We start from the raw sequence: 57671 nt of genomic DNA on the forward strand, positions 1-57671 counted from the left end.
CCAGAAACCGCACCGTCCGGTTCGTCGGCATCGGGCAATACGGGCAGCAAGGCACCGGTCAATAACGGCGCAAATGCCAATGCCCCGCGTAAACTTGGTCCGCCCGAAACACCCCGTGCACCAGCCGCAACCGCGTCGGAAGGGCAGGCCGCGGCCGTTGAAAGCATTGGTAAAATCGTTGTTGGTGTCACGCAGGATGCCTCGAAACTGGAACTGACCTTTCCCTTTGGCAGGCCAACAGGGGCCGCCATTTGGGACCGGGCAGGTTTTTTGTGGTTTGCATTTGATACCCGTGCCGAACTGGATCTGGGCCGTGTCCGTCAGGAAGCCAACCAGGTGATTGGCGTGATCGAGCAGCTTGAAAACCCGCAAGGGACGCTGGTGCGCATGACCATCCCCGAAGGGGTCGGCCTGATCACCAAGCAGGATGAACTGGGCGGCTGGGTTGTCACCATGGAGGCCGGGCAGCTTCAACCCGTAGAACGCCTTGGCCCGACGATTGAACTTGATGACGATACCAAGGCCCGGCTGGCCGTTCCCCTGACCGGGGTTCACGACACCATGACGGTGGAAGACCCCGAAGTGGGCGATACCCTGCGCGTGGTGCCCACCACCCAGCCCGGATACGGTATTGAAAGCGCACTGCATTACCCCGAATTTAACGTACTGCCATCCTTTCAGGGGGTTGTGGTTGCGCCAATCAATGACCGGGTAAAGGTTTCGCACCGCACCGGGGCGGCCAACCAGGGCGAAATCGCCGATCCGACCGCACCTGCCACACGGGGCGAGGCCGTGGTGGTGACGGCTGATAACGGCCTTAATATTTCGCCCGAAGGGGCAAAGTTGCTGGCATCGGCAACGGGGGTTCGCGCCCGCACTGGCGATGATGCCGATGCAGGCCGTATCTTTGATCTCGATAACTGGCGTCGCGGCGGGCTGGATAATTACAACCAAGCCATTACCGGTCTTCTGAAGGAAGTTGTCGATAGCGGCGATGAACACCGCAACAAGGCGCGGCTGGATATGGCACGGTATTACGTTGCCAATGGCCTTGGCCCCGAAGCCAATGCCATGATCGAAATGATGGAACGTGACGACCCGCTGATCGGCCAAAAATCCGAATTTCGCGCGCTTAAAGGGGCGGCAAAGTTCCTGAATGGCCAATATGAAGAAGCCGACCGCCTGTTAACCGACCCGCGCGTTGGCGACATGACCGAAGCCAAACTGTGGCGTGCGGTAAACAATGCCGCACGCGGCCGCCCCAATGAAGGGGCGCGTGACCTGATGGAATCCATTCATCTGCTGGATCGTTACCCGCCCGAACTTCTGATGCGTCTTGGCCCGGTTGCTGCCGAACAGGCCCTGATTGTCAAAAATCCGAAGGCGGGGATGGAAGTCATCCGCAAGATGCTGGAAACACCGGACGCACCGAAAAACAAGCTTCTGGATGTGGAATATCTGAAAGGCCTGTTTGAACAGGAAGCCGGGCAGTTTGACCAGGCCATTGCCACCTGGGACAAAGTTGCCGATGGTGATAACCGCAAGGCGCGGGCACATGCCATTTTTGACCGCACCGAACTGCTGTTGAAATTAAAACGCCTAACGGTTGATGATGCCATCGCCCAGCTTGAAAAACTGCGTTTCGCCTGGCGCGGCGATGATTTTGAACTCGCCGTTCTGCGCCGGCTGGGGAACCTGCAAATCGAAGGCAAACATTTCCGCGATGGTTTGAAAACCCTGCGCCAGGCCGCCATTTTCTTCCCCAACCATCCGTCCACACCGGCGGTAACGGAAAAAATGCATAAAACCTTCGAAGACCTTTACCTTGGCGATGACATCAACAATATCTCCGCCATCAAGGCCGTCGCCCTTTATGATGAATTCCGCGAACTGACCCCGGCCGGTGAAAAGGGGGATGAACTCATCCGCCGTCTTGCCGATCGCATGGTCAGTGTCGAACTGTTTGGCCGGGCCGAGGATTTATTGCTTCATCAGATCGATTTCCGCCTGACCGGCCATGAAAAGGCCCGGGTGGCAGCCCGTTTGGCGTTGGTTTATCTGCTCGATGACAAACCCAAACAGGCACTTGATGTTCTGGATTCCAGCGACAGCCCCGAACTTGGCGATGACCTGACAAATCAGCGTCTGCATCTGCGTGCCCGTGCCCTGCTTGATACCGATCAGGGTGAAGAAGCCATGAAGCTTCTGGCCGATGATATGACCGATGACGCCGAATTTTTGCGAATCGAATATTACAGAAAACAGAAAAACTACGGCGCAATGGCCGATAGTTTCCAGCGTCTGGTGGGAAGTGACCCGGGAAATATCGTCGATGGCTTTAGTGATCAGCGCGCCCAATATGTGCTGAACTGGGCGATCAATCTGGCGATGTCGGGCCGGGAACGCGAACTTGATATGGTTAAGCGACGCTATGGTGCGCTGATGTCCAAAGGCCCCTACGCCAAAGGATTTGAGCTGATCACATCCTCCCCCACACGCGGCCTGATCGATTATCGTTCCATCGCAGGCGAGATCAAAGAAGTCGAAGACTTCAAAGGCTTCCTTGGTAACTATCGGGATCAATTGGAAAAAACCCAGCTAAGCGCGATCAATTGATGCCAGCCACGGCATCTGCTGTCCTGCGCTGATTTGAATGGATCAAAAAAATAAGGGTGCTGTGTCAACCGTCACAGCACCCTTTTGCTTGCGTCGGTTATAACTGGCAGGGTCAATATTCCCTGTCGCAAAAAGTTACCAAGGACAGAGACGCGAAAGCAAAATCGCGCATTGACGCAGAATGGTTCGCACCGCCAACAGGTGATTTTCCGTAACTGGCAGTTACCATGCGGCGCTAGTCGTAAGAATAGGCAGTTGCACTTTGCAAATATTTGTCTATTCTTTTACTCGTATATTTCTAGTGTGTGAGGACTGAGGGCAGATGGATCGCGCACTCAAAATGGTTTATTACGATGACGCGGATGTCGAACACGACATCTTTGCGCAGCTGAATCTTGCCCTGAAAAATTTCCGTGGCATCGGAATGCCGCGTGATGAATCAGCTACCCGTCGTATCCTTGACCAGATCCACCGTCAAAGCCGTGCTTTTGCCGCTGTCTGCTATGGCTTCATGCGCAGCAAGGGCATTGGTGTCAGCCGGGATTCCGGCGAAGGCCAGCAATGGTACCGCGAAGCAGCCTACTGGTTCCGCGAAGAAGCCGAAGCAGGCGAGGGCACCTCGGCCAACAATCTTGGCTTCCTTTATGCCAAGGGCCTTGGCGTACCCGAAAATCCCGACATGGCCGCCGAATGGTTTCGCGATGCAGCTGACCGCGGTTCATCGGTCGCGACCTATAATCTCGGTGTCTGTTATCTTAATGGATGGGGCGTTGAACAGGATGACGGTAAAGCTGTCGAACTGTTGCAGTCGGCCTGCGATAATAATGATGTCGCGGCGGCCAGCGTACTTGCCTATCTGTATCTTGAAGGGCGCGGCGTAAAACGCGACCCGGCCAAATCCTTTGAATTCAATTTGCGCGCCGCCCGTGCCGGCAGCATCGAGGCTGCATCCGCCCTTGGTTATGCCTTTGGCGTGGGCCTTGGCGCAGAACGCAATATCGAAGCCTCGATCAGCTGGTTTGAACTTGCCGCTGGCGAAGGTGATGCCTATGCCCAGGCCAATCTGGCCATGTATTTCTGCCATAGCTCGGAACTCAAGCTGTTTAACCGTGGCTGGCAGATGCTTTCCATGGCCTGTGACCAGGGCGACGTTTCGGCCAAATACCAGATGACGCAAATTCTGATTTTCGGCGTCAAACATCGCGAACCCGATTACAGCAAGGCGCTGGATCTGGCGATGGATCTGGCGGAATTGGGCCATCCCGGCGGGTATCACCTGATTGGTGTCATGTATGAACATGGCCTTGGCGTGCCGGTTGATATGAAACGTGCCGCGGGCTGGTACGAACGTGCTGCGCGCAAGGGTTCGGCCAATGGCCAGTCGGCGCTGGGTCGCCTTTATGCCATTGGCAATGGTGTCGATCAGGACAATGTCCAGGCCTATTACTGGCTGAAAATGGCAGCACCGGCCAATAACACCCATGCCTATCGCGAATTTGATGCCGTGCGCGCACGCATGACCATCGATGAAATTCGCCGTGCCGATCAGCTTTTCGCCAGTGACCCGGCCCCGCGCCGCGTCAATGTTGGCCTTCGCGCCATCGACTGATACTGGCCGCGATCTGCGCAATCCTTAAGCCGCAACCGAAATAAAAACGCTCCTGCCGGTTATACCGTGCAGGGGCTTTTCGTTGATATCGGGTTTATGGCTTGGGGCGCGGGCGAAAAACCGACCGGCGCAGCAGCGTAAATACCGCCACCGAAATGGCAATTTCGACCGTCAGGCGGAAGATGATAGCCGGTACCAGCAGGGCTTCGTTTTGCGGTGGATACCAGTTTTGAAACGGCTGCACATTCCACAGCAGATACAGGCCAATGGCATCAACCCAGATCAGAATAAGCGAAAGTCCCGCCAGTTTGCCCGGCGCAAATATTGGCGCCTTCAGGCGTAATCCAACCAATGCATAGACCAGCCCCAATGCTGCCAATGCCACACCTGGCAATAACATCAGGCTGAAAAAGGTATAGGCGCTGGCGGTGAAGTTAAATCCAATATCAGACATCGGCGATCAGAAACCCGTTTTGCATCATCAGACGGTGCCGGTTCCGTGCGAGGCATAAAACACCGGGGGCGTTGCCTTGGCTAACTGCCGCCAAAACTTTGCACCAGAGACCCGGAAATAAGATACCAGCCATCAACCAGCACAAAAAAGATCAGCTTGAAGGGCAGCGAGATCACCACAGGCGGCAGCATCATCATGCCCATCGACATCAGGATACTGGCAACCACCATGTCGATGATCAGGAAGGGAATGAACAGCAAAAAGCCGATTTCAAAGGCGCGGCGCAATTCGCTGATCATGAAAGCCGGGATCAGGGCGCGCAGCGGCACATCATCGGGGTTGCTAACCGTGACCTTCGCCATATTCACAAATAGTTCCAGGTCGCGGTCGCGCACTTGCGTCATCATGAAGTCATGCACCGGTTTGATCGCCCGGTCCATGCCTTCAAATTCGTCGATATCGCCATTGATCATGGGCTGAAGGCCTTCATCCCATGACCGTTCCATGGTTGGCATCATGATAAACAGGGTCAAAAACAGCGCCAGACTGACCATCACCTGGTTGGGCGGGGATTGCTGAATGCCAAGGGCTGTGCGCAACAGGCCCAGAACCACAATGATACGGGTAAAGGATGTGACCATCACCAGAATGGCCGGTGCCAGGCTTAGCACCGTGATCAGGCCAATCAGCTGGATCATCCGCCCGGTGGATGTCACACCCGGCCCGTCACCCAGATCAAGGTTGAAGGACTGGGCATGGGCAACATCCCCCCCCACCAGCACCGCCATCAGCGGCAGCAGCGACCATAATGCCGCAAGTTTCAAAACCCGCATCTTCGCGCCGCGTTGTGTGGTGCTGCCGGATGTTTTACCTGCATGGCCTGCATCACCCGCTGGCGTCTCGTAGGTCATCCGGGCTTGTGCCTGTTTGCGGGGCGGGGTGGGGCGGAAAAACATCATGGCATCACATTCCGGTCATTGCGGGCTGTCCGGTTTTCGCTGTCAGTGGTGGTTTGGGGCGCATCTTTGCGGGTTTCTGTTGCGTCTTCATCGCCCAGAAGCTGCTCGAACGTGGTGCCGATATTGCGTTCCACCACCACATCGCCATTTGGCGATAAAACAATCAGATGTTCGGTATCATCGCGGCGCACCAGCACCAGCCGGCGTTTGGCATCAAGGGGTAAAACCTCGATCAGGGCCAGTCGGCGTTTTTTGCCCCGGTTTATCGTGCGTGCACCGGGCACAAACCGCCGTGCCAACAGCGCGATCACGCCAATCAGCGCCAGCACAAATACCAGTGCGGCAATAAACCGGAAATACGACCCCATATCCATCGCTGGCTGACTATCCCCTGTTTTTCAAACTGGTCGCGCCGGGCGACGGCAATCATGATCTTTGTGGATTATCGCACCCTTGGCAATGGTGCAAGCAACAAGCGCCCCGGTTCCCATCCTGCATCGTGCGCTTTTGGCCGTGCCCCTGGCACATCTTAAACCCTAAGCGCTGGTCAGACCGGCCATGATCTGCAAGGTGCAGGTCGGGCGGTAAGGCCGGTTTGGGTATGGTCTTTGCCTGCCAAACCTGCCCCGTCATATCGGCTGTTGTTCGCAGCATCCGGTGGGCTTAGCGGTTGCGCGCAGCCTGGGCATAGGCATTGATCGCCTGGTTGGAATTGTTCAGGCCGCGAAGCTGGCGCTGCAAACTGGCATGTTCGCTGCGCATCCCTTCTTCCAGCCGGTCAAGGTCGGCCTTCAGCGCCGATAGGAAGGGCGCTGCCTTTTCGCGGTCAGCGGGGGACAGGTTTTTGGCATTGCCGCACAAATCGGCAATGCGTGTCTCCAATGATCCCAGTTCCACCACCTTGCCTTCATCAAGAAAGCGCTGGCTGGTCGCGACCAGGGATAAAACCCGCTTTAAATCCTGTTTGAACTGTTCAAGCGTCATGCGGCGGTTCCTGCAATTTATCGTCGGTGGTCACTAACCGGGAAATCTTGTCATTGTCGGTGGTGGTGGCACGGTCCTGTGTGCCGTAAATCTGATTGATGCGATAGATATAGTTCAAAATCTCGGCCACGGCGGCAAAGGCTTCAAGCGGGATTTCACTATCCACATCAACCGCCATCAGAATTTCGGCCAGGTCACTGTCCTGGCGAACCCTGATGCCCTTGGCAAAGGCAACCTGCAAAATCTGTTCCGCAACACTGCCCTGGCCCTTTGCCGCCAGGATTGGCGCATTGTCGCGCCCCTGCAAATAACGCAGGGCAACAGCCACCTGGTCCTTGCGGCCGGGTGCGGCAAGTTTTTCCCTTTCTGGCGTATCGCGTTCCGCCAGCAGGTCAATGCTGCTTTTTTTGCCGGTCATTTTTGCCCAATCAATTCGCGAATGGCCCAAAACAGGTCCGGTCCATTCCAAACAGGGTTGATCATAGATGGCTGTTGGTCAATAAATCCTTGCCAGCCATCAATCGATGCAAAATTCCCTGTGGGCTTTTCGGCGGTGACGTTATCCCGCCCAAATTGGTTTCGCAGCAATTGGCCGGGCAGGCAACAGGGAAGGGGCAAATAAAATGACCCGCGCACAAGGCGTGTTGCAAGGGCCGCTAATTCCGGCATCTGCGCTAAAGGCGGGTTTAGCGCAAAGGGGCGCTAATTATTGGTCTTCCGACGTGTTTTTGGAACTGTCGCCACGTTTGACATCGGCCTTGCGGGCCGGTTTGTCGCTGGCAGGGGTGGTATCGGCATCATCGTCGCGGCTGTTGAAAATACGGGCCAGATCAACGCTGGCGGTTGCCGAACGGTTTTCATCCTGGATGCGGTCATAAAGTTCCCGGCGCAGAACCTGGATATTTTCCGGGAAGGTAAAGCCCAGCTTTACGGTTTTCCCGCGAACCTCGACCACGGTGACTTCAATATTGTCATCAATGATAACGGAGTCGCCGACTTTTCGGGTCAGATAGAGCATGTTTGGTCCTGGTTCTTTTAATCCGGGCGAGGCCCGTCTGTTCGGGTTGCATGACTATGCCCGCTTTGTTGCCATTGGTCCAGTGGGCATCAGGCATAAAGCAATTGCTGCTTTTTAGGAAAGTGGCACGGGATATGCAAGGAAATGGTTGTCGGGTGAAACCGGGTCTGACGGACAAGGTCAGAGACTTCGAAAACGCTTCGTTAACTCCGGCTTTACCACCAAACCCGATACTGGGTCGGAACGAGAAAGGGTAGTTATCATGGATATCGGCAAACTGAGCATGTTCGCCAACATGAAAGAAAAGATGGACTGGCTTAACCAGCGTCAGCAGGTTATCGCCCAGAACATCGCCAATTCCGATACGCCCGGCTATCGCCCTGAAGACCTTAAGGAATTTAACCCGGCAAAGGTTGGTGGTGATCGCCAGTTCATTCTGGCAATGGCCAAAACCGAACCGGGCCACAGTGCGGGCCTGCACAAGCCGCAGAATTTCAAGGCGGAAGAAGTTCGCAAGAACTACGAAGTCGCACCGGACAAAAACGCCGTGGTGATCGAAGAACAACTGGTCAAGATGAACGAAAACCGCATCGATTTTCAGACCATGACGCGCCTTTATGCCAAGCAAAGTGAAATGATCAAAACGGCCATTGGTCGTTCCAGCTAAGCTGTTGCATTCAATAGGAATTAAATGACATGGAACTCTATCGCGCATTTCAGATTTCTGCCGCAGGCATGAAGGCACAGGGCACCCGGTTACGCGTCGCAGCTGAAAACATGGCAAACGCCGAAAGCCTGCCGACCCGCGCTGGTGAAGACCCCTATCGCCGCAAGATCCTGACTTTCAAAAACGTCATGGACCGCGAAACCGGTGTTGATCTGGTCAAGGTGAACAAGGTTTACGACGACAAATCGCCGTTCGGCCTGAAATATGAACCATCCCACCCGGCAGCAAATGCCCAGGGCTATGTTCAGACTCCGAATGTTGAACCGATGATCGAGATGATGGACCTGCGCGAAGCCCAGCGCAGTTATGAAGCCAATCTCAATGTGATACAGTCTTCGCGCAGCATGCTGTTGCAGACTCTGGACATTATCCGTTAAGGTTAACCCTCAAGGATAAGGAGACCGCGCCATGATCAATAACAGCTTTGCCAATGCAATTTCTGCCTACCGCAATGCGGCTGATGGCAAAACCGACACGGCTGCGGATCGTATCCAGAACGGCACCGCCGTTGACCCGGGGCAAAGCTTTTCGGACATGGTGCGCGATGCCGCCGTTGATGCCCGCGAAACCATGATGAACAGCGAAACCATGACCCAGAAAGCCATTGTGGGTAAGGCCGAGCTGCATGAAGTGGTGACGGCGGTTTCTGCTGCCGAAGTCACCCTGCGCACGGTTGTTTCCGTTCGTGACAAGGCCCTTCAGGCCTATCAGGAAATTTTGCGTATGCCGATCTGACCGGTTTTTTAACCGCCCGGCAAAATCTGCACGGTGCCGCATTGCTTGCGAAATGCAGGGAAATGCGGCATTTTCTTTTTCTGCATTCCTTTCTTTTTGCGTTCATCCATGCCACAACAAAATCATGGCGGCGGGGCGCACCCATCCTGTATGAAGAAATACGGGCGTTCGGTTGCAAGGGCCGGCCGCCAATAGCATCGCAAGGCAGCGCAACAGCGACGGAGACGCTTTTTCGATGAATCAGGCCGAAATCATGGATGTGGCCTATGACGCGGTTTGGACCCTGATCAAGGTTTCCGGGCCGGTCATGCTGATTGCGTTAGGTGTTGGTTTGATCATTGCCCTGTTTCAGGCCCTGACCCAAATCCAGGAAATGACGCTGACCTTCGTTCCGAAAATTCTGGTGATTTTCATTTCGCTGCTGGTCCTGCTGCCCTTCATGATGAGCGAGCTGATCGAATTTACCAACCGCATGGTTGACCATTTTATCGGCCTGCCCAATTAGCCGGGATATCCAACCGGCTTTCAATTTGCCCGGCATTTCATTTTACGGGTCTGGTGTGATCAACCCCTAACAGGCTTTAAATGTCATCGCTTCAGGACCTTCTTGTTCTTGATCTTTATGTTGTCCTGATGACATTCGCCAGGGTGGGGGCGGCGTTTGCGTTCATGCCGGGTTTTGGCTCAACCATGGTGCCAACGCGGGTGCGGCTTTTGCTGGCATTGTGGATTGCGGTGGTAATTTCCCCGCTGACATCCCCGCTTATTCCCGAACAGCCCGGTGATGCACCCACGCTTTTTGTCTATCTGGCATTTGAAATTACCATTGGCTTGTTTTTTGGCATGTTCGGGCAAATCCTGATGGCCGCGCTGCAAACGGCAGGCTCGATCATTGCCTACACATCATCCATGGCCAACGCCTTTACCAATGACCCGATTGCCGGGCAGCAAAGTGCGGTAACCGGGCGTCTGCTAACCCAGGTGGGGCTTGTTTTTCTGTTTGCCACCGGGCTTGATCATTTGCTGATCCAGGCCATGTTTGAAACATACACCCTGTTTCCCCCCGGCGGTAAATTGCCGGTCGGCGATATGAGCGAGTTTATCTCGCATGCGATCAATGACAGCTTTACGATCGCAATGAAAATGGCGGCACCGTTTCTGGTGATTTCGGTTGTCCTGCAGGCTGCGCTGGGCCTGCTTAACAAGCTGATGCCGCAATTACCGGTGTTTTTTGTCGCGATGCCGGTGCAAATCGCGGTGGCTTTCTTCTTGTTCCTTGTTGTAATGCCATCCATGATGTTGGTGTTTTCAGGGTATTTTGAAAACGGGCTGGAAAACTTTACCGCCCCCTAGGTGCTATCAGGCGGGGTAATCCCGGTCTGGTCCCTTCCAGGATGTGAGCATGGCCGACGACGAAGACGACAGCCAAAAAACAGAAGACCCTTCCCAAAAAAAGCTCGATGACGCGCGAGAGAAGGGCCAGGTGCCGGTTTCCAAGGAAGTCGGCAATTTCGTGCTTCTGTTTGGTGGTGCACTGGTAATCATGATGATGGCGCCCGGCATGGCCGATGGCGTGCGGAATTACTCGTTGCAATTTATCATGCATCCCCAGGATTTCAGCTTCGACCCCGAAAGCATCCGGCTGTTATGGCAGGATATGATTATCGGGTTTTTCAAAATCCTGGGTGTGCCGTTTTTGCTGCTGGTGTTTTTTGCCGCAGCCGGGCATCTGGTGCAAAACGGGCTGGTGGTTTCTGCCGAACGGCTGAATATCGATATCACCAAGCTCAGTCCGCTCAAGGGCCTGAAAAACCTGTTTTCGATGAAAACGCTGGTCGAATTCGTCAAGAATATCATGAAGATCATTCTTGTCGGTGCGGTGCTTGCAGTGGTGATCATTCCGAAAATGAATGATATCGAACTGTATCCCCAGCTTTCCCTGCCCGAAATACTCGATCACCTTTATCAGCTGATCATTATTCTGCTGATTGCCGCTGTGTCGCTTACAGCGGTTATTGCCGGTATGGACTTTGCCTATCAGCGCTATGAATTTAACAAAACCATGCGCATGTCCAAACAGGAACTGAAAGACGAATATAAACAGACCGAAGGCAGCCCGGAAATCAAGGCCAAGGTCCGCCAGATCCGTATGGAACGTGCCCAACGCCGCATGATGCAGAATGTGCCCAGCGCCGACGTGATTGTCACCAACCCGACGCACTATGCTGTCGCTCTGAAATATGATGCCCTGACCATGCAGGCCCCGCGCTGTGTTGCCAAGGGGCAGGATAATGTCGCGCTGCGCATCCGCGAGGTGGCAAAGGAAAACAATGTCACCGTGCTGGAAAACCCGCCGGTGGCCCGCGCGCTTTATGCTTCGGTCGAGATCGATCAGGAAATTCCGCCCGAACATTACAAGGCCGTTGCCGAAATCATCTCCTACGTCTTCCGGGTGCGGGGCAAAAAATTCAACTAGGTCGGCGTGGCCCCCATCGCGGCCTATTCTTGCGTCCGATCATGCATATCCTGTTTGCTGTTATGCCTGATGGTAAATCGGATGGCACCTTTATGTGCACCTTGTCAAACGGCGGCGGGGCCTTCCCGAATGTTACAGTGATCTAAAATCATGCGATCACAATGGCCTAATGCCATTGGCAAGGGGGCGGTGGGGTGGTAATCTCTGGCGCTTATCCTGCCGCCTGTGCATTATTTCATGGCGTGAAGCTGTGCTATTTCTGTTTCACCCATGTTGAAAACCATCCCGGGGATATAAATATACCCACCGCATTGTATAGGTTATGCTATACCGAAATCCGCCTGTTACAGTCGCCATTGCGCAATCAAATAACAAAATGGTGCTGTTCGTTTAACAGTTTACACCACCTTGCCGGGGTGGAACGTTCGGGAATGTCTGTATGAAGCTTCGTCTCTCAGGGCAGATCGCGCTGTCCAACGCCATCATCGTTGTGATGCTTGTCGCGGTCGCTGTCGGTATCGGGTTTGTTGACCTGGATGCACGACGTACCACTTCGGAAGCCGTCGAAGTTGCTTCTGTTACCACAAATGATATCCCCGTTCTGATCCATAGCATTTCCGATGCACGCTATAATGTCATCCAGGTGCAGCAATGGCTGTCCGACATTTCGGCGACCCGCGGGCAGGATGGCCTTGATGACGGTTTTGATATGGCCGAAGAGGCCGCCCAAGCCCTTAAAAAGGACCTGGACGAAGCGCGTGCAATCGCCACGCGCCTGAACCAGCAAAAAATCGTCGATGCCCTTTCCGCGGTCGAAGCCGCCTTTCCGTCCTATTACGCGCAGGGCAAGGAAATGGCGAAGGCCTATATTGCTGGCGGGTCCGAACAGGGCAACAAGATTATGGGCAGTTTCGACGCCGAGGCCGAGAAAATGTCCGAAGCCCTGGTCGCCATGGTTCGCGAAACCCAGGCTTTCAGTTCCAGCACCGAAGACCACCTTGCCAACAAGCTGACCGAACTTGATGCCAGCATCACCAAGGTTTTTTATCTGACCACCGGTGTCACGATTGCCGCTGTTGTTGTTTGCGGGCTGATCGCCCTTTTCATGCATCGCCGTATCGGTGTGCCGTTAACGGGCATGGTTGGTAATTTGCGCAAACTTTCCGAAGGCAATTACGAAGTTGTCGTACCGCAAACCGACCGCACCGATGAAATTGGCGATCTTGGCCGTGTGCTGGAAGTTTTCCGCGAAACCGGCCTGCAGGCTGACCGGATGCGCAAGCAGCAGGAACAGGAACGCCTGAACGCCGAAAAGAACCGCCGCGATGCCCTGCTTGCCATGGCGGAAAAGGTTGAAACCGAAACCGGCCGCGTGGTTGAAACCATTTCCCAGCAATCGGGCAATCTGGCATCGGCGGCAAGCCGTATGTCCAAATCGGCCGATACGGTGCAGGCAAATGCGCAGTCGGTGTCATCGGCGTCCCATCAGGCACTTGCCACGGTCGAAGCCGTTGCCGGTGCGGGCGAGGAACTGAACTCGTCGCTGGTTGAAATCAACACCCAGATCGATCACGCCAACCGCATCAGCGCCGAGGCCGTTTCGGCCAGTAACGAAACCGAAAGCACCATTGCACGGCTGTCCGAAACCGTTAACGGCATCAGCGAAGTGGTCGAACTGATTTCCGGCATTGCCGCGCAGACCAACCTTCTGGCCCTGAACGCCACGATCGAAGCTGCACGCGCAGGCGAAGCCGGCAAGGGTTTTGCCGTCGTGGCCCAGGAGGTGAAAAATCTGGCAACGCAAACCGGCCGTTCGACCGACGAAATCACCCGTCAGATCGGTGAAATTCAGGCCGTAACCGAAACCGCTGTTCATGCAGTTGCCCAGATCGCCGAGAAAATTCGCGATATCGATATGATCTCGACCGCGATTGCCGCCGCCGTTGAAGAACAAAGTGCCGCCACCAGCGAAATCGCCCGCAACGTCAATGACAGTGCTGCTGCGTCCCGTGAAGTGTCTGGCCGTATTGGCGAGGTATCGGACGAAGCCGCCATTACCGGCGATCTTGCTGCCGAAGTCGGCCAGTTGTCCGATCAGGTGGCCCATGCCGTGCGCGATCTGCGCAAGGTTCTGGTCGATGTTGTCCGTACCTCGACCAGCGATGTGGACCGCCGGGGTGCCCCGCGCGCGCAGGTATCGATCAAAACCCGCGCCAAGGTGCATGGAAACAGCTTTGACGCCGAAATCCTCAATATTTCCGAAGGCGGCGCGCTGATCAAATCGGCCAGCAAACTTGCTCAGGGCATGATGATCGAACTAGAAGTCCCCGCCATTGCCGGTGCGTTGTCGGGCCGTGTTTGCGCGGTCAATGATGGTGAAGCCAGCATCGAATTCAATATTGGTGAATCCGTACGTGCCACCCTGCAAAAGTTCGTCTCGCGCCATCTCTAGGCGTTTGTGCGCAGGCAGGTGCCGGGCTTGTTTGTCACAACCCGGTGACTCGTAAATCTGATTCGAAAGGGCCGCGGGATCATGACCGTGGCCCTTTTGGCATTTAAGGGGCTGTTTGCCTTTGGGTATGCATCTTGTCTGTTTCCCCAACCCTTAAGGGGGAATGTGCATTTTTTGTGCTGTGTCGCGCACGAAATCGCGTTTTTTGCGTTTCATGCCATGACGATGCCGTGTTTGCATCGTTCGATGGGACCGCCCCGGGGGAACTACCGGAAAACTTGCTGGTAGCCAGTGGGCGCAATTGCAGCTAAAACTATAGGCTGTCGTAATAAGCTGTTGGTAATAAAGGCGGTGACGTGCTGTTACGGGGGTTAATCCTTGCAGTAAGTGTGGCGTTTGTCGGGTTCATCTATGTCATGATGCAGGTCATGGCAAAGGCGGGCATCGACCCACGCATGATGTGGATCATTGGGTCAATGGTAACCGGTGTTGCCATTCTGGCCGTTGCTGCCCTGTCGATCACGGCGCGCCGTAAAACCGGCGAACGCGATCTGGCACCGCTGGTTTCGGGTTTTTCCGCATCCGATATTGGTATCGCGCTGATTGATGCCTATGGCCGCACCCTTTATGCCAACCCGTCTTTTTCACGCAAACTGGGCATTGAACCGGGCGAAGATATGCTTGCCGCCCTCGAAGCCCGCCTTGGCTTTCTTGATCTTGATACATCCGATCTGACCGACCTTCGCGCACGCGCCATGCGCGGCGAAGCCGGCGAGATTTATCTCGATCTCGCATCTGATGGCTCGGTCGCCAGTGCTGATGGTCATGGTGACGGAAATGGTGATGATGATGACATTTCCAAAACCGGCCATACCGCAATTGACCCGGACGCCGAGGCTGCCGCCGTTGCCTCCTATCTTGTGTCGCGCAATGCGGGCGAGGGGGCGGATGGCACAAATGACGCAGGCCACAGCGCAACATTAACCCCTGCCACCGCCGCCCTTGCCGCATCACGCACTCTGCGCCTTGCCGTAACCCCGGCTGATGCGCGGCGCGGGCAAATGCTTTGGACGGTTGATGGTGTTGATGCAGCCAGTCGCACCGCCATGGTGGTCGAACAGGGCCGCCAGCTTGCCCTGCAGGATGCCAGCAATGTTGCTGCCAGCCTGTCACCCGACGTTCCCGACCATATTGGCGGCATTGCCTCGCATCTGCCTGCGGGTACACGTGGCTTTGAACATGCCGATCTGATGATCGAACGTTTGCCGGTCGGTGTCTTTGGCCTGGATGAAGACGGGCGTATTCTTTACGTCAATCAGCGCCTGGCAACGTGGCTGGGCGGCAGCACCGAAGATTACGCCAGTGGCACGGTAGAGCTTGCCGATCTGATGGTGGGTGACGGCATGAACGGCGAAGTGCGCCTAAAGGTGCGCGGGGGCGAGCCGATCAAGTGCTTTATCACCCATTCCATCAACGCCCCAAATACAGGGCCGATTCGCAGCCAGGCCGTTGTCTTCCCCGACCCGATGCCTGCCCATGAATGGGAACATGCCCTGGCCGAAACCGAACGCCGGGTGCGCTGGTTCTTTGATGACAGCCCGCTTTCCATTGTTCTGGCCGATATGAGCGGCACAGTCACCGATGCCAATCGCGCCTTTATCGAAACAGCAGGGCAGCGTCGCGAACGGGTAATTGGCCGTTCCATTCTGGAACTGATCCTGCCCGAAGACCGCGACGATGTGGCGCGTTACCTTTCCAAGGCCGTTATGGGCATGGGCAAGGGCGGCCAGATCGAGGCACGCCTGCAGGGTTCACGCGGGGTAGCGGCGCATATTTACCTGCAACGTGTTGCGGGCCGTTCAGGCGAAAGCGGCGCGCTGCTGCTGAATTTCCTTGATACGACCGAGCAGAAAAACCTTGAAGAACAGTTCGCGCAATCCCAGAAAATGCAGGCCGTTGGCCAGCTTGCAGGCGGTGTTGCGCATGACTTCAACAACCTTCTGACCGCGATGATCGGCTTCTGCGACCTGCTTCTGTCGCGTCATGGGCCGGGCGACCCCAGCTTCGCCGATATCATGCAGATCAAGCAGAATGCCAATCGCGCCGCCAATCTGGTCCGGCAGCTTCTGGCATTTTCGCGCCGGCAGACATTGCAGCCCAAGGTCATCAATATCACCGATGCCCTGGCTGAAATGTCCAACCTGCTGCGCCGCCTGATTGGCGAGAAAATCGACCTTAAAGTGGCGCATGGCCGTGATATTGGCCTGGTCAAGGTTGATCCGGGCCAGCTTGACCAGGTGATTATCAATCTGGTGGTCAATGCGCGTGATGCCATGTCGGGCGATGGCGGGACACTGGCGATCAAAACCGGTAATGAAATTGTTGATGAAACCAAACATGCCGGTACCGAAATTATCCCGGCGGGCGATTATGTCCGGATCGAAGTACGCGATACCGGCATTGGCATCCCCAAGGATAACCTGACCCGCATTTTTGAACCCTTCTTCTCGACCAAGCAGCGCGGTGAAGGCACCGGCCTTGGCCTTTCAACCGTTTATGGCATCGTCAAACAGACGGGCGGTTTCATCTCGGTCGATAGTGAAATGGGCGTTGGCACCACTTTCACCATCTATCTGCCGCGTTATGAAATCACCGCCGAAGAACTGGCCGCCAGCCAGGCCGTTGCCGAAGAAACCCCGTCGCGCGATCTGACCGGCAGTGGTGCTATTCTGCTGGTCGAGGATGAAGATGCGGTGCGCACCTTTGGGGCCCGCGCGCTGCGTGGCAAGGGCTATGATGTGCTTGAAGCCAGCAATGGCGAAAACGCGCTGGAAGTGCTGGAAAAAACCGACAAGACAATTGATCTGGTAATTTCGGATGTTGTCATGCCGGGTATGGACGGGCCAACCCTGATCCGCCAGCTGCGCGAAGAACGGCCCGATTTGAAGGTAATTTTCATTTCCGGTTACGCAGAAGATACCTATCGCGATGAACTGGACGAAGAAAACGGCGTCCATTTCCTGCCCAAACCCTTTTCGCTCAAGGAACTGGCGACCAAGGTCAAGGAAGTCCTCTGAACGCAGGAAACGTGCAGGAGCAGTAAGCCTCTGCCTAGGAGCTTCGTGATCTTTTGGTTGTTCCCCTGCCAGGAATCCGTGTCACGGCCATAAGGTTTGATATCGCATTCAGGTGGGTGATTGCCGGGGCAATTCACGTTCGATAAAGTTAATGAACCTTGGATCATCAATATAGGCGACGTTCAGGCGCAGATGCCCCTGGTCTTCTGTCGCACGGTTGATTTCAAATACCGATCCGGGCGCAAGAAAAATGCTTTCCCGCGCGGCGCGCCGGGTTAGTTCGATATCATCAACGCCGTCTGGCAGGGTTACCCACATATAATAGCCATCTGTTTCTTCCAGCCAGGGGCGCAAACCGATCTTGCGTAACGTGCGAACGGCAGCAAGATGTGCATTCTTGATCCGCCCGTTTAACCGTTTCAAATGATGCCGGTAATGTCCGTCATTCAGAACAGTGTGGACAATGCGTTCCACGTAACCCGATGAATTGACGATGGTTAACATCTTCATCTTGGTAAGATTGCCGATGACTTCGGGTGAGGCCGCAACATAGCCAACACGCAAGCTGGCCGACAGAATTTTGGCAAAGGTGCCTACATAGATAACGCGGCGCAACTGGTCGAGTGCCGCAAGGCGAGGCGCGGTTGGCGGCATAAGATCACCGAATGCATCATCCTCGACCACCATGAAATCCAGTCTTTCGGCAATCCTGAGAATTTCATGGGCACGCCCAAGTGTCAGGGATGCTCCGGTCGGGTTATGTGCCAGCGACTGTGTGAAAAAAAACCGTGCGCCGGTCGCCTGGGCCTTTTGGGTCAGGTCTTGCGGGTCTGGCCCGTCGGGTTCGCGTCGGACACCTTCCATCCTGACGCCAGCCAGTTTCAACTTGGCAAATAGCGGATAATACCCCGGACTATCGGTCAAAACGGTATCACCGGGGCGCAAATATTGACGAATGATCAGGTCAAAGGCGTGGTTGGCACCAAGTGTCAAAAGAACGTTTTCAGGCCGAACCGCAATCGAGCGTTCGTCAAGCATGCGTGAAAGTGTTTCGCGCAGCGGCATGAAACCGATCGGGCTTTCATAGGCATGTTCAAACAGGCCGCGATGGCCGCTGGCAATATTGCGCAGGTGACTTTTTAAAACAGAGCCTTCAACCCATTCCGCAGGGGGGCGTCCGTCGCCCAGGCGTGTGGTAAAGCTGTGTTCCAGCTGTTCGTGCAAAAGGGTGGCGATATCAACCGCTTCTGCCTGTCGTGCGGTGATGGGGTCCGTGGGTTGCGGTCGAACTCCCATAACATAATGGCCCGCCCCGTGCCGTGGCTCGACATAGCCCCGCGCGATCAGCCGGTCATATGCCTCGACAACCGTATTTTTGGAAACGCCATAGGCATTTGCCGCCGCCCGCAACGAACGCAGCCTTGTGCCCTTGGCCAGCACACCTTCATCAATCGAAAGCGCAATCCGTGCCGCAATTTGTTCGGCTTTGCTTTCCTTTTCGGGCACGGCACCCCTCCGACTGTTCCTTAAATTTGAATGGTACAGTTAATTTTCCATGGGCCAAACTGTACCTTGTTGAGATGGTACAATATATTTAGATTAAAGAAAAGTCGGCAGGCGCAGGAATGAAAAAGCGCCCGCCCGAAAATCAACATGGGAGGATCTAAGGTGATAGCGCAGTCGGGCGTCGCAAATTCGCGTCTGGAAGGTTTCCGTAATCTTACGCCGCAACAACGCTGGCAGCAGGTTGTCCAGGCCGTCGGCCTTGGCGAGGATGAGGCCGCATTACTTGAAGCCCCAGGGGCTTTGCCGATCGAAACAGCCAATGGCATGATCGAAAATGTGATCGGCACATTCGAACTTCCCATGGGGGTTGCGGCCAACTTTACCGTTAACGGGCGCGACTACATCATTCCGATGGTGGTTGAAGAACCGTCAATTGTTGCCGCGGCTTCTTATATGGCGCGTATTGTTCGCGGATGTGGGGGCTTTGAAACATCTGCCACCGATCCGCTGATGCGTGCCCAGGTTCAGATTGTCGGGCTTTCCGATCCCTATGGCGCGCGTCTTAAAATCCTTTCCGAGCGTACGAAAATTATCGAAGCAGCCAATGCCTGCGACAAGGTACTGATCGGGCTTGGCGGTGGTTGCCGCGATATTGAAGTTCATGTTTTCCCGGAAACACCCGGTGGCGCCATGGTCGTCATGCATTTGATCGTGGATGTCCGTGACGCAATGGGGGCCAACACCGTCAATACAATGGCCGAACGCGTGGCACCGCTGGTCGAACAATTGACCGGTGGCACAGTCAGGTTGCGTATTTTGTCGAACCTGGCGGATCTACGGCTTGTTCGGGCACGGATCGCGGTCACACCCGAGGCACTTGCGACAAAGGATCTGTCCGGCGAAGAAATGATCGACCGCATGGTGGCAGCTTACCAGTTTGCCGCGATTGATCCCTATCGCGCCGCAACCCATAACAAAGGCATCATGAACGGGATTGACCCGTTGATTGTGGCGACGGGCAATGACTGGCGCGCGATTGAAGCCGGTGCCCATGTTTGGGCGACCCGCAAGGGAAGTTACACGTCGCTTACGACCTGGGAAAAGGATACTTCCGGTCATCTTGTTGGCACGCTTGAACTGCCGATGGCGGTTGGTATCGTCGGTGGTGCCACCAAGACCCATCCGCTGGCGAAATTGGCGCTGAAAATCCTGAATATCAGTTCCGCAACCGAACTGGCACAGCTTTGCGCGGCTCTTGGTCTTGCCCAGAACATGGCGGCAATGCGGGCCTTGGCAACAGAGGGTATCCAGCGGGGCCATATGGCATTGCATGCCCGTAATATTGCGATTGTCGCCGGTGCTGTCGGCCCCGAGATCGAGGCCGTGGCCAAAGAACTGGCCGCTGCGCATGATGTCCGTGTCGAGCGGGCGCAAGACCTTCTGGCTGAACTTCGCAAGTCGTAACCAGATGCAGGGTCCTTGCAAAAGGACCCTGCCACGTTGACCCGTGTCACTGATAAAACCAAAAAGAAGAATGCCAAAAAGGCAGATAATTATTTTCCAAGGGAGGAAAAAATGTTGAAAACTAAAATATCACGTCGTTCCCTGTTGCAGTTGAGCGCAGGTGGTCTTGTCGCTTTGGGCGCAACCAGGTTTGCAACCCCGGCGATTGCAAAAACCAGCAAGATTTCCTGGCGCATGCAGTCGCTGTGGGATGGTGGCACCACGCCACAGAAATACGAAGAACGGTTCGTTCAGAAAGTGGCCGAAAAGACCGATGGCGCTTTTGAGCTAAAGCTTTTTTCGGCAGGTCAAATCGTGCCGCCGGCACAGTCTTTCGATGCGGTTCGCGGCGGTGCCTTTCAGCTGATGAAGACATTTGACGGTTATACAGCGGGCAAAATCCCTGCCCATGCCTTTATCAGCACCATCCCCTTTGGCTACAAAAATTCGGCGGACTACGCTGCCTGGTTCTATGATCTTGGCGGTCTGGAAATGGCGCGCCAGTCCTACATGCCAGCAGGTCTTCACTACATTGCCCCAACCATCTACGATCAGGAACCGATCCATTCCAAGGTCGAGATCAAAACGATTGCTGATTTCAAAGACAAGAAAGGGCGCTTTACCGGTTTGGCATCGACGGTGATGGCAGGATTTGGCGTTGCGGTGACGCCGCTTCCGACATCCGAAGTCTATTCCGCACTTGATAAAGGCCTGATCGACATTGCCGATCGCGGCGACCTGCAGGCCAATCTGGATGCCGGACTTGCCGAAGTCGCCAAATTCATCATTCTGCCGGGCGTACACCAGCCGACAACCGCCACGTCCTATGTGGCAAACAAGGCTGCGTTTGATAGTTTGCCAAATGATTTCCAGGTCGCTTTGGCCGAAGCTGCCCGGGAAATCTCGGATGAATATCAGGCCCAGAAAACCCAATCCGATGCCAGCGCCCTTGCCGCTTTCAAGGACAAAGGGGTGACGGTTATCGAGCTTGACGAGGCCGATGTGTCAGCAAACCGGTCCAAGGCAGCGGAAATCTGGCGCAAGGCAGCCAAGAACGATGCGCTTGCCAACAAGATTTTGGATAGCCAGATTGCCCAGATGCAAAAACTGGGCTTGCTTGCCTGACAAATCCCGGGATACGCCGCTTGCGGCGTATCCAATCTTTTTCAGTTAGCGAGCAAACATGCCTTTGTTGGTCAAAACCCTCTACGACATGGTTACGGCGCTTAACAGGCTGGTCTTTCGGGGTGCCAGCCTTTTGATGTTCATCATTGTGCCTGTCATGCTTTTTGCCGTCGTTTCGCGCTATATCTTCAATGCGCCCTCGTCCTGGGCAATGGAATTGGCGACGCTTGTCTTTGGTCCCTATTTCCTGCTTGCAGGTCCCTATCTGTTGCACGAACACGGCCATGTTAATCTTGATCTCGTTCAACATGCCGTCAGCCCAAACGTGCGCCGGGTGCTGGAGATCGTTAACTATCCCGTCATTATCGCATTTTGCGTCATCCTGCTGTTTTATGCCGTGCCGTTCGCAGAACAGGCCTGGCAATATGGCGAGACGTCCTATTCCTCGTGGAACCCGCCGATCTGGCCGGTGAAGTTTTTCATACCGCTGGCACTCGTCCTGCTTGGATTGCAGGCTCTGGTCGAATGGTTGCGTGTCCTTTTTGATCCTTCCGCCATGCACGATGCCGCCACTGAGCATGAGGTCTCCAACTAATGTCATCGACCGAAATTCTCATTGTCATGTTTGGCGGGCTAAGTGTTTTCCTGCTGGCAGGGCTGCCGGTTGCTTTCGTGCTCGGTGGTCTCTCGGTACTGTTCACCGTGATATTCTGGGATGCGAACGCACTTGTTGTGCTCGTCCTGCAGATATTTGACACGATGCATTCGGAAGCACTGCTTGGTATTCCGCTTTACATCTTCATGGCGATGCTGCTGCAACGCTCCAATGTTATTCAGGATCTCTACCGCGCGATGGAACTCTGGTTCGGGCATGTGCGCGGGGGCCTGGCAATTGGCACAGTGGTTATCTGCCTTGTCATGGCGGCGATGACCGGGGTTGTCGGGGCTGCTGTGACGGCTATGGGCATCCTTGCGTTACCTGAAATGTTAAAGCGCGGATATGACCCCCGTCTTGCCTCGGGTACGATCTGCGCATCGGGTACGCTGGGTATTCTGATTCCGCCTTCGGTTTTAACGATTGTATATTCCGTGACGGCCCAGGTTTCGATCGGCAAAATGTTGATTGCCGGTATCATTCCGGGCGTGCTGCTGGGATCGCTTTATATTGGTTATATCCTTGTTATCGGATATTTCCGTCCTGAAATGATCCCCGCGCGCGAAGACGGTTTTCGGGCCAGCTGGCGCGAAAAATTTCTGTCGCTAAAAACCCTTATCCTTCCATCAATGATCATTATCATGGTGCTGGGGTCGATTTTCCTGGGCATTGCCACCCCGACCGAGGCCGCCGCTGTAGGTGTATTTGGCGCGGGAATCGCCGCATTGCTGCGGGGCAATCTGAAGTTCGATATGCTTCAGGAATGCGCGAAAGGAACGCTCAAGACCACAGGCATGATTCTCTGGATTACCCTTGGTGCCAAGGCCTATGTGGCAATCTTTACCAGTCTCGGCGGGGCCGATACCCTGTTCCAGTTGCTGGAAGGGCTGGATGCAAACCCCTATGTGGTGCTGGCCCTGATGATGCTGATCCTTGTCTTTCTGGGGACCGTGCTTGACGAGATCGGCATCATTTTGCTGACCGTGCCGGTTTTTCTGCCGGTTGTTCAGTTCTATGGCTTTGATCAAATCTGGTTTGGGGTGCTGTTCGCATTGACGATCCAGATGGGGTATATCAGCCCGCCTTTCGGTTACACCCTGTTCTACATCAAGGGAACCTTGCCCAAAAACATCAATATGAGCGTGGTCTACCGCGGGATACTGCCCTTCTTTCTGTTGCAGATCGTCGGGTTGTTAATCTGCGTTGCCTTGCCCGATCTTATCTCCTGGCTGCCCGAGCATATGAAATGAGTCCCGCCATGATGGAAGACAAAAAGGTCACAATCGTCGAGGTAGGCCCCCGTGATGGCCTGCAAACAGAAAAGAAATTTGTCGAAACCGCATCGAAGATAAAACTCGTCGATATGCTGGGCACCTGTGGCTTCAAGCGAATTGAAGCCACCAGTTTTGTTTCCCCGCGCTGGGTGCCACAGATGGCCGATGCCAGCGAGCTCATGGCCGGAATTAACCGCCATCCCGGCGTAACCTATTCCGTGCTGACCCCTAATCTCAGGGCTTTTGAGGGGGCGGTTGCGGCGCGCGCCGATGAAGTGGCGATCTTTGCTTCTGCTTCGGAAAGCTTCAGTCAAAAGAACATCAATTGCCGCATTGCCGAAAGTCTGGATCGTTTCCGGCCGGTTATCGCGGCAGCCAAAGACGCAGGAATCCCGGTAAGGGGCTATGTCTCCTGTATCGTGGTGTGCCCGTATGAAGGGCCGATTGCACCGGATATCGTCGCACGTGTGACAGCCGACATGATGGCACTTGGCTGCCACGAAGTCAGCCTGGGAGATACCGTTGGTCAGGGGCACCCCGAAACCATCGCCGCAATGCTTGATGCCGTGCTTTCGGTCGCGCCAGCGGATCGGCTTGCGGGCCATTACCATGATACAAACGGGCGGGCGATTGAAAACATCGAGGTAAGCCTTGATCGGGGCTTGCGTGTTTTTGACAGTGCGATTGCCGGTCTTGGCGGTTGTCCCTATGCACCGGGTGCAGAAGGTAATGTCGATACCTGCAAGGTTGATGCCCTTATGCGAAAGCTGGGTTTTGACACAGGGTTGATTCCAGAACGCCTTGTAGATGCCGCCAATTTTGCCGTCGGGTTAAGGTAAACCGGACAATATTGGTTCGCCATTTCCTGCCCAAACCTTTCCCGTTCAAGGGGCAGGCGGCCAGGGTCAAGGATGTGTTCTAGGCTCGTGATGAATGCGTTTCGCCCAGCCGTGATCGGCAAAGGGTTTGCATGTTTCAAAGGCGCCAAACCGGCTTCACGGATTGGCGTCTTTTTATTTTAACCTGTATAAAAGTGGATTACGCAACCGTGCTGTGATTAAACCATATCTATCAATCGTTTAAACGCATAAAGGGTGCCCTGTTCGCACCCGGACGGAGCCGCCAGAACGTGCAGGATCATTTTGAATTTCGCACCGCCCGTAACAGGGCGGGCTGGGGCTGGGGTAGGGGCGGTTTGCTGCTGTTGGTGTCCGCCGTGGTTTTGATGTGTCAGTTGCAGGCAGCACACGCCCAACAGGCCCTATCCCATGGCGGGAAGGATGCGGAAAAATGCCTGGTGATGGCGATGCCCGAAGTATTGGGGCCGCAAAATAGCTACGAAAACTACATCCTGGCAATGTCACAGGCGGGCCTGTGCGTTGATCCCGTCTGGATGCCCAATGACCGTGCGCGTATCGCCCTTGAAAAGGGCGAGGTTGATGGCATTTTTGCCCGGCCAGCGGGGTTTGAAGCCGTTGTTTCCGTGCCAGTCGTTGCTGGCACCATGCGGGTAGGGCGTGTGCCGGAAATACTGGTTACAAGCGATCCCGCCATTACCGGGCTGGATGATTTGAAAGGCCAGTCCATAGCAACCTGGTTGGGCACAAAATGGACCGATGATCTGCTGGTTGGTTATGCCAATGTCGTGCGGGTGCCCGGTGGCCCGGTGATGATGCAAAACATGCTTAAACTCGGCCGGGTCGATGCCATGCTGCTTGATGGTTATTCCTTAAAGGTCAGCGGCGGTGTTCCCACCGGCTTTCATGCCCGCGAAATTGGCGAAATCACGGTCTATAGCTGGCTTCTCGCCCGATATAGCGATTACCTGCCGAAACTTGACGCCGGTACAGTCATCTATCGCCAAAACCTGCAGGTGGGCGGTGGCGAAAGGTTCTGATGCGGATCGTCGCCTGATCGGAAAATAACAGATCATAAGCGGTGGTAAGGTTCTGCTATTGGCGGCTTTTTTACGTTCGGCGAGCTTTGAGCTGCTTTTAAAATGTATCGGTTTCCGGCGGCAGGTTACGGTTCTGGTCCTGCGCCTCGATCACGGTTTCGCGTGACCGCCCGGTAATGTTTACCGGCTGGCTGGCCTGGTGGGACGTGACCCGGCCAAAGAAATCCGATAGCTCCTTTGCCACCTTTTCCGGGGCGGTCACCTGCCGCAGGGTAAAGCTGTAGCCCAGCCGGTCGGTAATCCGCAGATCGCCAAAATCAAAGATATTGCCAATCACGCTTTTATAAATCTGCGTCGCCTTGATGGCTTCAAACCCGGTATCGTCCTGATCTTTGATAAATACGCCACTGCGTGTAACGATGCGGTTATTGGTAATAACGCGTTCAAAGAAAAACAGGTCGCGAATGGCGGTAACCGGCAGCAAAATGCTGTCGCGCGCCGCCGCCGTTGAAAGGCCAAGGGCGCGGCGGAAAATCCGCCAGATAATCGAAATCGCCGCAATGATCACGCCAAACAGGGCAATCGAAAACACGAATTCGTAATTTTCCCACAGTTGGTTAAGGGCGGCAAAGGCATCCGGCCCGGTGACCGCCGATTTAAGGTAAGGCCGCAGGAATTCATAAATCTCGGCATAGTGATAGGCGGCATAAATCAGCACCGCCAGCCAGATGATCTTGATAATGCCCGGCACCAGAACCGATGTTGGCGATAACGGCAAATCCATGATTACGACTTCACCGTCATGCAAATGGCGGCGAATACCCTTGAAGGGTTTGGTTTGCGCGTTCTCGCTGGTCTTCTGGCTCATTGGCACGATCCTGTTCTGGCAGATGCCCCAACATACTGCCTGCATGATATTTCGCAAGCAGCCACCCCGCCATTGTTAATTCGGCTATGGCGGACTGGGGCAGGTCTGGTCTGGGCTGGAAGGGTTGGTTCCTACGCTTGTGCTGCCTTTAAAACTGCCCGTCCTTGGCAAACAGGTCGGCCAGGATCGCATCGCGGGCCGTGAATCCGGGGGGCTGTGCCGGGCGGGTGGTATCGCGGGTCAGGCGGGCAAAAACCACCTGGCGGTCGCCTTTTTTGGCCCAGCCAACAAACCAGCCCACCGGTTGCCCTTTGATCACGCTTAAATCAGGCTTTTGCGACAGGGCCGCACCGGTTTTACCAAAAACATGCCACCCGCTGGCTTGTTCGCCAATGTCAAACAGCTTGGGTGCCATTTCATAGGTAGCCTTGGAAACCGGCAATTCATGGCGCAGCAGTTTTTGCAAAAACGCCACCTGTTCGGCAGGCGATATTTGCAGGCTGGAACTTAACCAGGCGCGCGTCAGGCCGTTATCTTTGCCCTTATCCCCCGAAACATCGCCATTGCCATACTCAAAGGCGCGCACATAATTTTCATAGCGATCCTTGCCCAATCGCTGCGTAATCTGCTGCGAATACCAGACGACGGAATATTTGATCCAGCTTGCCGGGTCGGTATCCTGCTGCCATTCCTTGCGCCAGTCGGGATATCCGGCCTTGAACGGCAAAATCGGGTGATGGGTATCCTTTAATATCCCGGCATCATACCCCATCAGGCTGATGGCGATTTTAAAGGTCGATGCCGCACTGGCGCGATGCTGGCAATCCCCCTGCGCGATCAGGGTTTCACCTGTTTTGGCATCGGCCAGCAGGGTGCAAACCGTTATCGTCTTTGCCTGGCTGGCCTGTGGCAAAAACACTGTTCCTGCCACAATCGCCAACATAACCGCGCCAATTTTCATGATCCGGACTGCCTTTTATAATGCGTTTGAACGCGCAGTCTGATCGTAAAAACTGAATCTAGTCTGAACAGGCGGGTTTTCCCGTTGCCGGGTCACTATGCTGGCGGCGATGCCAGAATGGCGCGTCGGCAAAGCGTGTTTCCTGCCGGTATATTTTTTGCCGCTGGACCAAAAATTCCCTCACACCTTTTTGAACCGCCGCATCATAGGCCACAAGGGCATCGGTACTTCCTTTGTGGGCTTGGCAAATGGCATCGCCTGCCTGGCGGGCCATCCAAAGGGCGGTGGTCATGCCATGCGATGAAAGCGGGTCAAAGGCCGCTGCGGCATCGCCAATCGCGGCCCAGTTGGCACCCGAAACCGGCGTCATCCAAGTGGTGCCAGCACTGGCCAATATCGGCAACTGATCGCCCAGCGAAAAACCGGCACTGTCGATCCAGCGCGAAATATGCTGCGTTTGCCCCACGAGGGCGGACCACACGCCATGGTCACGGCTGATGCCTGCAGGCAGCAAATCAGGATCGGAAAAATAACTGATCACCATATCCTCGCCGGGCAGCAAGGCAGCATACCACCAGCCATCGGCAACCGTTTCAATCAGGGTCGCCGGGGTGGGGGTAATATCAGGGTCGGTCTGCTGTAAAAAGCAGTGTGCTGCCACCAGTTGGTCGGCACGTTTGCGGACCCCCTGGGTAATGGCAAGGGTGCTGGCCCGCCCGGTACAATCCAGGACAAAGCGAAAAACACCTTCCTCGCCATCGGTAAAACCAAGATGCCATTTATCTTTTTCCAGCCGGGCAGTTTGCACGCCTGTTGCGATATGGCGGGGTCTGGTTTCAAGGGCGGCTGAAAACAGGTCGGTTTCAAACCCGGTGCGATCCAGCACCATGCCCGGCCCTTCCAGATGCACAATGGCATTGCGTTCGCGCAATTGCGCGCTGCCCCAGGCCGAAAAGCTGGTATTGGCCGGGCGGTGGATGGGCCGGGTAATCAGCTCCGCCAGCCCAAGATCCACCAAAATGGTATTGGCCGCAGGCGACAGGGTTTCACCAATGCGCGGGCGGTCCGGGGCGGGTGGGGTTGCAACCCAAAACGGCCGCACCCCGCGTTGCGATAATGCAACGCAGGATGCAGCCCCGGCAATCCCCCCGCCAATGACGGCGATATCAGCACGCCTCATTTCGGCAATTCGCCGTCTTCCGGTGTCCAGACATAGTTCATTTCCATGTCGCTTCGTTCGACCTCGACAAACATTTCAGCGGGAATGTCCTTTGGCCGGTTGGCATCGCTTGGTCCGGGTTTGCGCACCACAAATCCCATGCGCTGCCACAGCGTGATCATATTGGTAATGCCATCCCAGTAACTGGCATTGGCATGGTAACCAATCCCCGCCACCCCACGCGACCACGGCACCCGGTTCTGGAAAAACTTCTCGCGTTCATCCGCTGAAAGGTCGGTGCGCATCATTTCGTCGTAATAGCGTTCCGGCAGCACATCAATCGGCAGCAATGCCGGCCACCATACCGCGGTGGGGAATTCGGATTGCATCAAAACCTGCTGGCAGCTAAAGGCATCACATTGCCAGGGCAGGCCCATCCAGCGTGTCAGGTCGCCGGGCATTTGCGGGCCAATCGGCGGTGGTGCGCCATTGCCACCATTTATCGCCTGGTCCAGGGTTAACAACCGGCCCACATTCTGAAGCAGGCTGGGGCGATCCCCATGTGCCAGGCGAAACGGCTCGGCCTTTTCATTGCGGTTGCGTTCATACATCGGCGCCATCCGCAAATAATAGGTCAGTTCCACCCCGGGGTGAAACGCCCCGCCCGAACAGGGTTCAAGGGCCGCTTCCGTCAGGGCGTGGGGCCGAAGGGCCACATCCATGTCATCAAGCTCGGTAATGGCATCGGCACTGGTGTCATCAAAATCATTGTTGAAATCACCTGCCGCCCACGCCTTCAGATAGGAATATTGCAGCTTGGGAAACTGGAACCATTGCAGCGGGCTGCCATCGTAATTCACCCCGTCGCCCAGCATATAGGGCATTTTAAGCTGTTCTTCCTTATAGGCATTCGGCCCGACATTTTCCGGGTTACGGAATTTGTCAAATACCTCCATGCGGAATGCCTTGTTGTCAGGTGACGGGTCCGCCAGCTTGGCGATATAGGCAGGGTCGGAAAAATCCCCAACCTTCAGCCAGCCCTCGCGCAAATTTGCGGCATTGGTCAACCATTCCATCAATGCCAGGCGGCGGAAGGTCGGGTAGATATATTTGCGAAATGATATTTTGCCGCTGGGTGGGCGGGACCATTTCTGCGCAACGTTCAAATCCTCGATCACGTCATAAAGGGTCGAAATCGGGGGAATTTCCGGCGCAAAATTGGGGCCGACACAGGCAATCCATGCACCATCGGCCACCATTTCGGTGCCATCACCCAGTTTCACGCTGGCTGTGACCGGGCCATCGCACCAGTCATCATGCCAGCCATCATTATCGGCAAAGCTGGTAATGCCGGCATTGACCGGGCTGTTGGATTTGCCATCGGGCGGAAATACCAGCAACCGGCCCGCTTCATCGGTGCGGATTTCACCCAGCCCCACCGGGTTATCCCCATAAAAATGGCCACCCATGGCGTAATCGGCCGCGCCGCCATCCTGGTTGGTGTTTTTGCCGGTAATTCTGGTTGCACCCCCGTCAATCAGCAGCATGTCTTCGCGCTGTTTGTCGGAAACAAAAAACTGGTTGCGCAACTGGCCCGGCAGGCCCGGTGCCAGTTCGCCATTATCCAGCGGGTTGTTAAACCCGTACCAGGCGGCCTTGGTATTGGCGACATGGACCTGCCAGTTAATGGTGGCATCATTGCCGGTAATTTCGCCGATCACGCGGTTCTGGTCGTCAAAGGCATAAATGCGAAACCGCTGCACCTGCTTTTTGATCAATTGCCGCCCATCCTTGAAACCACCTTCGGGGCGCGGCGGCAGGCCAGGAACTTCGGGGGCCAGAAACCATTTCGGGCTGCCACCCACACGCGAAATACCAATGGCAGGATAAATGCCCAGCCGGGCAATTTTTGCGCCCTTGGGCGCTGCCTGCGGGATATCGGTGCTCGAAATGGCGGATTTGGCGATCATGGGAAAGGCCATCATCACGGCCCCGGTGCCCACACCTGCCAGAAAATCGCGGCGTTTGATGCCGGCTTTGCCAGCCTTGCCCTTGTCGCCGGTATGCGCATTCATGGTGGTATCTCCCCTGTCTGTTCAACCCGGGAAAGTATTTCGCAGTTAAAAATGACTATCAATAAAACAATTTCAATTTTAAGGTGAATTTTGAATGTTTTTAACGTCACAAATTGTACTTTGTTGCGTCTGTGCGCGTCGCCACAAGGCAGGGGGCAGGCGTGCGGATGGAGTGGAGCAGGCGCGCGGCAGGCCCGTGCTGCCGTCATCATGCGGGCGATAATCCCCGCTAACATTGCCGTGCCAGCCGTGAATCAAATCACGGATACATCCCTGCACATGCCAGCGTTTTATCCGTCCTAACGCCCATATGTCTTGTCGCGTCCGTCATTCAATTCCCTCCCATCCTATTCGTCCTGTCCCCCAATCCATCCCGGTCCCTGATCACGTTTTGCGAAAGCCATTTGCGCCCCGTTGCCAAAATCGGGGAACTGTGATTGAAACGTTTTCCGAATTTTTCCTGTATTTTGCCATCGCCACCCGCCTGGCCTCTGGATGATCCGTTTATGATCCCTTTTGTCGGTGAAGCTGCCGCCATGACGGCTGCCCTGTTCTGGGCAACTTCAAGCATGATTTTTTCCAATATTGGCGGCAAGGCGGGGGCGCAAAGTGTCAATCGCGGGCGACTTTTATGCTCCATCACCTGCCTGACCATCATCCACTGGATTGTCGAGGGGCAGCCCTGGCCCCACGCCACCACGCCAGAGCAAATCGGCTGGCTCACCCTGTCATCGGTGCTGGGGCTGGTGATTGGCGATGCCATGCTGTTTCAGGCATTCGTCATGCTGGGGGCGCGCCTGTCGATGCTGATGATGTCGTCTGTTCCCATCATGGGCACGGTGCTGGCCTGGTTCCTGTTTGACGAGGTGTTAACACCCACGCAAATGGCGGGCATCGCCCTGGGTGTTGGCGGTATCCTTACCGTGATCATGATGCGCAAGGGCCGCCCGGCCAATCTGGAAGGCCGAAATTATCTGATTGGGGTGCTGTTTGGTCTGGGCGGTGCTGTGGGCCAGGTATCCAACCTGATCACGGCAAAATATGCCCTGATTGGCGGTTATTCCGCACTTTCGGCCACCTGGATACGTACCCTTGTTGCCGTGCTGATCATGTGGGGGATTGCCGCATTAACCGGGCGTGTCCGGCGCACGATCGTATCGTGCACTGCGCCCAATGTGCGCGGCTGGCTGATGCTGGGTGCCTTTATCGGCCCGGCAATGGGGGTTTGGCTGTCCATGCTGGCGGTGCAAAATGCCAATGTCGGTATTGCCAGCACCCTTATGGCAACGCCGCCGGTTTTGCTGATTGTCTATGAAGGTGTGGTTTTGCGCCGCCCGGTTGGCCTTCAGGCCATTATCGGCACCTGCATGGCCTTTGGCGGGGTGGCCTTGCTGTTTTTGTTTTAACGCTCTTGCCCCAAAAAAAGAACAGCCATACTGCAAAGTACGGCTGTCAGTTAAATGCAGAATATGGAACATAATTTCTGCGGGACACGAGCAAATACCTGAGCGGGGGATAAGGACAGGGAAGTCACATCCCGGTCAGGTGAAAACAGCATATGGGCCGTATAAGGGCGTGTCACCCAAAGTATTGGTTTTGTTTGAATTTGTCAGAATTGTGATCGTCATGCCGGGCAGCCCAGGCCGGAATGACACCTGTTTTTCCCGATTTGGGCGAAGTTTGATTGAAACCAGCGCCATCCTCTGTGAGATTGAAGCATCAGGGGCGGGCAGGGCATTGGCAAATCGCCGTCCAGCGGCTAGGGTGCAGCCCGCCACATAACAGGAAAGGAACCCCGGATGACGCGTGTTACCGTCTCGATCGAAGATGATTTGATGTCGGCTTTCGACGAATTTCTCGACGGGCGCGGCTATACCAACCGGTCCGAAGGGTTCCGCGATCTGATCCGCGAAAAGCTGCAGCAGGAACAGCTTGCCGAAGACCCCAATGGCAGTGGCATTGCCGTTCTGAATTATGTTTATGATCACGAAGAACGCATGCTGGCCAGCCGTCTGATGTCCGCCCAGCACGAACATCATGACCTGACCGTTTCAACGGTGCATTTCCATATCGATCACGATACCTGCCTGGAAATCGTCACCCTGAAAGGCAAGCTTAGCGACATTCGCAAATTCGCCGACCAGATTTTGGCACAGCCCGGTGTTCGTCACGGGCAGCTTTACACCGTGCCCGGTGAATTGCATGTCGAAAGCCACCATCACGGCGATGGTCACGGCCATGCCCATCGTCACGAACATCTGAAAATCACCACCTGATCCCTGCTTAATCCCAATCCAGTCCAGCCCAACCCAACCCAACCCAATCCCTGCGCGTTTTGGCCCAATAAACTCATTTTCCGTTCCCCATCTGGCTGTTGCCTGGTGGGGTATTGGATTCCCGCATTGTTTTGCAGGCAGGGAACCTTCTTTGCTGCCCCGAATTTCGGTTTGATGTTCCCATACGCCCCGCCTGCCTTCCGGCTTTTGGGGCGCGAAATGGCGGCCAAAGCACCGGATTGCTTCATTCTTTTTCAAGGGCCGCTAACCTGCGCTGTATTCTTTTTGTTCCGTCCTTGCAAAATTGGCGTGCGGCAATGAGAACAAACTTGCAACATCTAAAAATATATGAGAGTGTTCGCGCTATGTTCTCAACGCCTCTGTGTCGAGGATCAGGGATTGCTCCCTTTCTTCCGTGCAGGGTACCCAGCGGTGGCGTTCCGCATTTAGGTCCGGGGAACCGCCTGCGTTGCATCTGACCCGGCCCTGTGGAATAAGAGAGTTCGAGCAATGATTCAAACCGCGCTGCATTTGGTGGATAAGGATACAATGGACAAGCAAAAGGCACTCGAAGCCGCCCTTGGACAGATCGAACGGGCATTTGGCAAAGGTTCGATCATGAAACTTGGCCAGCGCGAAAATGCCGTTGATGTTTCTGCAATTTCGACCGGTTCGCTGGGTCTTGATATTGCACTGGGCATTGGCGGTCTGCCGCGCGGCCGTATTATTGAAATTTACGGTCCGGAAAGCTCGGGTAAAACGACTCTCGCCCTGCATACCATCGCGGAAGCCCAGAAAGCTGGCGGGACCTGCGCCTTTGTCGATGCCGAACACGCGCTTGACCCGTCCTATGCCCGTAAGCTGGGTGTCAATATCGACGATCTTCTGATCTCGCAGCCCGATGCGGGCGAACAGGCCCTTGAAATTGCCGATACGCTGGTGCGTTCCGGCGCGATTGACGTTCTGGTCGTTGACTCGGTTGCTGCCCTGGTGCCGCGCGCCGAACTTGAAGGCGAAATGGGCGACACCCATGTCGGTCTTCAGGCCCGTCTGATGAGCCAGGCTTTGCGCAAGCTGACCAGCTCGGTCTCGCGCTCCAACTGCATGGTCATTTTCATCAACCAGATCCGTATGAAAATCGGCGTCATGTTTGGCAGCCCGGAAACCACCACTGGTGGTAACGCGCTTAAATTCTATGCTTCTGTCCGTCTTGATATTCGCCGTATCGGCCAGATCAAGGATCGTGACGAAGTCGTTGGTAACCAGACCCGTGTCAAGGTCGTCAAAAACAAGATGGCCCCGCCGTTCAAACAGGTCGAATTCGACATCATGTATGGCGAAGGCGTCTCCAAGATGGGTGAAATCCTTGATCTTGGTGTGAAGGCCGGTGTTGTTGAAAAATCGGGTTCGTGGTTCTCGTATAATTCCACCCGTGTCGGGCAGGGGCGTGAAAATGCCAAAACCTTCCTGCGCGAAAACCCGGAAATGACCAACGAAATCGAACGCGCCATTCGCGAAAGTGCCGGCCTGATCGCCGAAGGCATGACGAATATGAACGAAGAAGACTACAGCAACGACGATTGATCCATCCAGTCGTTGTCGATAGCAAAGGCGGGCGCTCAGGCGTCCGCCTTTTTGCATTTTCAGGATGTTTCCTGCCGCCCAATTGATTAGCCCGCCCGTCCTTCCATGCAGGCATTGCCCGCTATCGGATTTTATTGCGACGTTGCCTGTTTTCAAGGGGGGCAATCTGCCGCATTCCCGGCAACCCTTGCGCGGCACACCTGCTTAACGGCAGGCTCCCGCTCGCACTGCTCACCAATCAGGGCGCGCAAGGCTCGGCTGTTGCCTTCCGGGTGCGAACCACGCCGCGCAATCCGTCGCCGATCTATTCGATCCGCGCCAGGCACACGCCATCCGCTGCATCGTCACGCAGGTTGGCACGGATGCGATGTTATACGGCGTGATCTGATGGGGTTTGGCAGTTTGGCTGTTTGGCATGGTATCGCGCCCTTTGGCCTGTGGCGCGTCGTACCCTGCCATATTCACGGGCCAGTACGGTGGGGAAGGCGCGGCGATTTTATCCCCAGAAAGGGGAGGTAAGGTGCATGCGTAATTCAGGGCAGCGTATTTGTTATTTTCGGGGGATTGCCGCTTATTCAATAATCGCGCAGGCAAGGCGGTCGCCAGCAGCACCCGAGGGCTGGGACATATAATCATCGGCACCGGCATGAATGACAATGGCTTTGCCGCGCACGCCGTTGGTTTTGTCATCCAGCATCACATTGGTATCGATCACCTGGGTAAACAGTTTGCCCTCGTCATTGACATACTGGTTGGGCATGTCACCGGCATGGGGGCCGTCTTTGGTCAGAAAACCGTGGCTTTTATGGGTGGGGTTAAAATGGCCGCCAGCGGTTTTGAAATTGCTGGCAGTATCGCATTTGCCATTTTCATGAATGTGAAACGCCACCCACTGGCTGGACGGAAGGCCGCTGACCTCGGCCTTGATAACAACGCCACCATCCGTTTCGGTCAAATCGGCGGTGCCGATATTGGTGCCATCGCTATTGTGAAAGGTGGCGGTGGCAGATGTTTCGGCAAAGGCCGGAAATGCAACAAGTGAAACAGCGCCAGCAAACAGCGCTATCAAGGGCACGATTATGGCTCGCATCGGTGTTCTCCTTATTGATTTGTTAACTTAATGAACTGTGCACGCCGATATTTGTTCCCATCGGGTTGTGATTGTTTTTTTGCAGGGCAATACCCGCTGCGGTTTTGCTCCTTCGCGCATAAAAAATCCCCGGCCCGCAAATCGCGGGGCCGGGGACGTGCCAGTCCTTGCCGGGTTCGGGGTCAGGCGACAAGGGCAGGCATATGAGAACGCATTTTGGCCAGATGGGCGGTATCAAGGGGCAGTTGCAAAACAGTGCGCCCGTCATCCTGGCGGGCAATACGCGCGCTCAGGGTTTCGGACAATCCATGGACCGAAAGTTCAACCATATCGCCAGCTTTGGCGGGGATGGCGGGGCTGACAATCATATGCGCACAGGAAATTTCCGATGTCTGGCCCTGCCACGCGGTGCCATTGGCCCGTGCATTTACTGCAAGCTCGACCTGGCGCTGCTCAAAGGTGTCGTCATCAATGTCGCAATTCTGCATCGCACCAAGGAAAATCTCGACTTCCCGGCTCAGCACCGATGCATCGCTGGCGGCCAGATTGGCCGCAGTGTGAACATCACCGGCATTGGTTTTCACATCGTCGATCCGGCCCTGAATACCCGTAACATTGCTGGCAACCCGGCGTGCGCTATCCGATACAAAGCCAACACTGCGCGAAATTTCCTGGGTCGTGGCGTTCTGTTCTTCAACCGCACCCACAATAGCGGTGACATAATCATCGATGCTGTCAATCACACTGGCGACATTGCTGATCGCCTCGCGGGAATTTTCGGCAACCTGCTGGATGCTGGCAATCCTGCTGGAAATTTCTTCGGTTGCTTTGGCTGTCTGGTTGGCAAGGGATTTGACCTCGCCCGCCACCACAGCAAAACCTTTGCCGGCATCCCCGGCCCGTGCGGCCTCGATGGTGGCATTCAGGGCCAAAAGGTTTGTCTGTTCGGCAATGCTGGTAATCAGTTCAACCACCTGGCCAATTTCATCGGCAACAGCCTGCAGGTTGCGCATTTCGCTGCGTGAAATATCCGAATATTGCACGGCATTTTCCGAAATTTGCGAAAACCGGCTGATCTGGGATGAAATCTCGCCAATTGCAGCAACCATTTCCTCGGTGGCGGCACTCAGGGCTTCGGCATTGCCCGATGATTCCTCGGCTTCGGTTGCCACCGATGATGCCAGTTCGCTGGTCACACCCGAATTGGTGTTTACCTGGCTGGCCCGTTCAATGGTTTCTTCCGAACTGGCGCGGATTTTACCAAATACCGCCCCAATCGTTGACCCGAACACACCTACCAGATGATGGCGTTCTGCTTGACGTTTTTTCTGCTTTTCCTCGATCTGCTTTTGTTTGGCTTCCAGGTCGCGTGCGCGGATCATGTTTTTCTGGAAAACCACCATCGCATCGGAAATCTGGCTGACTTCATCCCTGAAACGGGTGTTGGGCACCGGCGTATCAAGTTTGCCATCGGCAAGTTCGCTCAGGGCCTGTGTCAAACGATGCATGGGCTTGGTAATGCTGCGGCCCAACAGCCAGGACAAAACAACACCGGCCAGGGTGGCAACGCTTGATAAAATGGCAATGGTGACCTTGCCGCTTTGTTCGTCGGCCAGTGCGGTCTCCATCGATGTGCGGGTGAACAGGGAAACTTCTTTCAGCAGGTTTTCAATTTCGGTATTCAGGGCGCGCTGTTCGGCCTCGGTATTGATCACATCCTGAACGAATTTACTGGAAGTGTTTTTACCAAGTGCGGCGCGATCAAAAATCGATGCAACATGGGCCTCGTAGGTCAGGTGTTCTTTTTCGATCCGGTCCAGTGCGATGCCGACTTTGATAAATTCCTCACGGGTATGATCGGACAGCGACTTGCTTAAAAAACGGTCCACCATTTCGCGGGCCTGATGCAATTCGTCATCGGTTTTGGCAGCGATCTGCTCGAATTTCTGGCGTACAGTGTCCATTGTGACTGTTTCACTATGGGCCGATACATTGCCAATCCGCAGCGCCTTTTCCATCAGGATCGCCTGTTCAAGCTGATGCATGGTGATTTTTTCAAGCAGGGAATTTAACGGCAGGTCGCGATGGGCAACTTCTTCAAGTTCATGGCCGATCAGCGTCATTTTATAAACGCCGGTTCCCCCAAGGATGCCGGTCAGAATCACAAGAAACCCCACCAGCCCATAAAGCCGGCTCGAAATACCCAGTTTCCAAAACCACGTAAACATTGCCTGTTTCCTCCCGGCACCCCTTGCGCCTCTGACGGGTCGTTTCACCTGATTGCTGAAGTAACATCTAGACGTAAGGATAGGTCGCGCGCCCGTTTACCGGCATCCTCAAATGGGGAGGCTTGTTTGGATTGAAAAACCGGCAGATTTCTGCGGTTTTTTGGCAGTTGGTGGGCTGGCGCGGGGCTGGATTGGGCTGGACAGGGGCTGAAGCGGGCTGAGAGCGCTAACAAGCCGCCGTATTGGTACCATCAAACCGGCTGGGTGCCAGAAGTGCCCGCACCTATCCCCTGTGGTGCCGGGGGATGCCGGGCAGGGCATGTGCACGGGTCATGGATTTATGAAACGGTGATGGGCGCTGCGATGCGGTAGCAGCCTGCCATTCCTTCATTCCACCATTCCACACACGAAAAAAAAAGACCGACCTGACGGGGGAGTGTCAGGTCGGTCACTTCTTGCTGCTCGCTCGGTCTTATGCTGTTTTCCGATAGGGGCGCTATCCCCTGTATCCCGGGGTATTTTACCCGCCATCCTATCGAAAATTGCTTCTTTCCGGGCTGGGGGACTGGTCTAATCCCCGTTGCCCGGTCTTCTGTCTGGTTGCAATCAGGCGTTAAAGCCAAATTGCGGTCTGTTGCGGTCCTGTGCCACGGCGGTCTGCGCAGAATACTGGCTGGCCTGTGCCGTCTGGGTAATCTGTGTCTGAACGGTTTGCTCGTCGCCTTTGGGGTTGGCTGCCGCAAGGGTTTCATCCTTTTGCGGGCCAAAAAGTTCGGTGATGCGGGCATCAAGCGATTTCAGGCCATCATCCAGGCGCTGTTCGGTATCGTTGATGCTGGCACTTACCGTTTCATTCAGGGCGCCCAGCCCTTCAAGAATGTCGCGTGCCTGGTCAATGCCCTTGGCAATCCCGCGCGAGGCATCGGCAAGGATCTGCCGTGCTTCATCGCCGTTTTCCGCCCGTGCCGAAATAAGGTTCGATACCTGCGACAGGATACGGTCGGCAACGGCTTCGGGTGTGTAATCGTCAGGGTTCACCCCCTGGATCGACAGGCCCGAGCTTGCCAGATTTTCATTGATGGCAGAAACGATCTGATCCGTGCTGAGTGCCTGCACAGAGCTACCCGAAAGCGAGATTTTGGTGGCATCACCAAAAACATCTTTCGTCGAGTCCCTGCCAATCAGTGACCCGCTATTGCCCGATGAATCATTGCCGCCCGGCAGGTATGCCTGCGCGGAACGTGTTGAAATCCGGGTATCCTGAACAGTCTGGCCGCCTACAAGGAGGTCCATTTCCCTACTCCTGCGATCCTTCGCGGGAACGTTACGTTAATTTTCAACTAACAAGCATGGCATATTTTTGCGAAAAAATCCAGCCTGCAGTTAACCATTGGGTTGAAGGGGCGTCCTGCCTGTTCGTGTGCAACCATCCATCCTGTGGTTTTTTGCAACCCTGCCTGCGCAGATGGGGACGATTGCAGGCAAATTCCAGCCCCAATGCCCCCCAGGCCCGGTGTTTTTGTGCCATTTCGCAAAGTTTTGCCTGCTTTTGGCAATTTTGTTGCGGGGCGTTGATGTGTTTGGGCGGTTTGCGGCGGTTATTCGCGTGATTTGGCAATGATAAGTGCGATGGGGGATTGCACCTTGGGCCAAGCCCGATTATTGAACAGTGTTTAAACCATTTTACCCGGTCAGGACGTGTCGAAACTCTCCACGGTTTGACCTGACCAGATGCAGGAGCAGTTTGACAGTGGCAAACCATTCAGTGGCAAACTATCAGGAAAGCGCCCAGTCGTTTGAAAAACGCTGGCAGGAATACTGGCGGGAAAACGATACCTATCGCACCCCCAATCCTGGTGATGCGGATTTTGATCCGTCCAAAAAGAAAAGCGTGATCCTGGACATGTTCCCGTACCCCAGCGGGGTGGGGCTGCATATTGGTCACCCGCTTGGCTATATCGCGACCGATGTCAAGGCACGCTACAAACGCATGAGCGGCTTTAACGTGCTGCATTCGATGGGTTTTGATGCCTTTGGCCTGCCCGCCGAACAGTTTGCCATCCAAACCGGCCAGCATCCGCGCATCACCACCGAAGCCAATATCGACAATATGCTGCGCCAGTTTGAAGTCATTGGCCTGGGTCATGACCCGCACCGTCGTTTTGCCTCGACCGACCCGGAATATTATAAATGGACGCAGTGGATCTTCCTGCAACTGTTTAACAGCTTCTATGACCCGCTGATGGAATGGACCGGCCCGGATGGCAATGTTGTCATCGGTCGTGCCCGCCCGATTGCCGAACTGCGCCCGCTGCTCGAAGCTGGTGAATGGCTGCTCGATGAAGATGGCGTTGCCCAGCCTGCCAGCACCCTTGGCGATGGCGTTAAGGCCGAAGGCGATGTCATTGGTGCGGCGATTGACCGTGCCCGTCTGGCCTATGTCGACGAAGTGCCGGTCAACTGGTGCCCGATGCTGGGCACGGTGTTGTCAAACGAGGAAGTCACCAACGAAGGCAAGTCCGAACGGGGTGACTACCCGGTTTATAAACGCCCGCTCAAACAGTGGATGCTGCGCATTACCGATTATGCCGACCGTCTGGTGTCTGACCTTGCCGGTCTGAACTGGCCGAACGGCGTTGTTGAAATGCAAAAAAGCTGGATCGGTCGTTCGGTTGGCGCGCGGGTGAATTTCCCGGTTGCCACCACGTCGGGCGTGGACAGCAAAATTGCCGTATACACCACCCGCCCGGATACCATTTTTGGCGCAACCTATATGGTGCTGGCCCCGGAACATCCGTTGGTCGATGCCCTGGTTGCCGACTATGCCAAGGCCGCCGTTGCTGCCTATCGCCAGCAGGCCGCCGAGGTAAAGGCCGTTTCGGCCAAGGATGATGCCGAACGCGAAAAAACCGGTGTGTTTATTGGTGCCTATGCCACCAACCCGGTCACGGGCGAACAAATCCCGGTCTGGATTGCCGATTATGTCCTGATGGGTTATGGCACTGGTGCCATCATGGCGGTTCCGTCGGGCGACCAGCGCGACTTTGAATTTGCCCAAAAGTTTGATTTGCCGATCAAGGCAACCACCCGTCCGACCGAAAACTGGCTGAAGGATAATGCCCCGGCCGAATTTGCCGGTCTGGAAGGCGATGCGCTGCTGGCGAAATATGTCGAAGCCCCGGCAGCCTTTGCTGCGGCCTATACCGATGCTGGCGAAAACATCAATTCCGCCAATGACAGCATTTCGCTGAACGGCCTTGCCACGCCCGATGCCAAAACCCGCATGATCGCCTGGATGGAAGAACGCGGCATTGGCCGGGGCCGTACGCAGTATAAACTGCGCGACTGGCTGTTCTCGCGCCAGCGTTACTGGGGCGAGCCGTTCCCGGTACTGTTCGACATCGAAACCGGCCAGGTGCATGGCGTTGCCGAAACCTGCCTGCCGGTTCTGCTGCCCGAAATGACCGATTTCAAACCGCAGTCAAACGAAGACCCGAATTCCGAACCCGAACCGCCGCTGGCACGCGCCAAGGAATGGATGGAAGTTGCCGGTATCGTTCTCGATGATGGCTCGGTCATGCCGGTTGATGCCAAGGCTGGCGAAACCTTTGTTCATAACGGCGTTGAATATGCGGTGCGTGCGTTCAAGCGCGATGCCAATTCCATGCCGAACTGGGCCGGGTCGTGCTGGTATTTCCTGCGTTATTTCGATGCGCATAATGACGATGCCTTTGTCGCACCCGAAGCCGCCGATTACTGGTCCAAAACCCTTGATGACAATGGCAAGCCGCTGGCCGGTGCCGTTGATCTTTATGTCGGTGGGGCGGAACATGCGGTGCTGCATTTGCTCTATTCGCGTTTCTGGCACAAGGTGCTGTTCGATCTGGGCCATGTCCAGACACCCGAACCGTTCCAGCAGCTGTTTAACCAGGGCATGATCACGGCAGACGCCTATACCGATGCCCGCGGCGTTTATGTTGATATTCACGATGTTGAAATGCGTGATGTTGATGGCAAAAAACGCCCGTTTAATGCCAAAACCGACGAAGCCCTGATCACGGTGCCGGGCAAAATGGGTAAACGTTATAAAAACGGTATCCCGCCCGAGGAAATTTGCGATCAATATACGATCGATACGTTCCGCGCCTATGAAATGTATATGGGCCCGCTCGACAGTTCCAAACCCTGGCAGTCCGATGCCATTGTCGGCATGCTGCGCTTTTTGGGCAACGTCTGGAAATTGGCAACCCAGGCGGAACGCACCGATGTCATGGATGCGAAAATCGATAGTCTGGTTCACAAGACCATCGAAAAGGTCGGCGGCGATATCGACAATCTGCGCCTCAATACCGCGCTGGCAGCCTTGATCGAACTGACCAACGCACTGGGCAAGCAGAATGCCGTGCATGAAGACCATATCCGTGCGCTTTACCTGATGGTTTCGCCCTTTGCCCCTCATCTGGGTGAAGAACTTGCCAGCACCCTGGCCCCGGATGAATTCGCCAGCCGCAAATCAGTCATCAAGTTTGACTGGCCGGCCTTTGACCCGGAAAAGGCCAAAGACGACGAATTTGAAGTACCTGTCCAGGTAAATGGTAAAAAACGCGGTGCCATCATGGTGGCCGCCGATGCCGACCAGGCCACTGTCGAAGCCCTTGCCAAAGCCGAAGAAAATGTGGCCCGCCACATTGAAGGCAAGGAAATCGTCAAGCTGATCTATGTCGCAAAGCCGACCCCGAAACTGGTCAATATTGTCGTTAAGGGCTAAGCCCGCTTCAGGCTTTTGAAAATGGCGCGTTCCGGTTTAATCCCCGAAACGCGCCATTTTTGTTGGTGCCAATAATCGCCTGGGCTGCCCGTCAACCGGCCTGCGGGCCGGGCCGGGCTTATTCGATTGTGGGGGTGGTGATGGGCGGCACAACCTTGTTGGCCTGGGCGCGCTGAATGGCGCATTCACGGGCAAAAAAATCCACCAACGCCCGAACAGATGGCAAAAGCCCGCGCCGGGATGGAAAAACAGCATGAACAATGCCAGCTGTTGGTCGCCAGTTGGGCAAAACATGTGTTAACCGCCCGGCACGCACATCATCCCATATAAAAATGGTGGGAAGCTGTACCACACCGGCACCGGCTATGGCTCCTGCGCGCAAAACTGCCATGTCGTCGGTTATCATGCGCGGGTAATGCGGCACGGTCGCCACCTGGGCATCTGCATGGTGCAGTTCCCAGGAATGCTCGCGGTTGGGGCGTTGCAGGTCCAGGCTGGGCAACTGGTGAAGATCGGCGGGGGAATCCACCTTTACGCTGTTTGCCAGTTGGGGGGCTGCGACAAGGCACTGGGTGCTTTCATCAAGCCAGCGCATTACCAGGTCCGATGATTCAAGCGGCGGGAAACGCACCCTTACTGCCAGATCAAATCCCTCGGCAATAACGTCAACACGCCGGTTGGTGCTTTCCAGATGCACCTGGACTGATGGGTTTTCCATCATGAAACGGGCAACAAGGTCGCCAAACTGAAACGACAGCAAGGCTGGCGGGCAACTGATGCGCACCAGCCCACGCGGTTCGGCGCGGGCTTCGGCAATGATCTGTTCGGCGGCTTCTGCCTCGACCAGCATGGCGACACAGCGGTCATAAAACTCCCGGCCAATTTCGGTTACCGAAAAACGGCGTGATGACCGGTTGATCAGGCGAATACCCAGCCGCTCCTCAAGATGAAGCATACGACGGCTTAGTTTCGATTTCTGAATACCCAGCGCCCGCCCGGCCGCCGAAAAGCCACCATGCTCGACAACTGCGGTAAAATAATAAAGGTCATTAAGGTCCTGCATCGTCCTGTTAATAGGATGATGTGTTGCTTTTGGCAATCTTTTTACATCATTGTCCTGATGTTATGTCATCGGTTAACGGAATTGGATATCGCATCCAATCAACAGATACCGGAGGACGATCATGGCAAAAAAGGTTTTGGGTCGTTATGGCAACGAACGGCAACACTGGGTTGGCGACGGTTTTCCGGTGCGTTCGCTGTTTTCCTACAATGTGCTTGGTGCCCATATCAGCCCCTTTCTGCTGCTTGATTATGCTGGCCCCCATAATTTTGAACCAACATCGACACGGTGTGGCGTTGGTGAACATCCCCATCGCGGCTTTGAAACGGTTACCATCGTTTATGATGGCGAGGTTGAACACCGTGATTCCGCCGGGAATGGCGGCGTGATCGGGCCGGGGGATGTGCAATGGATGACCGCCGCTGGTGGCATCATTCACGAGGAATACCATTCCCCCGGATTTGCCAAAACCGGCGGGCCGTTTCGCATGGTTCAGCTTTGGGTCAATCTGCCTGCACGCGATAAAATGGCGCCAGGTGCCTATCAGGGCATTTTGAAGGACGATATCCCCGAGGTCTCATTGGATATGGGGGCGGGCAATGTTCGCATCATTGCGGGTAATTATGCCAGCATCAAGGGACCGGCCAAAACCTTTACCCCGATCAATGTATGGGATGCGACCCTGCGTGCCGATGCCGACTGGTTTGCCGAATTGCCGGTGGGCCATACCGCAATGATCGTGGTTCTGACTGGCCATCTGACCATTGAAAAGTCCCATCAGGCGGGCGAGGCCGAAATGGTCCTGCTGGATCGCAAAGGCGGCGAAGTTGCCATTCATGCCGATGGAGATTCCCGGTTTTTGATCCTGACCGGTGAACCGATTGACGAACCCATCGTCGGTTACGGTCCCTTTGTCATGAATAGTGACGCCGAAATCCGCCAGGCGGTCGAAGATTTCAACGCCGGGCGTTTCGTTCACGCCGCAAGCTGATCGATGTCATCGGGGCCTGTTTGCAGGCCCTGTCTGGGGCGGGGTGCGCTGGCCCCGTCCTGGTTTTAACGGGCATGTCCCGACCAGCGCACATACCCCATCGACCCATTCACCGAACAACACTTTCAACCAAATCATCCAACCAAGGGGAATATCTGAAATGGCAAGTGAAGAAATTCGCAATCCTTTGACCGACGATCTGCTGACGCCGAAAAACGCGGCTTTCATCATTATCGATTATCAACCCATTCAGGTTTCATCGATCCGTTCGATGCCGCGCGATGAACTGGTTTTCAACATCGTCAGCACCTCGCGGGCTGCCGTGCATAACGGGCTGCCGGTTATTCATTCGACCGTCAATGTCGAAACCGGCCGCAACAAACCACCCATTGCCGAACTGCAGGAAGTTCTGGGCCATCTTCCCACCTATGACCGCACCTCGATCAATAGCTGGGAAGACACCGAATTTAAAAAGGCGGTCAAGGCAACCGGGCGCAAAAAGCTGATCATGACCGCCCTTTGGACCGAAGCCTGCCTTACCTTCCCGGCACTGGATGCCATTCGCGAAGGGTTTGACGTTTATGTGCCGGTTGACGCAGTTGGCGGCACATCGGTTGCTGCCCACGAAGCAGCCCTGCGTCGGATGGAACAGGCCGGGGTGAAGCTGATCAGCCGGGTGCAGATGTATTGTGAATTGCAACGCGACTGGGCCCGCGAAGAAACCGTTCCGGGCTTCATGGAAGTGTTTGAAAGCGCGGATGGCTTTAACCCGGAAAAAGCCAACGAAGCCGCCAACGCATAAGCAAGCCTGACGGCTAAGCATTTTGACGGGCAGGTGGTGGCAATTATCGGTCATCACCTGCCCGGTTAAGGGGAAATGATATGAGCGAACTGTTTATTGTTGTCGGATTGCAGGCCAAAGCGGGCAAGGAAGATATCCTGCGCCAGGATCTGGCTGCTGTGGTTGAACCATCCCGCAAGGAAGATGGCAGCATTCGATACGACCTGTTTGAAGATCGCGATCATCCGGGTGTTTTTGTGTTTGTCGAGCAATGGGCATCGGAAGAAGCCCGGAACCGCCACCATGAACATGGCCCGCATATTCAAAAATTTCATGCCGGTGGCATCGAAAATGTCGAAAAAACCCTGTTTGCCCACATGCTCAAACGCGTGGTCTAACACAGGGGAAATTCCTGCATCCTGGAACCCATACTGATCAGTCCCGGCTGGTTTTGGCCCGCGATCAGGGAAATGGCGCGTTTCCGGCATTTTTGCCGGGCGCGCCATTTTTGTTTTTGTCATGCGTTTCATGCACATATCGGTTTCGCGATTAAAGGTCTTCTAATACGGGGCAATATGGCATAAGACGTTTGCTGCAGCGCAATATTCCCCGGTCCGCCGTTCTGGCGCGCCGTTACTATTCTAGATATGTGATTTCCATATTTGAAAAAGCGGCCCGGTGGGCGCTTCATCACATATCGCAACCCCGGAGAATTCATGACACCGTCTGGCAGTGCCTTGCGTTTTGTCCTGTTTGTCAATGGTTTGCTTTTGGTGGTGCTGGCCTGCGCCATGGTTGTGCCGATGATGGTCGATCTTGGCCTTGCCAATGCGGATTGGTGGGCTTTTGCCGGGTCGGCAGGGGTATGTTCCTTTGTCGGGGCGTCCCTGGCCTTGTCCTGCCGTGGGCTTTCAGATCGGTTAAATGCCCGCGCGGGATATTTGTTGACGGTTTCGGCCTGGGTGCTGGTCAGCCTGTTTGGCGCTTTGCCGCTTTATTTCTCCAGCCTGGGTCTTAGCTTTACCGACGCCTATTTTGAAACCATGTCCGCGCTGACCACAACGGGATCAACGGTTTTAAGTGGCCTTGACGATATGGCGCCGGGGCTTTTGTTGTGGCGTTCGCTGATGCAGTGGATTGGCGGGGTGGGCATTGTCGTGATGGCGATGATGCTGCTTCCCATGTTGCGTGTGGGTGGCATGCAGCTTTTCCGCACGGAATCATCGGATATTTCCGGCAAACCGGTCGCGCGTGTTGTGCATATGGCGGCCCTGACGGTTGCGGTTTATGTAGGGCTTTCTGCGCTGTGTGCCATCGGTTATGACCTTGCCGGTATGAGCAGCTTTGATGCCATCAACCACGCCATGGCCACCATTGCCACCGGGGGTTATTCCACCAAGGATGCCTCGATGGGGTATTTTGATTCCGTCGGCATCGAGGTGGTGGGAATTGTCTTTATGGCCGCGGGTGCCCTGCCGCTTATTTTTTATGCGCATCTGTTTACCAAGGGCAGCCGGGCCTTTTTTCAGGAACGCCAGGTTTTTGTTTTTCTGTGCGTGCTGGTAACCGCCATCATTTTGATGACGGCCTGGAATGTGAATAACAACCATATGCCGCTTTGGCATGCCTTGCGTGTTTCGGCCTTTAACGTGACCTCGGTTCTGACCGATACCGGCTTTGCCACCAGCGATTTTGGTGCCTGGGGCAGCTTCGCCATTGGCCTGATGTTTATGTTAATGCTGATCGGCGGCTGTGCGGGCTCAACCGCGGGCGGCATCAAGATTTTCCGCTGGCAAATTCTCGGTGCTGGCCTTGTGCGCCAGTTACGCCAGATGGTACGCCCCAATCAGATTTTGCTGACCCGCTATGCCGGGCGTTCGGTGGATGAACCGACCATTCTGGGCGTTCGCAATTTCTTTTTCATCTATATGATGACGCTTCTGATCCTTTCGGTCGCCATCATGGCCACCGGGCCGGATTTCCTCTCGGCGATTACGCTGGTCGCACAGGGCATGGCCAATGCCGGGCCTGGTTTGGGTGTGCTTGGCGGTCCGTCCGGCAATTTCGAGGCCCTGTCCGATCCCACCAAATGGATCCTTATTCTGGCAATGCTGCTGGGCCGGTTGGAACTGATGACCGTCTATGTCCTTTTCATCGCGGAATATTGGCGCGATTGACCGGAAATTGGCGGGCTATATTCAGTGCTTCATTGACGCTGTATTTCACGGTGATTAGAAGTACAGCGTCATTTTTGATTATCGGAAAGTCAGCTTTATGAGCCACAGACGCAAGGTTTCGGTTATTGGATTGGGCTATGTCGGTTTGCCGGTGGCTGTGGCGTTCGGGGCGCAGGGCGCGCAAACCATTGCGTTTGACATCAATAAAAACCGCATTTCCCAGTTGCGTGACGGGCATGATGCGACGGGCGAAGTTGATGCACCGGAACTTGCCGCTGCCAACCTGTTGCTGACCGATGATGCGGCCGACCTTGCCAAGGCTGATTTCCATATCGTTACGGTGCCCACACCGATCGATCAGGCCAATCTGCCGGATCTGTCGCCATTGCGTTCGGCATCAAAAACGGTGGGTGCGATCTTGAAAAAGGGCGATATCGTTGTTTATGAAAGCACAGTTTACCCTGGTGCGACCGAAGATGTCTGCCTGCCGATCCTTGAAGCCCAATCCGGGCTGAAGGCAGGCATCGATTTCACGGTGGGGTATTCCCCGGAACGCATCAATCCCGGTGATCGCGAACACCGCTTTACCACGATTACCAAGGTTGTTTCAGGGCAGACACCCGAAACCCTTGAAATTGTGGCCGCTGTTTACGGTAGCGTGGTGACGGCCGGTATTCACAAGGCGCCAACAATCAAGGCAGCCGAAGCCGCCAAGGTGATTGAAAATACCCAGCGCGACCTTAACATCGCGCTGATGAACGAACTTTCGCTGATTTTTGATCGTGCCGGCATTGATACCAGCGACGTTCTGGCCGCAGCAGGCACCAAATGGAACTTCCTGCGCTTTACCCCTGGTCTGGTTGGCGGGCATTGCATTGGTGTTGATCCCTATTACCTGACGCACAAGGCAGAAGAACTGGGTTATTACCCGCAGGTTATTCTCGCAGGTCGCCGCATCAATGATGGCATGGGCGAAGTCGTTGCCAACAAGGTGATCCGTGCGATCATGCGTAAAGGCGGGGTGAATAACCCGACCGTAACGGTGCTTGGCCTGACCTTTAAGGAAAATGTGCCCGATATCCGCAATACCCGCGTGATCGATATCATCGAAGAACTGCGTGATGCCGGTATTACCGTTCAGGTTCATGACCCGAAAGCCGATGCCGCCGAAGTGGCCCATGAATTTGATGGTTTGCAACTTGTCGCAACACAGGATCTGAAACCTGCTGACGCGGTCGTGATGGCTGTTGCCCATCAGGATTATGTCAAGGGTGGCTGGGATATGATCACGGGGCTTCTGGCTGGTGGAAAAGGCTTTGTTGCCGATGTCCGTGCCATGCTGCCGCGTGATGAACGCCCGGATGATATCGAACTTTGGCGTCTGTAAGCTTGTGCTAGGACTGTTGGTCAAACAGCTCGTTTAACGCACGCTCAAATATTTCGGGATGAAAGGCCGCCGTGAAGGTTTCATGGGCGGCCTTTGCCATTTTTGCCCGCGCAGCAGGGTTTTCCTGCATTTTTAAAATCAGTGTCGCAAGTTCGTTCGCGTCTGTTGCATCGCGCAGGATATATCCGCTTTTCTGATCTTTAACCACATCGCCCAGCGTGCCGGCATTGCTGCAAATAATGGGCACGCCATGCGCCATCGCCTCTAGCACCACAAGCGGCTGGGCTTCATTGGCATAGCGGCTGGGAAAAACAAACAGATCGCAGTTTTCAAACAAAGCTGCCTTTTCATTGGCACCTACCGCCCCGTGATAGGTGCTGTTTTGCAAAAGGCCCGCCTGTGCCAGCATGGTTTTTAAATCCACCTTGCCAATGTCTGCTTCTGCCCCGGCGATATCAAGGTGAAGTTCAGGCAGGCTTTGTTTCACCAGTCCTGCGGCGGTAATGGCGGTATCAACCCCTTTGCTGCGGATCAGGTTGGATAGATAAAGAATACGAAACGGGCGGGTTGTTTGATCGGGGTTATCCAATTTGGCAGGCTTTTCCTGTACATCGACGCAATTGCCGATAATGGCAACGTTACAATCCAATCCCGCAACCTCGGCATTCAACGCCTTTCCCAGAATGATCGCCGTCTGGTTTTTAAAAACCCGTTTTTGAATCCGCTTTGCCAGCCAGGACCGATCGCGCAGGGCTTTAAGGCCACGGCCATGCAGGTGAAAAATGACTGGTAGGCGAAGTGCGCGCAGGATCAGCGCATAAAGGCTGTCACGCCAAAAGGCCGGGCCGCTAGGGGCAAAGCTGAAATAAACCTGGTCGGGCCGATCCATGATGACCTGCCGTAACAGGGTAAAAGCATAGAATGCCGCGCGACCATATTTCAGCAGACTGGACTGGCCAATACTGGCGATGCTGCTTGAAAATCGAAGGGGTAACAGGCTCACACGATGGCGTTTTGCCATAATATGCACCGCCCGTTCATTCATCGCAGCAGCACCATGCAGGGGCGGCGGTAAATGCACGAGGGCAAGGATATGTTTTTGGCCTATCGGGCGTGTTGCTGTGCACGCCATATCATGATGCCAATACGCACATGCCGCACGAAACCAGTGGCGCATATCATAGGCTCGGGACCAGACCGGCGGCTTTAACTTGGCACGATAGCGGTTGCGAACCATCAATGCGGTTTGATGATAGGTTTTCGGCGAAAGGCGGGAATATTGCCGATCATGCCCTGTGTGACGGCGGATAAGCCCGGCTTCGTAAAAAATGAAGGATTGATGTGGTGATTGCGCCAGAACGCGCAGATAAAAATCAAGATCAATGCAGCATTCAAGACCCCCATCATACCCGCCAGCTTCGCGCCAAAGGTCTTTATGAAACGCCAGTGCGGAATGATGAAACGGATTACCGCGATAAAGCCTGCTTGCCGGAATGATGCGGGGTTTGCGCAGTTGATCATCTGGTGCTGTATTTGGACCCAGGGCATCACAAAACACCAGATTTTCGGGATAGCGCGCCAGCAAGTCGCGCATTGCGGGCAGGCGCGCAGGCAGGCTTTGGTCATCCACATCCTGAATGGCGATCAGTGGAGTTGGCGCATGGGAAATTGCCAGGTTAAGGGCGGCCGCCCGGCCGATTTTACCCGGATTAAGCACCGTAATACGGTGATCCGCGCTGAATGACGTCGGGAGCATGAGGGCAGGAACCGAGCCGTCATCAACAATCACGGCATGATCATCCGGCCCCAGAATATCGGTCAGATTGGCAAAATAATTCGCCCAGTGAGCCTGCCCATTACGGATTGTGGTGATGATGGTGATGCCGTTGCCGTTGCCGTTGCCGTTGCTGCCGTTACAGATTGCACCGGATGATGCCATCCCGCCGATATTTTCTATGTGCATCATCTATCCCCCCGTCGCCAGCACATGGTCATGGTGGCGCAACATCCGGTTTCGGGGGCATAGGGAAGCTGGCAAAACAGGACCTGAACCCTGCCAAGGGCTGAAAAATGATGCGATGGGGTAAGGTGTAACGTTGTGTCGGCATTAACCTGCAACCCCTGTTGCGGGAAAATAATGCAGGTTTCCGATTGCCGCTCTGCCACCAGATTTTGCGGGATGAACAGGCGAAACAGGCGGGCTGTTAAGCCGGTATTGTCGGTATGATCGGTATCATCAGGCTGGTTGAACGCAAATATCTGGTCCGTGAAGGTAATTTCAAATGGTGAAAACCGGATTTCTCGCTGGCCAGCATATCTGCCGATCTCAAAGGGCATCAAAAATATATCGCCCCGATACGTCGCTGAAGATGGTGTTGCGCAACGCAGCACCCCTTTAGGGGCAGGCAAAAGGATCGGCAGGGGAAGGCTGCGGCTGTTATAGAGGCTGATAAAATCCTGCTCGCCCCCGCAAGGGGGCAGGATGATGTCGCCTTGGGCGGAGGTAACAACCGGCATTGGTGCGACATCATAGGGGCTTTTCCCCGCCAGGGTCATTTGCGCGCAATAGGTTTCACCGCGAGTGATGCGAAAGATTTTAGGCGCTGGTATTGGCGCGATTGGTTTTGATGTTTGCGGTAATGTCGCGGCTTTTCGTTCCGGTAGCTGCCCGGCACGCATCAGGAAAAATCCCGCAAAGGCCAGATAGTCATAATGGCGGTTATAACTGTACCAGCCGGGTTTTCTGCGTGCATTGGCCTCATCGGAGGCATCATCGGATGGATCGGCAAGAAGGTTAAGCGGCAGGTTTTGATGCGCAAGCAGGCTTTGTTCGATCTGATCAAGCAGCTTTTCCGCAGGCCGATCAAAACCGGCATGAAGCAGGGCGTAAATGGCACTGACGATGCCAAAACTTTGTCCGGCCCCGCGACCAATCAGGTTGGCATGGCCGCTTTGGCGCGTAATGTCATTAATCAGCTTTGCGGCATCCAGCCCGGCCTGTTGGCAGGCGGGTTGCTGGCTGAATGTCAGAAGGGCGGCACAAAAGGCATGATATTGGGCGGAAAAACATCCCGGTCGATCCAGAAATGCCGCGCCATCGCGAAATTTCCCGTCGATAAAGCGCCATAAAACCTTTGCCGCAAGGCGCGATATTACCCCGCCCTTTTCCAAACACACCATGCGCAGGATCAGCCAGTTTCCCACCCGCGCGTTTTGCCAGGGTTTGCGACGCAAAATTTCGCGGCGCTGGTTTGCGCGAAATGCCATTGTTTGCGACAGGGCAAATTCAATAAATTCGCGGTGATATTTATTGCCATCATCCTGTTTGCGCAGGGCGTGAATGGCTTGCGTTATCGCCGTTTGATATTTGCCGGGGTCAAGGCCATGCCACAGGGCAATGGCAAAGGCGGCGGCATAAAAGCCATGCTGGGGAAAATCGCCGTTTTTCGTTTGCGCATCGGCAAGCATATCGGCCAGCAAGGCGGCCAGCCGATTGGCCCGGTTTCGCGGGGACGGGGCGGTATCATTGGCGGGCGTGGTCAGTGAAACCGGCATGTCACCTCCAGCACAAGGCTATGACCAGCCGGTATGATGTTCAGGGGAACAGCCTGAATTTCCGGGGCGTGGCGGCCCCATTTTTCGCGTAGCCGCCAAAACAGGGCCTTGCCACCGGGCAGGTGCCAGATGGTACGGGCAAGGGCATTGGGGCATGACAGCGTGAAAAACCGGTTGGCCCAGCGCAGCCAGATATTATCAATAGGGGCGTGGGGCAGAAGCCTTGCATGAATGATCCAGTGATCATCGCGGTCGCGCAGATACATAAAGGGGCTGAACCGCCCGGCACCATCGGCATGATCCAGCGTCACCGTGATGCGATGGGACCCTGCTTGCAAGGTAACGTTGCGCACCGGATGCAGGCGGTATTTATCGCTGTTGGTATGGCGAATGCATTTGCCCGCAATGATGCCGTGATCAATTGATGATTTATCAAAAACCAGCCTGATAACGGCATCCTGAAGGGGGCTGGCAACCCTTGCTGTAAACCGCGCCCGAATGCGCAGGGACTGATCATCGGGGTCAAATGCCGTTTGATAATCCAGATGCCAAATTCCCTGGCGGAACTGGTAATCCTGCCCGGTTTGGGTGATATCGCGGCTGTTATCATCAAGCGTTAAAAACGAATGGCGATCCGATGCCTCAAACCCCCAGGGGCCAAATGTAATCGGGCCATATTGCCCGGAAATCAGCCGGTTTTGATCAATCTGAACCTTTAAGTCCGGCATGATGATTTCCCCCGCAATGGGCCAAATCGCGCTGCCAGATAAAGGATACTTGCCAGAACCACCAGTTTCACATTCATCGCCACCATGATGCCAATTGCACTGTCGCACATCGCAATCAGGGCGGCACCGGCAACAATTATAATGCCCGCGATGCACATCGTGCCCAAATGCCCCGAACGTTCCTGAAGCAGCAGGATCTGCCGGATAACAAGGGCAAGCAACAGCGGCCAGAACGAAGCGATACGCACAAGGCCCACTTCATTGTTATGGCTGTGCCCAAAAAGCAGTTCCAGCGCAATTTGCGGCGCTGCCAGCAACACCAATGCCATGCCGATGGCCGGTAATATCAGCCAGAAATCCCACCTTCCCACATGCCGGTTTTGCGCAAATAACACCCCGGAAATGGCCGATATCATGGCAGCGGCAAGCAATAACAGGCGATGCACCAGCAACAGGGCATCCTGCTGCGCCTGCGGTAATGAAGCAGGCAGCAGGGCCATATCGATATTGGGCAGCAGGCCCGCCAGCAAGGTAAAGGCGACCAGTTGTGGCCAGATTTTGACGGGTAATGAACCTGCTGGTTTTGGATGGGGAACCGTTGCTGGGGCCGGGGCGGCAGCGCTTGATTTGGCAAAAGCAACCCAAAAGGATGCCACACAGCTTGCCGCACTAATGGCCGGTGCGGTGGCATAAAGCCATGAAGGGCCGCTGGCAAGCTTTGTGGCATAAAGCGCAACGCCAAGACCGGCAAGCTGCCCAAAGGCCCCAACAAACAGGATTTTGTTAAATTGCAACCGGGCGGAAACCAGCCAGTCGGGCGAGATGGCAGCCGCAAATGGCATGATCAGAACAGGCCAGGCGATGGGCGGAAGTTGGGGCGCAATCCATGCGATGGCGATAAGCGCGACTGTCATCCTGATGGCGACAATAAAGCTGATCGATCGCCATTGCCGATATTGCGCAAGGCGCACCAGAAGCGGCCCGCAACCGGCCTGGGTAAGGCTGACGGCAACCGAAATACTGACAAGGGCAGCAAAATAACGCGCAAGAAGATCGGGGCTGAAACCGTGCCCAAGAACAAGCAGAATGATGAACCCGCCCGCGCGGTTAAGAATGTTACTGGCAATCATCCATAGGGGCGCGTGGCGGTTGATATGCTTTGGCGCGGGTTTCGTTTGTGGCGGCTTGACCGGCGGGTTTTCGGGGCTGGGCCGAAAAAGGCTCGTGCTTTTATCCATGACGGGTCAAAACCTCGTCATAGGCGTTATTCACCCTGTTGCCATAGCCTTCGGCCAGTTGGCGGGCAATTGTGTTGCGCGCGTTGGTGCCCAGTGTCTGGCGCAGGGTTGCATCATGCACCAGCCTTGTTATGGCATCGGCCAGCGCATCGGCATTGCGCGGCGGAATAATGATGCCGTTTTTACCATCCTCAATCGGGCTTCCGGCATCAAAACTCGTGATCACGGGCAGGGAGGCTGCCATTGCCTCCTGCACGGCAAGGCTGGAACCTTCGGAAAGGCTGGGGAAAACAAAAATATCGGCCTTTTGCAGGGCTGATGGAACATCACGCGCAGGAATCGCCCCTTGCCAGTCAACGCCATCGGGCAGCCTGGCCATTAAACCCGCCGCACATTGGCGCACCCGGCCAATCAGCGTCAGGGTGACTGACGCATTGTGGCGGCTGCGCAGCATCTGAAAGGCGCGCAACAACACCGCAATCCCCTTCGCGAGCGAGATTTGACCGATAAAAAGCAAACGAAGCGGACGGGAAGGCAATGCCAGCATGGGCATCGGGCGATCAAGCACCAGGCATTGCTGGGCAAGTGGCGCATCAAACGGGATGATGTGAATACGCTCTTCCGCCACCCCGCAGGTGATCAATCCGTTTGCTACAGTGGCAGAGGGGGCAAAAACGGCATCGGCAAAGCAGGCTTCTTTGATGCGTCGGTTGGCAAGGAAGGCGGATATTTCCCGCCATTTTTGCCCATATTGCTGATATTCCGCGCCTAATTGCATGGCGCGGATGGGGGCCAGCTGGCCCGTGACGTCGCTGATCGTGATAATATTTTGTTTGTGCGCCCGTTTCATGGCCGGAAGGCTGTAATTGCCCTGCCCATGCAATATCCGCACATTGTGCGGCATGTTGCGCGCGGCAAGCCAGGATAGCGGCAAATCCGATGCCAGATTATGGGCTGGCAGGCGCAGCATCCTTGCCGATTTTCCCAAAATATCAGGGGTCAGATGGCGGCCCTTTATGCCCGTCAAAACAGGGTCCACCCGGCGGGCCGGGCGGGCAAACAGCGATTGCAGGTTACGGTGCGTGGTGGTTGCAGGGGCGGGTGCTTGGGCGTCCGGGGTGCAATGCCGCCAAAAACTGTCCCAGCGGGCAAGGCGGCCCTGTCGGGCAAGATGGGCGGCCAGAAGGGCAAACTGGTCAACCCGGCCAATCATCCAGATATCGGGGTTCATGCACGCCAAAACCCGTATTGGGGCTGAAAAGGCAGGTTTTCCCGACTTGCGTAAAAAAGGCTCCCCCTGCGCACCCCTGATATCCCCCGTTTCAGGTTTCCCGGCTGGCAAAACCATATCCGACAAGTCATGGTTGTGGCAAAGCAAACCCGCAGGCGATGGACGTGGTCGATGTTAACTGTGATGCCAGTTTCTAAGCGCGCATCAACAGCACCTTTTGGCAGGCTACCAGCGTTTGACGAGCAATATTTTCAGGGGCATTGCCTGTAATCGCAGCCGTCTGGCGGGCAAGGTGATGCGCATAATAATCCGGTGTGCTTAGCAATTTTGTCGCGGCATTCACCCAGGCATCATACCCATACCCGGCGGGGGACGATGGCAGTGGCAGCATGGTTTCACCGGGAACCAGCATATCATGCGCACACCCGGTTTGATCCGATGCAAGGCTGACAGTCTGGCAGGAAATGGCATCAACCACCGCAACGCCATAGGCATCACTGCGCGATGGCAGGCAAAACAGCTTTGCACGGCCATAAATCGGCGCAAGCTGATCGGCAGGTACAGCAGGTATCAGCGTTGTGATTTCGCCAATGCCGGCCTGATTGATTTTTGCCTGCACGGTTTTAAAATCCGCCGGGCCTATCCCGGCGATGGCGATGCTTTTTACCACACCGCTTTGCCAAAGTTTGGCCGCCAGGATCAGGAAAAGATCAAACCCCTTGGCATCGGTCGGGCGACCACACGACAACAGGTCATGGGGGCGGCTGGTGCTAGCAGGCAGGTTGTTGGGCGGGCGAAAAGACGGCGCAATGGGGATGATGCTAACCTGATTGGCCGCAATGCCATGGTCAATAAACCAGTCCGCACCCGGTGTGCCCGCCGCGATGCCCGCATGGGCATGGGCCAGAATATCGCGGCGCATTTTACGGCGGATGGGGTTTTTAAAGGCAATATCGGATGCCGCCCAGCCATCAAAACGCACGATATAGGGGATATTCCGCGCCCGGCACCATTTATGGGCCAGCCACATGGCCGGGCCAAAACCGGCAATCAGCACAATATCAGGTGCAAAATGCGCAAGATGGGATGCAGGCGAACGGGTCAAAGCAAGGCTGCGATTTTCACCAAGCGGGATATGAAACCCCGGCAGGATGATTTGCGAAAAACGCCCGGAAGGGTCCGACCAGCTACGTTGTGGTTCGGTTTTATGGGTGCGGAAAATACGAAAAGCGCCGCCAGTATCCTCAACCATTTTTGCAAGTAATTGATGGGATGAATACCTGTAAGGCGGGATCAGATTGCTGATGAGTGCAATTTTCACGCTTAACTTTCAATATTAAGATGTTTTTTTGTTAACTTATGCCATCCTTGGGTTTCGTTTAATAGCAAACTGAACTGGGGGCAGGTTGCTTGGGGGAGAATAAAACCTTTTTTGATTTGCAACTGGACCGGCGAGGACCTGATCAGTTGCGCGATGATATTCTCGCCCGGTTAAAGGGCGGTGTGCGCACATGCCATATCTCGCTAAATGCGATCAAGCTGGTGGCGGCACGCAAAAACCCCGCCTTATGGCACTGCCTGCAAAACTGTGACTGCCTGAGTGCCGATGGCATGGGCATCGTCTGGGCGGCAAAAATACTGGGTTATCAACTTGCCGGGCGTGTCACCGGGATTGATTTGATGATGGCGCTGATGCCGGGGCTGGCACAGCAGGGGGCACCGGTTTTTCTGTTAGGCGCCAAAGCCGATATTGTCGCGCGGACAGCCCGGCATTTAACCCGGAATTATCCCGGGTTGAACATTGCCGGTTATTGCGACGGCTATGGCAAAAGCAATGCCGAAATGGCGGAAATCGCGCGTCAAAGCGGGGCGAAAGTGGTGTTTGTGGCCTTGCCCAGCCCGCGCAAGGAACTGTTCGTAACCCAATATGCCGATGCCTGCCAGGCGTTGCTGCTGGTGGGGGTTGGCGGGGCATTTGATGTAATATCGGGCCAGGTCCGACGAGCACCCGTTACGTGGCAAAAGGCCGGGCTGGAATGGTTTTGGCGGGTCTTGCAGGCCCCGCGCACCATGAGCGGGCGTTACGCCCGCGGGCTGGGCAAATTTGCCATTCTGCTTGCCCGTGAGGTGTTAAAACAGCGCCGCGAAACCGGGCGCACATGCCCACAGGAACGGGCCGCGCAGCCACAATCGTCATTCCCGGCAGTACCCCGGCCCGTGGCACGGTTTCGCCTGATGCGGATCATTACGCTGATTGCCCTTTTGGGCGGTATGCTGGGCGGGATGTTAAGTGCGGGCAGCGCCTTGGGGCAAAACCGTGATGGCGCGTTGCCACAAAAGGCATCGGCGATACCTGTGCCCCCAACACCCCTGAACCCGACGCAGCTTGCAGCCATTCATCGCAATGGTGTGGCGCTGGCAACCGCGCTGGATGCCATTACACC

Annotated in this window: 47 protein-coding genes (2 of these 47 running past the window's edge); 26 read left to right on the forward strand and 21 right to left on the reverse strand. The window is 55.3% G+C overall.

The window, feature by feature from the left end; all coding sequences use genetic code 11:
* Together CSC3H3_RS24815 and CSC3H3_RS04240 are read left to right on the forward strand one after the other, a co-directional pair.
* Positions 1-2616, forward strand: the 3' portion of a protein-coding gene (locus CSC3H3_RS24815; protein ID WP_215907552.1) for a hypothetical protein. The gene continues 1071 nt to the left of window position 1, outside the view; only the last 2616 of its 3687 coding nucleotides appear in the window; the start codon falls outside the window, past its left edge; its stop codon occupies positions 2614-2616.
* Between the two features lie 322 nt (positions 2617-2938).
* Positions 2939-4225, forward strand: a complete 1287-nt coding sequence (locus tag CSC3H3_RS04240; RefSeq protein WP_101263934.1) for a tetratricopeptide repeat protein — start codon at positions 2939-2941, stop codon at positions 4223-4225.
* Between the two features lie 94 nt (positions 4226-4319).
* Here the strand turns inward: CSC3H3_RS04240 and CSC3H3_RS04245 are convergent, their stop codons facing one another.
* The 6 genes from CSC3H3_RS04245 to csrA all read right to left on the reverse strand — a co-directional run bounded on the left by CSC3H3_RS04245 (position 4320) and on the right by csrA (position 7640).
* Complete coding sequence (locus CSC3H3_RS04245; protein WP_101283925.1) at positions 4320-4679, reverse strand: hypothetical protein; 360 nt, start codon at positions 4677-4679, stop codon at positions 4320-4322.
* Between the two features lie 80 nt (positions 4680-4759).
* Positions 4760-5512 carry a flagellar type III secretion system pore protein FliP gene (gene fliP / locus CSC3H3_RS04250; protein ID WP_101286088.1) on the reverse strand — a complete coding sequence of 251 codons (753 nt, stop codon included), beginning with the start codon at positions 5510-5512 and terminating at the stop codon, positions 4760-4762.
* Positions 5513-5634: 122 nt separating this feature from the next.
* Positions 5635-6012: a FliO/MopB family protein gene (locus CSC3H3_RS04255; RefSeq protein WP_101283927.1), complete on the reverse strand. Its 378-nt coding sequence runs from the start codon at positions 6010-6012 to the stop codon at positions 5635-5637.
* Between the two features lie 289 nt (positions 6013-6301).
* Positions 6302-6622 (reverse strand): hypothetical protein, encoded by a 321-nt coding sequence (locus CSC3H3_RS04260; RefSeq protein ID WP_101263937.1) that lies wholly within the window; start codon positions 6620-6622, stop codon positions 6302-6304.
* Positions 6612-7040 carry an EscU/YscU/HrcU family type III secretion system export apparatus switch protein gene (locus CSC3H3_RS04265; RefSeq protein WP_101283928.1) on the reverse strand — a complete coding sequence of 143 codons (429 nt, stop codon included), beginning with the start codon at positions 7038-7040 and terminating at the stop codon, positions 6612-6614. Before CSC3H3_RS04265 ends, CSC3H3_RS04260 begins: the two co-directional genes overlap by 11 nt.
* 288 nt (positions 7041-7328) lie before the next feature.
* Entirely contained in the window at positions 7329-7640 is a 312-nt protein-coding gene (csrA, locus tag CSC3H3_RS04275; RefSeq protein WP_101263940.1) for a carbon storage regulator CsrA, read from the reverse strand.
* Positions 7641-7902: 262 nt separating this feature from the next.
* Here csrA and flgB point away from each other — a divergent pair, with 262 nt between their 5' ends.
* The 8 genes from flgB (at position 7903) to CSC3H3_RS04315 (ending at position 17107) form a co-directional block, all read left to right on the forward strand.
* On the forward strand, positions 7903-8307 hold the full coding sequence (flgB, locus tag CSC3H3_RS04280; RefSeq protein WP_101263941.1) for a flagellar basal body rod protein FlgB: 405 nt from the start codon (positions 7903-7905) through the stop codon (positions 8305-8307).
* A 29-nt stretch (positions 8308-8336) separates the two neighbouring features.
* Complete coding sequence (gene flgC, locus CSC3H3_RS04285) at positions 8337-8744, forward strand: flagellar basal body rod protein FlgC (protein WP_101263942.1); 408 nt, start codon at positions 8337-8339, stop codon at positions 8742-8744.
* Positions 8745-8775: 31 nt separating this feature from the next.
* Positions 8776-9102 carry a flagellar hook-basal body complex protein FliE gene (gene fliE, locus CSC3H3_RS04290; protein ID WP_101263943.1) on the forward strand — a complete coding sequence of 109 codons (327 nt, stop codon included), beginning with the start codon at positions 8776-8778 and terminating at the stop codon, positions 9100-9102.
* Between the two features lie 235 nt (positions 9103-9337).
* Positions 9338-9607, forward strand: a complete 270-nt coding sequence (gene fliQ, locus CSC3H3_RS04295; protein ID WP_101263944.1) for a flagellar biosynthesis protein FliQ — start codon at positions 9338-9340, stop codon at positions 9605-9607.
* Positions 9608-9687: 80 nt separating this feature from the next.
* Entirely contained in the window at positions 9688-10455 is a 768-nt protein-coding gene (fliR, locus tag CSC3H3_RS04300) for a flagellar biosynthetic protein FliR (protein ID WP_101263945.1), read from the forward strand.
* A gap of 49 nt (positions 10456-10504) precedes the next feature.
* A complete protein-coding gene (gene flhB, locus CSC3H3_RS04305; protein ID WP_101283932.1) occupies positions 10505-11578 on the forward strand; it encodes a flagellar biosynthesis protein FlhB in 1074 nt (357 codons plus the stop codon).
* Between the two features lie 439 nt (positions 11579-12017).
* Complete coding sequence (locus CSC3H3_RS04310; protein WP_101283934.1) at positions 12018-14030, forward strand: methyl-accepting chemotaxis protein; 2013 nt, start codon at positions 12018-12020, stop codon at positions 14028-14030.
* A gap of 356 nt (positions 14031-14386) precedes the next feature.
* Complete coding sequence (locus tag CSC3H3_RS04315) at positions 14387-17107, forward strand: hybrid sensor histidine kinase/response regulator (RefSeq protein WP_101283935.1); 2721 nt, start codon at positions 14387-14389, stop codon at positions 17105-17107.
* A 108-nt stretch (positions 17108-17215) separates the two neighbouring features.
* Here the strand turns inward: CSC3H3_RS04315 and CSC3H3_RS04320 are convergent, their stop codons facing one another.
* A complete protein-coding gene (locus CSC3H3_RS04320) occupies positions 17216-18613 on the reverse strand; it encodes an aminotransferase-like domain-containing protein (protein ID WP_101283937.1) in 1398 nt (465 codons plus the stop codon).
* Positions 18614-18775: 162 nt separating this feature from the next.
* On the opposite strand from CSC3H3_RS04320, the gene CSC3H3_RS04325 reads away from it, so the two are divergent.
* The 6 genes from CSC3H3_RS04325 to CSC3H3_RS04350 all read left to right on the forward strand — a co-directional run bounded on the left by CSC3H3_RS04325 (position 18776) and on the right by CSC3H3_RS04350 (position 25067).
* Positions 18776-20077 (forward strand): hydroxymethylglutaryl-CoA reductase, degradative, encoded by a 1302-nt coding sequence (locus tag CSC3H3_RS04325; RefSeq protein WP_245881265.1) that lies wholly within the window; start codon positions 18776-18778, stop codon positions 20075-20077.
* Positions 20078-20188: 111 nt separating this feature from the next.
* Complete coding sequence (gene dctP / locus CSC3H3_RS04330; RefSeq protein WP_101286089.1) at positions 20189-21241, forward strand: TRAP transporter substrate-binding protein DctP; 1053 nt, start codon at positions 20189-20191, stop codon at positions 21239-21241.
* Between the two features lie 64 nt (positions 21242-21305).
* Complete coding sequence (locus CSC3H3_RS04335) at positions 21306-21836, forward strand: TRAP transporter small permease subunit (RefSeq protein ID WP_215907553.1); 531 nt, start codon at positions 21306-21308, stop codon at positions 21834-21836.
* The gene (locus CSC3H3_RS04340) at positions 21836-23146 is read left to right on the forward strand and encodes a TRAP transporter large permease (protein ID WP_101283943.1); all 1311 of its coding nucleotides are present in this window, start codon (positions 21836-21838) and stop codon (positions 23144-23146) included. Before CSC3H3_RS04335 ends, CSC3H3_RS04340 begins: the two co-directional genes overlap by 1 nt.
* A gap of 8 nt (positions 23147-23154) precedes the next feature.
* On the forward strand, positions 23155-24009 hold the full coding sequence (locus CSC3H3_RS04345; protein ID WP_215907554.1) for a hydroxymethylglutaryl-CoA lyase: 855 nt from the start codon (positions 23155-23157) through the stop codon (positions 24007-24009).
* Positions 24010-24299: 290 nt separating this feature from the next.
* Complete coding sequence (locus CSC3H3_RS04350; protein WP_101283947.1) at positions 24300-25067, forward strand: substrate-binding periplasmic protein; 768 nt, start codon at positions 24300-24302, stop codon at positions 25065-25067.
* A gap of 97 nt (positions 25068-25164) precedes the next feature.
* On the opposite strand, the gene CSC3H3_RS04355 is transcribed toward CSC3H3_RS04350, so the two are convergent.
* The 4 genes from CSC3H3_RS04355 to goxA all read right to left on the reverse strand — a co-directional run bounded on the left by CSC3H3_RS04355 (position 25165) and on the right by goxA (position 30130).
* Positions 25165-25935: a PH domain-containing protein gene (locus CSC3H3_RS04355; protein ID WP_157831824.1), complete on the reverse strand. Its 771-nt coding sequence runs from the start codon at positions 25933-25935 to the stop codon at positions 25165-25167.
* Positions 25936-26083: 148 nt separating this feature from the next.
* Positions 26084-26878, reverse strand: coding sequence for a class D beta-lactamase (gene blaOXA / locus CSC3H3_RS04360; protein ID WP_101286090.1), 795 nt, complete (start codon positions 26876-26878; stop codon positions 26084-26086).
* A 76-nt stretch (positions 26879-26954) separates the two neighbouring features.
* The gene (gene goxB, locus CSC3H3_RS04365) at positions 26955-28076 is read right to left on the reverse strand and encodes a glycine oxidase maturase GoxB (protein WP_101283951.1); all 1122 of its coding nucleotides are present in this window, start codon (positions 28074-28076) and stop codon (positions 26955-26957) included.
* A complete protein-coding gene (gene goxA, locus CSC3H3_RS04370) occupies positions 28073-30130 on the reverse strand; it encodes a CTQ-dependent glycine oxidase GoxA (protein WP_215907556.1) in 2058 nt (685 codons plus the stop codon). The genes goxB and goxA overlap by 4 nt, the downstream gene beginning before the upstream one ends.
* Before the next feature lie 506 nt (positions 30131-30636).
* Here goxA and CSC3H3_RS04375 point away from each other — a divergent pair.
* From CSC3H3_RS04375 to recA, 3 genes are all read left to right on the forward strand, one after another.
* A complete protein-coding gene (locus CSC3H3_RS04375; RefSeq protein WP_101263956.1) occupies positions 30637-31536 on the forward strand; it encodes a DMT family transporter in 900 nt (299 codons plus the stop codon).
* 393 nt (positions 31537-31929) lie between these two features.
* Positions 31930-32406 (forward strand): nickel-responsive transcriptional regulator NikR, encoded by a 477-nt coding sequence (gene nikR / locus CSC3H3_RS04380; RefSeq protein ID WP_101263957.1) that lies wholly within the window; start codon positions 31930-31932, stop codon positions 32404-32406.
* Positions 32407-32916: 510 nt separating this feature from the next.
* The gene (recA, locus tag CSC3H3_RS04385) at positions 32917-33990 is read left to right on the forward strand and encodes a recombinase RecA (protein WP_101263958.1); all 1074 of its coding nucleotides are present in this window, start codon (positions 32917-32919) and stop codon (positions 33988-33990) included.
* 571 nt (positions 33991-34561) lie between these two features.
* Here recA and CSC3H3_RS04390 read toward each other — a convergent pair.
* From CSC3H3_RS04390 to CSC3H3_RS04400, 3 genes are all read right to left on the reverse strand, one after another.
* The gene (locus CSC3H3_RS04390; protein ID WP_101263959.1) at positions 34562-35080 is read right to left on the reverse strand and encodes a superoxide dismutase family protein; all 519 of its coding nucleotides are present in this window, start codon (positions 35078-35080) and stop codon (positions 34562-34564) included.
* Positions 35081-35262: 182 nt separating this feature from the next.
* Positions 35263-37308, reverse strand: a complete 2046-nt coding sequence (locus CSC3H3_RS04395; RefSeq protein ID WP_101283953.1) for a methyl-accepting chemotaxis protein — start codon at positions 37306-37308, stop codon at positions 35263-35265.
* Between the two features lie 606 nt (positions 37309-37914).
* On the reverse strand, positions 37915-38601 hold the full coding sequence (locus CSC3H3_RS04400; protein ID WP_101263961.1) for a DUF5610 domain-containing protein: 687 nt from the start codon (positions 38599-38601) through the stop codon (positions 37915-37917).
* 457 nt (positions 38602-39058) lie between these two features.
* On the opposite strand from CSC3H3_RS04400, the gene leuS reads away from it, so the two are divergent.
* Entirely contained in the window at positions 39059-42076 is a 3018-nt protein-coding gene (gene leuS / locus CSC3H3_RS04410; RefSeq protein ID WP_245881266.1) for a leucine--tRNA ligase, read from the forward strand.
* Positions 42077-42194: 118 nt separating this feature from the next.
* On the opposite strand, the gene CSC3H3_RS04415 is transcribed toward leuS, so the two are convergent.
* On the reverse strand, positions 42195-43139 hold the full coding sequence (locus CSC3H3_RS04415; protein WP_101283957.1) for a LysR substrate-binding domain-containing protein: 945 nt from the start codon (positions 43137-43139) through the stop codon (positions 42195-42197).
* A 121-nt stretch (positions 43140-43260) separates the two neighbouring features.
* Here CSC3H3_RS04415 and CSC3H3_RS04420 point away from each other — a divergent pair, with 121 nt between their 5' ends.
* From CSC3H3_RS04420 to CSC3H3_RS04440, 5 genes are all read left to right on the forward strand, one after another.
* The gene (locus CSC3H3_RS04420) at positions 43261-44130 is read left to right on the forward strand and encodes a pirin family protein (protein ID WP_101283959.1); all 870 of its coding nucleotides are present in this window, start codon (positions 43261-43263) and stop codon (positions 44128-44130) included.
* Positions 44131-44290: 160 nt separating this feature from the next.
* Positions 44291-44932, forward strand: a complete 642-nt coding sequence (locus tag CSC3H3_RS04425; RefSeq protein WP_101283961.1) for a hydrolase — start codon at positions 44291-44293, stop codon at positions 44930-44932.
* An 80-nt stretch (positions 44933-45012) separates the two neighbouring features.
* Entirely contained in the window at positions 45013-45309 is a 297-nt protein-coding gene (locus tag CSC3H3_RS04430) for a putative quinol monooxygenase (protein ID WP_101263966.1), read from the forward strand.
* Positions 45310-45627: 318 nt separating this feature from the next.
* Positions 45628-47088 (forward strand): TrkH family potassium uptake protein, encoded by a 1461-nt coding sequence (locus CSC3H3_RS04435; protein WP_101263967.1) that lies wholly within the window; start codon positions 45628-45630, stop codon positions 47086-47088.
* Between the two features lie 97 nt (positions 47089-47185).
* Positions 47186-48475 (forward strand): nucleotide sugar dehydrogenase, encoded by a 1290-nt coding sequence (locus CSC3H3_RS04440; RefSeq protein WP_101283963.1) that lies wholly within the window; start codon positions 47186-47188, stop codon positions 48473-48475.
* Positions 48476-48482: 7 nt separating this feature from the next.
* Here the strand turns inward: CSC3H3_RS04440 and CSC3H3_RS04445 are convergent, their stop codons facing one another.
* The 6 genes from CSC3H3_RS04445 to CSC3H3_RS04470 form a co-directional block, all read right to left on the reverse strand.
* The gene (locus tag CSC3H3_RS04445) at positions 48483-50441 is read right to left on the reverse strand and encodes a glycosyltransferase (protein WP_101283965.1); all 1959 of its coding nucleotides are present in this window, start codon (positions 50439-50441) and stop codon (positions 48483-48485) included.
* Positions 50438-52030 (reverse strand): hypothetical protein, encoded by a 1593-nt coding sequence (locus CSC3H3_RS04450; protein ID WP_101283967.1) that lies wholly within the window; start codon positions 52028-52030, stop codon positions 50438-50440. Before CSC3H3_RS04450 ends, CSC3H3_RS04445 begins: the two co-directional genes overlap by 4 nt.
* Complete coding sequence (locus CSC3H3_RS04455; protein ID WP_101283969.1) at positions 52015-52758, reverse strand: hypothetical protein; 744 nt, start codon at positions 52756-52758, stop codon at positions 52015-52017. Before CSC3H3_RS04455 ends, CSC3H3_RS04450 begins: the two co-directional genes overlap by 16 nt.
* Positions 52746-53996 carry a polysaccharide biosynthesis protein gene (locus tag CSC3H3_RS04460; RefSeq protein ID WP_101283971.1) on the reverse strand — a complete coding sequence of 417 codons (1251 nt, stop codon included), beginning with the start codon at positions 53994-53996 and terminating at the stop codon, positions 52746-52748. Before CSC3H3_RS04460 ends, CSC3H3_RS04455 begins: the two co-directional genes overlap by 13 nt.
* The gene (locus tag CSC3H3_RS04465) at positions 53989-55227 is read right to left on the reverse strand and encodes a glycosyltransferase family 4 protein (protein WP_101283973.1); all 1239 of its coding nucleotides are present in this window, start codon (positions 55225-55227) and stop codon (positions 53989-53991) included. The genes CSC3H3_RS04460 and CSC3H3_RS04465 overlap by 8 nt, the downstream gene beginning before the upstream one ends.
* A gap of 193 nt (positions 55228-55420) precedes the next feature.
* Positions 55421-56548, reverse strand: a complete 1128-nt coding sequence (locus CSC3H3_RS04470; RefSeq protein ID WP_157831825.1) for a glycosyltransferase family 4 protein — start codon at positions 56546-56548, stop codon at positions 55421-55423.
* A gap of 89 nt (positions 56549-56637) precedes the next feature.
* Here CSC3H3_RS04470 and CSC3H3_RS04475 point away from each other — a divergent pair, with 89 nt between their 5' ends.
* A protein-coding gene (locus CSC3H3_RS04475) for a WecB/TagA/CpsF family glycosyltransferase (RefSeq protein ID WP_101283977.1) crosses the window boundary here: on the forward strand, positions 56638-57671 show its 5' portion. The gene runs 730 nt beyond the window's last position; 1034 of the gene's 1764 nt are visible here — the first part of the coding sequence; its start codon is at positions 56638-56640; its stop codon lies off the right edge, out of view.

Source organism: Thalassospira marina (assembly GCF_002844375.1).
Taxonomy (GTDB): Bacteria; Pseudomonadota; Alphaproteobacteria; order Rhodospirillales; family Thalassospiraceae; genus Thalassospira; species Thalassospira marina.

Excerpts from the sequence above, each read along its gene's own strand:
- CSC3H3_RS04240 (WP_101263934.1), top strand. The coding sequence starts at position 2,939 with ATGGATCGCGCACTCAAAATGGTTTATTACGATGACGCGGATGTCGAA.
- CSC3H3_RS04245 (WP_101283925.1), bottom strand. The coding sequence starts at position 4,679 with ATGTCTGATATTGGATTTAACTTCACCGCCAGCGCCTATACCTTTTTC.
- fliP (WP_101286088.1), bottom strand. The coding sequence starts at position 5,512 with ATGCGGGTTTTGAAACTTGCGGCATTATGGTCGCTGCTGCCGCTGATG.
- CSC3H3_RS04255 (WP_101283927.1), bottom strand. The coding sequence starts at position 6,012 with ATGGATATGGGGTCGTATTTCCGGTTTATTGCCGCACTGGTATTTGTG.
- CSC3H3_RS04260 (WP_101263937.1), bottom strand. The coding sequence starts at position 6,622 with ATGACGCTTGAACAGTTCAAACAGGATTTAAAGCGGGTTTTATCCCTG.
- CSC3H3_RS04265 (WP_101283928.1), bottom strand. The coding sequence starts at position 7,040 with ATGACCGGCAAAAAAAGCAGCATTGACCTGCTGGCGGAACGCGATACG.
- csrA (WP_101263940.1), bottom strand. The coding sequence starts at position 7,640 with ATGCTCTATCTGACCCGAAAAGTCGGCGACTCCGTTATCATTGATGAC.
- flgB (WP_101263941.1), top strand. The coding sequence starts at position 7,903 with ATGGATATCGGCAAACTGAGCATGTTCGCCAACATGAAAGAAAAGATG.
- flgC (WP_101263942.1), top strand. The coding sequence starts at position 8,337 with ATGGAACTCTATCGCGCATTTCAGATTTCTGCCGCAGGCATGAAGGCA.
- fliE (WP_101263943.1), top strand. The coding sequence starts at position 8,776 with ATGATCAATAACAGCTTTGCCAATGCAATTTCTGCCTACCGCAATGCG.
- fliQ (WP_101263944.1), top strand. The coding sequence starts at position 9,338 with ATGAATCAGGCCGAAATCATGGATGTGGCCTATGACGCGGTTTGGACC.
- fliR (WP_101263945.1), top strand. The coding sequence starts at position 9,688 with ATGTCATCGCTTCAGGACCTTCTTGTTCTTGATCTTTATGTTGTCCTG.
- flhB (WP_101283932.1), top strand. The coding sequence starts at position 10,505 with ATGGCCGACGACGAAGACGACAGCCAAAAAACAGAAGACCCTTCCCAA.
- CSC3H3_RS04310 (WP_101283934.1), top strand. The coding sequence starts at position 12,018 with ATGAAGCTTCGTCTCTCAGGGCAGATCGCGCTGTCCAACGCCATCATC.
- dctP (WP_101286089.1), top strand. The coding sequence starts at position 20,189 with ATGTTGAAAACTAAAATATCACGTCGTTCCCTGTTGCAGTTGAGCGCA.
- CSC3H3_RS04340 (WP_101283943.1), top strand. The coding sequence starts at position 21,836 with ATGTCATCGACCGAAATTCTCATTGTCATGTTTGGCGGGCTAAGTGTT.
- CSC3H3_RS04345 (WP_215907554.1), top strand. The coding sequence starts at position 23,155 with ATGATGGAAGACAAAAAGGTCACAATCGTCGAGGTAGGCCCCCGTGAT.
- CSC3H3_RS04355 (WP_157831824.1), bottom strand. The coding sequence starts at position 25,935 with ATGAGCCAGAAGACCAGCGAGAACGCGCAAACCAAACCCTTCAAGGGT.
- blaOXA (WP_101286090.1), bottom strand. The coding sequence starts at position 26,878 with ATGTTGGCGATTGTGGCAGGAACAGTGTTTTTGCCACAGGCCAGCCAG.
- goxB (WP_101283951.1), bottom strand. The coding sequence starts at position 28,076 with ATGAGGCGTGCTGATATCGCCGTCATTGGCGGGGGGATTGCCGGGGCT.
- goxA (WP_215907556.1), bottom strand. The coding sequence starts at position 30,130 with ATGAATGCGCATACCGGCGACAAGGGCAAGGCTGGCAAAGCCGGCATC.
- CSC3H3_RS04375 (WP_101263956.1), top strand. The coding sequence starts at position 30,637 with ATGATCCCTTTTGTCGGTGAAGCTGCCGCCATGACGGCTGCCCTGTTC.
- nikR (WP_101263957.1), top strand. The coding sequence starts at position 31,930 with ATGACGCGTGTTACCGTCTCGATCGAAGATGATTTGATGTCGGCTTTC.
- recA (WP_101263958.1), top strand. The coding sequence starts at position 32,917 with ATGATTCAAACCGCGCTGCATTTGGTGGATAAGGATACAATGGACAAG.
- CSC3H3_RS04390 (WP_101263959.1), bottom strand. The coding sequence starts at position 35,080 with ATGCGAGCCATAATCGTGCCCTTGATAGCGCTGTTTGCTGGCGCTGTT.
- CSC3H3_RS04395 (WP_101283953.1), bottom strand. The coding sequence starts at position 37,308 with ATGTTTACGTGGTTTTGGAAACTGGGTATTTCGAGCCGGCTTTATGGG.
- CSC3H3_RS04400 (WP_101263961.1), bottom strand. The coding sequence starts at position 38,601 with ATGGACCTCCTTGTAGGCGGCCAGACTGTTCAGGATACCCGGATTTCA.
- CSC3H3_RS04415 (WP_101283957.1), bottom strand. The coding sequence starts at position 43,139 with ATGCAGGACCTTAATGACCTTTATTATTTTACCGCAGTTGTCGAGCAT.
- CSC3H3_RS04420 (WP_101283959.1), top strand. The coding sequence starts at position 43,261 with ATGGCAAAAAAGGTTTTGGGTCGTTATGGCAACGAACGGCAACACTGG.
- CSC3H3_RS04425 (WP_101283961.1), top strand. The coding sequence starts at position 44,291 with ATGGCAAGTGAAGAAATTCGCAATCCTTTGACCGACGATCTGCTGACG.
- CSC3H3_RS04430 (WP_101263966.1), top strand. The coding sequence starts at position 45,013 with ATGAGCGAACTGTTTATTGTTGTCGGATTGCAGGCCAAAGCGGGCAAG.
- CSC3H3_RS04435 (WP_101263967.1), top strand. The coding sequence starts at position 45,628 with ATGACACCGTCTGGCAGTGCCTTGCGTTTTGTCCTGTTTGTCAATGGT.
- CSC3H3_RS04440 (WP_101283963.1), top strand. The coding sequence starts at position 47,186 with ATGAGCCACAGACGCAAGGTTTCGGTTATTGGATTGGGCTATGTCGGT.
- CSC3H3_RS04445 (WP_101283965.1), bottom strand. The coding sequence starts at position 50,441 with ATGATGCACATAGAAAATATCGGCGGGATGGCATCATCCGGTGCAATC.
- CSC3H3_RS04450 (WP_101283967.1), bottom strand. The coding sequence starts at position 52,030 with ATGCCGGTTTCACTGACCACGCCCGCCAATGATACCGCCCCGTCCCCG.
- CSC3H3_RS04455 (WP_101283969.1), bottom strand. The coding sequence starts at position 52,758 with ATGCCGGACTTAAAGGTTCAGATTGATCAAAACCGGCTGATTTCCGGG.
- CSC3H3_RS04460 (WP_101283971.1), bottom strand. The coding sequence starts at position 53,996 with ATGGATAAAAGCACGAGCCTTTTTCGGCCCAGCCCCGAAAACCCGCCG.
- CSC3H3_RS04465 (WP_101283973.1), bottom strand. The coding sequence starts at position 55,227 with ATGAACCCCGATATCTGGATGATTGGCCGGGTTGACCAGTTTGCCCTT.